At 56.0% G+C, this 54299-nt stretch carries 56 protein-coding genes, 2 tRNA genes and 1 other RNA gene (1 of these 59 only partly in view); 35 read left to right on the top strand and 24 right to left on the bottom strand.

Translation table 11 applies throughout. The annotated features are described in order from the left end of the window. On the top strand, positions 1 to 408 hold a 408-nt coding region (locus tag QFX31_RS02955; protein WP_348530641.1), incomplete at its 5' end, for a fumarylacetoacetate hydrolase family protein. A 322-nt stretch (positions 409 to 730) separates the two neighbouring features. Next, the gene (locus QFX31_RS02950) at positions 731 to 1675 is read left to right on the top strand and encodes a rhodanese-like domain-containing protein (protein ID WP_348530640.1); all 945 of its coding nucleotides are present in this window, start codon (positions 731 to 733) and stop codon (positions 1673 to 1675) included. A gap of 103 nt (positions 1676 to 1778) precedes the next feature. Here QFX31_RS02950 and QFX31_RS02945 read toward each other — a convergent pair whose 3' ends face one another. Then, entirely contained in the window at positions 1779 to 2897 is a 1119-nt protein-coding gene (locus QFX31_RS02945) for a radical SAM protein (protein ID WP_348530639.1), read from the bottom strand. 110 nt (positions 2898 to 3007) lie between these two features. Then, positions 3008 to 3970, bottom strand: a complete 963-nt coding sequence (gene mch / locus QFX31_RS02940) for a methenyltetrahydromethanopterin cyclohydrolase (protein ID WP_348530638.1) — start codon at positions 3968 to 3970, stop codon at positions 3008 to 3010. Between the two features lie 298 nt (positions 3971 to 4268). Here mch and QFX31_RS02935 point away from each other — a divergent pair, with 298 nt between their 5' ends. The 3 genes from QFX31_RS02935 to QFX31_RS02925 all read left to right on the top strand — a co-directional run bounded on the left by QFX31_RS02935 (position 4269) and on the right by QFX31_RS02925 (position 6776). After that, a complete protein-coding gene (locus QFX31_RS02935) occupies positions 4269 to 4586 on the top strand; it encodes a metalloregulator ArsR/SmtB family transcription factor (RefSeq protein WP_348530637.1) in 318 nt (105 codons plus the stop codon). Further along, positions 4587 to 5636 (top strand): permease, encoded by a 1050-nt coding sequence (locus QFX31_RS02930; RefSeq protein ID WP_348530636.1) that lies wholly within the window; start codon positions 4587 to 4589, stop codon positions 5634 to 5636. A 93-nt stretch (positions 5637 to 5729) separates the two neighbouring features. Next, positions 5730 to 6776 carry a cytochrome c biogenesis CcdA family protein gene (locus QFX31_RS02925; RefSeq protein ID WP_348530651.1) on the top strand — a complete coding sequence of 349 codons (1047 nt, stop codon included), beginning with the start codon at positions 5730 to 5732 and terminating at the stop codon, positions 6774 to 6776. A 211-nt stretch (positions 6777 to 6987) separates the two neighbouring features. On the opposite strand, the gene gatE is transcribed toward QFX31_RS02925, so the two are convergent. Both gatE and QFX31_RS02915 read right to left on the bottom strand, forming a co-directional pair. After that, positions 6988 to 8874: a Glu-tRNA(Gln) amidotransferase subunit GatE gene (gene gatE, locus QFX31_RS02920; protein ID WP_348530635.1), complete on the bottom strand. Its 1887-nt coding sequence runs from the start codon at positions 8872 to 8874 to the stop codon at positions 6988 to 6990. A 25-nt stretch (positions 8875 to 8899) separates the two neighbouring features. Continuing rightward, the gene (locus QFX31_RS02915) at positions 8900 to 9217 is read right to left on the bottom strand and encodes a histone family protein (protein WP_348530650.1); all 318 of its coding nucleotides are present in this window, start codon (positions 9215 to 9217) and stop codon (positions 8900 to 8902) included. A 475-nt stretch (positions 9218 to 9692) separates the two neighbouring features. Here QFX31_RS02915 and QFX31_RS02910 point away from each other — a divergent pair, with 475 nt between their 5' ends. The 12 genes from QFX31_RS02910 (at position 9693) to QFX31_RS02855 (ending at position 20621) form a co-directional block, all read left to right on the top strand. Beyond that, complete coding sequence (locus QFX31_RS02910) at positions 9693 to 10181, top strand: 3-isopropylmalate dehydratase small subunit (protein WP_348530649.1); 489 nt, start codon at positions 9693 to 9695, stop codon at positions 10179 to 10181. Continuing rightward, positions 10178 to 11302 carry an isocitrate/isopropylmalate dehydrogenase family protein gene (locus QFX31_RS02905; RefSeq protein WP_348530634.1) on the top strand — a complete coding sequence of 375 codons (1125 nt, stop codon included), beginning with the start codon at positions 10178 to 10180 and terminating at the stop codon, positions 11300 to 11302. Before QFX31_RS02910 ends, QFX31_RS02905 begins: the two co-directional genes overlap by 4 nt. An 85-nt stretch (positions 11303 to 11387) precedes the next feature. Continuing rightward, positions 11388 to 11475: transfer RNA gene (locus QFX31_RS02900), tRNA-Lys, on the top strand. 27 nt (positions 11476 to 11502) lie between these two features. Next, positions 11503 to 11739: a DNA-directed RNA polymerase subunit H gene (locus tag QFX31_RS02895; protein WP_348530633.1), complete on the top strand. Its 237-nt coding sequence runs from the start codon at positions 11503 to 11505 to the stop codon at positions 11737 to 11739. 17 nt (positions 11740 to 11756) lie between these two features. Then, positions 11757 to 13247, top strand: coding sequence for a DNA-directed RNA polymerase subunit B'' (locus QFX31_RS02890; RefSeq protein WP_348530632.1), 1491 nt, complete (start codon positions 11757 to 11759; stop codon positions 13245 to 13247). Beyond that, complete coding sequence (rpoB, locus tag QFX31_RS02885; protein WP_348530648.1) at positions 13240 to 15054, top strand: DNA-directed RNA polymerase subunit B; 1815 nt, start codon at positions 13240 to 13242, stop codon at positions 15052 to 15054. The genes QFX31_RS02890 and rpoB overlap by 8 nt, the downstream gene beginning before the upstream one ends. 8 nt (positions 15055 to 15062) lie before the next feature. Then, on the top strand, positions 15063 to 17693 hold the full coding sequence (locus tag QFX31_RS02880) for a DNA-directed RNA polymerase subunit A' (protein WP_348530631.1): 2631 nt from the start codon (positions 15063 to 15065) through the stop codon (positions 17691 to 17693). After that, positions 17690 to 18844: a DNA-directed RNA polymerase subunit A'' gene (rpoA2, locus tag QFX31_RS02875; RefSeq protein WP_348530630.1), complete on the top strand. Its 1155-nt coding sequence runs from the start codon at positions 17690 to 17692 to the stop codon at positions 18842 to 18844. Before QFX31_RS02880 ends, rpoA2 begins: the two co-directional genes overlap by 4 nt. Then, the gene (locus QFX31_RS02870; protein ID WP_297758507.1) at positions 18841 to 19152 is read left to right on the top strand and encodes a 50S ribosomal protein L30e; all 312 of its coding nucleotides are present in this window, start codon (positions 18841 to 18843) and stop codon (positions 19150 to 19152) included. The genes rpoA2 and QFX31_RS02870 overlap by 4 nt, the downstream gene beginning before the upstream one ends. After that, entirely contained in the window at positions 19145 to 19576 is a 432-nt protein-coding gene (locus QFX31_RS02865; protein ID WP_011695236.1) for a NusA-like transcription termination signal-binding factor, read from the top strand. The genes QFX31_RS02870 and QFX31_RS02865 overlap by 8 nt, the downstream gene beginning before the upstream one ends. A gap of 54 nt (positions 19577 to 19630) precedes the next feature. Continuing rightward, on the top strand, positions 19631 to 20059 hold the full coding sequence (locus QFX31_RS02860) for a 30S ribosomal protein S12 (protein WP_324302315.1): 429 nt from the start codon (positions 19631 to 19633) through the stop codon (positions 20057 to 20059). 4 nt (positions 20060 to 20063) lie between these two features. Next, positions 20064 to 20621, top strand: coding sequence for a 30S ribosomal protein S7 (locus QFX31_RS02855; RefSeq protein WP_348530629.1), 558 nt, complete (start codon positions 20064 to 20066; stop codon positions 20619 to 20621). Positions 20622 to 21049: 428 nt separating this feature from the next. Here QFX31_RS02855 and fdhD read toward each other — a convergent pair whose 3' ends face one another. Continuing rightward, complete coding sequence (gene fdhD, locus QFX31_RS02850) at positions 21050 to 21763, bottom strand: formate dehydrogenase accessory sulfurtransferase FdhD (protein WP_348530628.1); 714 nt, start codon at positions 21761 to 21763, stop codon at positions 21050 to 21052. A gap of 180 nt (positions 21764 to 21943) precedes the next feature. Between fdhD and QFX31_RS02845 the strand changes: the two genes are divergently transcribed. Together QFX31_RS02845 and QFX31_RS02840 are read left to right on the top strand one after the other, a co-directional pair. Further along, positions 21944 to 22924, top strand: a complete 981-nt coding sequence (locus QFX31_RS02845) for an ATP-binding cassette domain-containing protein (protein WP_348530627.1) — start codon at positions 21944 to 21946, stop codon at positions 22922 to 22924. A gap of 1 nt (position 22925) precedes the next feature. Continuing rightward, complete coding sequence (locus tag QFX31_RS02840) at positions 22926 to 23693, top strand: ABC transporter permease (protein ID WP_348530626.1); 768 nt, start codon at positions 22926 to 22928, stop codon at positions 23691 to 23693. Here the strand turns inward: QFX31_RS02840 and QFX31_RS02835 are convergent. Further along, positions 23690 to 24106: a beta/gamma crystallin-related protein gene (locus tag QFX31_RS02835; RefSeq protein WP_348530625.1), complete on the bottom strand. Its 417-nt coding sequence runs from the start codon at positions 24104 to 24106 to the stop codon at positions 23690 to 23692. The two genes, QFX31_RS02840 and QFX31_RS02835, sit on opposite strands and share 4 nt — an antisense overlap. 713 nt (positions 24107 to 24819) lie before the next feature. On the opposite strand from QFX31_RS02835, the gene QFX31_RS02830 reads away from it, so the two are divergent. The 6 genes from QFX31_RS02830 to QFX31_RS02805 are packed head-to-tail and all read left to right on the top strand — an operon-like array spanning position 24820 to position 28085. Continuing rightward, a complete protein-coding gene (locus tag QFX31_RS02830) occupies positions 24820 to 25227 on the top strand; it encodes a DUF1699 family protein (RefSeq protein ID WP_011695243.1) in 408 nt (135 codons plus the stop codon). Positions 25228 to 25272: 45 nt separating this feature from the next. Beyond that, positions 25273 to 25764, top strand: a complete 492-nt coding sequence (locus QFX31_RS02825; RefSeq protein ID WP_348530624.1) for a hypothetical protein — start codon at positions 25273 to 25275, stop codon at positions 25762 to 25764. A gap of 5 nt (positions 25765 to 25769) precedes the next feature. Next, positions 25770 to 26438 (top strand): triose-phosphate isomerase, encoded by a 669-nt coding sequence (gene tpiA / locus QFX31_RS02820; protein ID WP_348530623.1) that lies wholly within the window; start codon positions 25770 to 25772, stop codon positions 26436 to 26438. Between the two features lie 4 nt (positions 26439 to 26442). Next, a complete protein-coding gene (locus tag QFX31_RS02815; protein ID WP_348530622.1) occupies positions 26443 to 26715 on the top strand; it encodes an acylphosphatase in 273 nt (90 codons plus the stop codon). 18 nt (positions 26716 to 26733) lie between these two features. Continuing rightward, positions 26734 to 26913, top strand: a complete 180-nt coding sequence (locus QFX31_RS02810; protein WP_348530621.1) for a 4Fe-4S dicluster domain-containing protein — start codon at positions 26734 to 26736, stop codon at positions 26911 to 26913. Beyond that, the gene (locus QFX31_RS02805; protein WP_348530620.1) at positions 26910 to 28085 is read left to right on the top strand and encodes an NAD(P)/FAD-dependent oxidoreductase; all 1176 of its coding nucleotides are present in this window, start codon (positions 26910 to 26912) and stop codon (positions 28083 to 28085) included. Before QFX31_RS02810 ends, QFX31_RS02805 begins: the two co-directional genes overlap by 4 nt. A 109-nt stretch (positions 28086 to 28194) precedes the next feature. Here QFX31_RS02805 and QFX31_RS02800 read toward each other — a convergent pair whose 3' ends face one another. Continuing rightward, positions 28195 to 28659, bottom strand: coding sequence for a peptidylprolyl isomerase (locus tag QFX31_RS02800; RefSeq protein WP_348530619.1), 465 nt, complete (start codon positions 28657 to 28659; stop codon positions 28195 to 28197). A gap of 58 nt (positions 28660 to 28717) precedes the next feature. Then, positions 28718 to 28789, bottom strand: a tRNA-Gly gene (locus QFX31_RS02795). Between the two features lie 276 nt (positions 28790 to 29065). Between QFX31_RS02795 and QFX31_RS02790 the strand changes: the two genes are divergently transcribed. The 5 genes from QFX31_RS02790 to QFX31_RS02770 all read left to right on the top strand — a co-directional run bounded on the left by QFX31_RS02790 (position 29066) and on the right by QFX31_RS02770 (position 33247). Further along, positions 29066 to 30214, top strand: a complete 1149-nt coding sequence (locus QFX31_RS02790; RefSeq protein WP_348530647.1) for a glutamine amidotransferase family protein — start codon at positions 29066 to 29068, stop codon at positions 30212 to 30214. After that, the gene (locus tag QFX31_RS02785; RefSeq protein ID WP_348530618.1) at positions 30192 to 31682 is read left to right on the top strand and encodes a glutamate synthase-related protein; all 1491 of its coding nucleotides are present in this window, start codon (positions 30192 to 30194) and stop codon (positions 31680 to 31682) included. The genes QFX31_RS02790 and QFX31_RS02785 overlap by 23 nt, the downstream gene beginning before the upstream one ends. Before the next feature lie 81 nt (positions 31683 to 31763). Beyond that, the gene (locus QFX31_RS02780) at positions 31764 to 32483 is read left to right on the top strand and encodes a hypothetical protein (protein ID WP_348530617.1); all 720 of its coding nucleotides are present in this window, start codon (positions 31764 to 31766) and stop codon (positions 32481 to 32483) included. Between the two features lie 262 nt (positions 32484 to 32745). Beyond that, positions 32746 to 32937: a hypothetical protein gene (locus QFX31_RS02775; RefSeq protein ID WP_348530616.1), complete on the top strand. Its 192-nt coding sequence runs from the start codon at positions 32746 to 32748 to the stop codon at positions 32935 to 32937. Positions 32938 to 32950: 13 nt separating this feature from the next. Then, positions 32951 to 33247, top strand: a complete 297-nt coding sequence (locus tag QFX31_RS02770) for a hypothetical protein (protein ID WP_348530615.1) — start codon at positions 32951 to 32953, stop codon at positions 33245 to 33247. A 224-nt stretch (positions 33248 to 33471) separates the two neighbouring features. Here QFX31_RS02770 and QFX31_RS02765 read toward each other — a convergent pair whose 3' ends face one another. The 6 genes from QFX31_RS02765 to QFX31_RS02740 form a co-directional block, all read right to left on the bottom strand. Further along, on the bottom strand, positions 33472 to 33885 hold the full coding sequence (locus QFX31_RS02765; protein ID WP_348530614.1) for a DUF126 domain-containing protein: 414 nt from the start codon (positions 33883 to 33885) through the stop codon (positions 33472 to 33474). Next, on the bottom strand, positions 33886 to 35046 hold the full coding sequence (locus tag QFX31_RS02760; RefSeq protein WP_348530646.1) for an aconitase X catalytic domain-containing protein: 1161 nt from the start codon (positions 35044 to 35046) through the stop codon (positions 33886 to 33888). Between the two features lie 247 nt (positions 35047 to 35293). Next, positions 35294 to 35806 carry a nicotinamide-nucleotide adenylyltransferase gene (locus tag QFX31_RS02755; RefSeq protein WP_348530613.1) on the bottom strand — a complete coding sequence of 171 codons (513 nt, stop codon included), beginning with the start codon at positions 35804 to 35806 and terminating at the stop codon, positions 35294 to 35296. Next, a complete protein-coding gene (gene mer, locus QFX31_RS02750; protein WP_348530612.1) occupies positions 35803 to 36759 on the bottom strand; it encodes a 5,10-methylenetetrahydromethanopterin reductase in 957 nt (318 codons plus the stop codon). The genes QFX31_RS02755 and mer overlap by 4 nt, the downstream gene beginning before the upstream one ends. After that, on the bottom strand, positions 36747 to 37553 hold the full coding sequence (locus tag QFX31_RS02745; protein WP_348530611.1) for an SAM-dependent chlorinase/fluorinase: 807 nt from the start codon (positions 37551 to 37553) through the stop codon (positions 36747 to 36749). The genes mer and QFX31_RS02745 overlap by 13 nt, the downstream gene beginning before the upstream one ends. Positions 37554 to 37649: 96 nt before the next feature. Further along, positions 37650 to 38267 (bottom strand): DUF2284 domain-containing protein, encoded by a 618-nt coding sequence (locus QFX31_RS02740; protein ID WP_348530610.1) that lies wholly within the window; start codon positions 38265 to 38267, stop codon positions 37650 to 37652. Between the two features lie 223 nt (positions 38268 to 38490). Here QFX31_RS02740 and QFX31_RS02735 point away from each other — a divergent pair, with 223 nt between their 5' ends. The 3 genes from QFX31_RS02735 to QFX31_RS02725 are packed head-to-tail and all read left to right on the top strand — an operon-like array spanning position 38491 to position 41786. Beyond that, positions 38491 to 39855, top strand: coding sequence for a radical SAM protein (locus QFX31_RS02735; protein ID WP_348530609.1), 1365 nt, complete (start codon positions 38491 to 38493; stop codon positions 39853 to 39855). Positions 39856 to 39868: 13 nt separating this feature from the next. Next, positions 39869 to 41323: a radical SAM protein gene (locus QFX31_RS02730; RefSeq protein ID WP_348530608.1), complete on the top strand. Its 1455-nt coding sequence runs from the start codon at positions 39869 to 39871 to the stop codon at positions 41321 to 41323. Then, positions 41280 to 41786, top strand: a complete 507-nt coding sequence (locus QFX31_RS02725; protein WP_348530653.1) for a hypothetical protein — start codon at positions 41280 to 41282, stop codon at positions 41784 to 41786. Before QFX31_RS02730 ends, QFX31_RS02725 begins: the two co-directional genes overlap by 44 nt. Positions 41787 to 42004: 218 nt before the next feature. Here QFX31_RS02725 and QFX31_RS02720 read toward each other — a convergent pair whose 3' ends face one another. The 4 genes from QFX31_RS02720 to cfbC all read right to left on the bottom strand — a co-directional run bounded on the left by QFX31_RS02720 (position 42005) and on the right by cfbC (position 47070). After that, positions 42005 to 43201: an Nre family DNA repair protein gene (locus QFX31_RS02720; RefSeq protein WP_348530607.1), complete on the bottom strand. Its 1197-nt coding sequence runs from the start codon at positions 43199 to 43201 to the stop codon at positions 42005 to 42007. A gap of 358 nt (positions 43202 to 43559) precedes the next feature. After that, complete coding sequence (locus QFX31_RS02715) at positions 43560 to 44582, bottom strand: deoxyhypusine synthase (protein ID WP_348530606.1); 1023 nt, start codon at positions 44580 to 44582, stop codon at positions 43560 to 43562. Positions 44583 to 44811: 229 nt separating this feature from the next. Continuing rightward, complete coding sequence (gene cfbB, locus QFX31_RS02710; protein ID WP_348530605.1) at positions 44812 to 46221, bottom strand: Ni-sirohydrochlorin a,c-diamide synthase; 1410 nt, start codon at positions 46219 to 46221, stop codon at positions 44812 to 44814. A 54-nt stretch (positions 46222 to 46275) separates the two neighbouring features. After that, positions 46276 to 47070, bottom strand: a complete 795-nt coding sequence (gene cfbC, locus QFX31_RS02705) for a Ni-sirohydrochlorin a,c-diamide reductive cyclase ATP-dependent reductase subunit (protein WP_348530645.1) — start codon at positions 47068 to 47070, stop codon at positions 46276 to 46278. A gap of 60 nt (positions 47071 to 47130) precedes the next feature. Between cfbC and QFX31_RS02700 the strand changes: the two genes are divergently transcribed. Next, entirely contained in the window at positions 47131 to 49749 is a 2619-nt protein-coding gene (locus QFX31_RS02700) for an S-layer protein domain-containing protein (RefSeq protein WP_348530604.1), read from the top strand. On the opposite strand, the gene QFX31_RS02695 is transcribed toward QFX31_RS02700, so the two are convergent. Beyond that, complete coding sequence (locus tag QFX31_RS02695) at positions 49736 to 51598, bottom strand: threonine--tRNA ligase (RefSeq protein ID WP_348530603.1); 1863 nt, start codon at positions 51596 to 51598, stop codon at positions 49736 to 49738. The genes QFX31_RS02700 and QFX31_RS02695 overlap by 14 nt on opposite strands. 478 nt (positions 51599 to 52076) lie before the next feature. On the opposite strand from QFX31_RS02695, the gene rnpB reads away from it, so the two are divergent. Continuing rightward, an RNA gene (rnpB, locus tag QFX31_RS02690) (RNase P RNA component) lies at positions 52077 to 52377 on the top strand. On the opposite strand, the gene QFX31_RS02685 is transcribed toward rnpB, so the two are convergent. The 5 genes from QFX31_RS02685 to rpl7ae form a co-directional block, all read right to left on the bottom strand. Further along, positions 52363 to 52992: a DUF99 family protein gene (locus QFX31_RS02685; protein ID WP_348530644.1), complete on the bottom strand. Its 630-nt coding sequence runs from the start codon at positions 52990 to 52992 to the stop codon at positions 52363 to 52365. The genes rnpB and QFX31_RS02685 overlap by 15 nt on opposite strands. Before the next feature lie 374 nt (positions 52993 to 53366). After that, positions 53367 to 53816 (bottom strand): nucleoside-diphosphate kinase, encoded by a 450-nt coding sequence (gene ndk, locus QFX31_RS02680; protein WP_348530643.1) that lies wholly within the window; start codon positions 53814 to 53816, stop codon positions 53367 to 53369. Positions 53817 to 53819: 3 nt separating this feature from the next. After that, entirely contained in the window at positions 53820 to 53990 is a 171-nt protein-coding gene (locus tag QFX31_RS02675; protein WP_348530602.1) for a 50S ribosomal protein L24e, read from the bottom strand. A gap of 5 nt (positions 53991 to 53995) precedes the next feature. Further along, positions 53996 to 54208 carry a 30S ribosomal protein S28e gene (locus QFX31_RS02670; RefSeq protein ID WP_348530601.1) on the bottom strand — a complete coding sequence of 71 codons (213 nt, stop codon included), beginning with the start codon at positions 54206 to 54208 and terminating at the stop codon, positions 53996 to 53998. Positions 54209 to 54218: 10 nt separating this feature from the next. Next, positions 54219 to 54299 carry the final stretch of a 50S ribosomal protein L7Ae gene (rpl7ae, locus tag QFX31_RS02665; protein ID WP_348530600.1) on the bottom strand. 288 nt of this gene lie beyond the right edge of the window, so only the last 81 of its 369 coding nucleotides appear in the window; its start codon lies beyond the right edge, outside the window; its stop codon occupies positions 54219 to 54221.

Below are 54299 nucleotides of genomic sequence, written 5' to 3'. Positions count from 1 at the left end.
GCAGAGGATGCAGATGATTACATTCTGGGATACACGTGCTTCAACGATGTCACCGCACGTGACCTCCAGCAGAAGGATGGGCAGTGGACAAGATCGAAGAGCTTCGATACATTCGCTCCTGTGGGGCCGTGGGTGGCCCAGATGAGCGTTGAGGACGCAGAGGAACTCGATATATGCACAAGGGTCAATGGTGAGACCCGGCAGAGATCGAACACATCAGATCTCATATTCGGGATCGGAGAGCTTGTGGAGTTCGTGAGTTCGATAATGACCCTGGAGCCCGGAGATATCATAGCCACAGGCACGCCTCCAGGTGTTGGGAGGCTGGAGAAAGGCGACATAGTCGAGGTCGAGATAGATGGGATAGGAGTGCTAAGAAACAGGGCTGTGTCAGCCACACCGACCTGAGCCTGATCGATGCGACCACAGGAAGATTGTGCTGCCCCAAACAGCCAGCCGCCCTCGCTGGTCATATGGACTCACAGAAGAACACTCATTAAGAAGGTCACCTGTGTGGATGAAAAATCAGCTACACCTGGTGACATTTTTGTTACATCCACCACATCCATCGCATTCGATGCGGTTCTTGGACGGCCGCGATGAGAAAACACTGCTCAACCAGCGTACCTGGAGTGGGAGCTGCATCACAGAGCATGCCTTTGCGGTTAATTCACATGGTTCAGATTTCCGTAGGAAAATCTTTTATGATGCAGTGCTGACAGTAATGCCAATGCGCCTGGTCATATTAACTATCATCATGCTCATCCTCCCGGGGCTCTTCGGCGCTCTTGGTGGAACAGAGGACGGCTCGTTCTGCCCGACTTGCCCGGACTGGACGAATCTCGAGGGGTGGTACAGGCAGAAGGAGGCGTACTCGCAGTCGCAGCTCCCGCCATCGCTCAGAACCGCGCAGCAGAACGAGACGCTCCAGGTCAAGAGCGCAGAGAAGAGCTACGATGTGCAGGAGATCATAGCAGATGTTGGGGATCTTGCAGGAGCTGTGTTCATCGATTCCCGCTCCCCTGAGGCGTATGCGATGGGTCATATTCCAGGGGCCAGGAACATCTTCTGGAAGCATGTGAGATCCGGGGATTCCATAAATGCATCCACGCTCGTCGAGGCGCTGAGAGGAAACGGCGTGACCACCACGGACAGAATCGTGGTTTACGGAGAGAAGAGCGATGCAACATACCTCTTCTGGGCTCTGGAGTACATCGGCCACAGAAACGTCAGCCTCCTGAACGGCGGGGTCGACGCCTGGGTGAAAGCAGGCAGACCACTCGTGCAGAACTCTCCCACAGTGCACGCATCCGATTACAGCGCTGATATCAATGAGGCGCTTCTCATAAAACCAGAGGATCTCGAAGATGCGATCGGGACAACGCAGATCATAGACACGCGGGAGAGCTTCGCAGACTTCGGCAGATCCAGGATACAGGGCGCGATACAGATACCAGCCTCGACAGTCATTGCAGACGGGAGCGTTAAGGACGCGTCGTCACTGGAATCCATATTCTCAGGCCGCGGCCTTGACAGAGGAAGAACGCAGATCGTGTACGGAGATCTCCCGGAGGCGAGCATCATGTACTACTGCCTGAGGCTGATGGGCTACAGGGCTGCGCTTCTGGACGGCGACTGGAGAAGGGCCAGCGCGGTCGTGGGCAACATCAGGTGAGCTGTGACACAGCGCTGAGATGGCCTTTTTGCGACCTCCTATACAGCATGAAGGCAGGAGTCTGTGATATGCTGCTCCCCTATCAGCCGAACAGGAAGCATATTCAGAACAGCCTCTTCTGGACCCAGCCGTTTATCTTCAGATACGGTATCGCCTTCCTTCTGATGCCGAGCCTGTGCAGCTCTGAGGGGCTCTCTATTCTCTTTCTGCTTCTGTACGAGATGATCCTCCGTGCGCTCTCCAGCCCTATGCCAGGCACGCGGATCAGGCTCTGAAGATCGGCCTCATTCACATCGAGCGGCCACTCGAGTGATTCTCTGGCAAGAATGACCTTTGGATCCTGATTGATGAGAAAGCCATCATCATCGAAGGCGTTCTTGATCTCATCAGGAGATAACCCGTAGACCCTGTAAAGCCAGTCGAGCTGGTAGAGCCTGCTCTCGCGCCATCTCTGCTGCGGCGTTCTGTGCTCAAACATCGTCCCCCTGATGGGGACAAATGCGCTGTAGTAGACCCTGCTAACCCCGATCTCCCTGTACTCCCTTACAACCCTCTGGAATATCTCGAGGTCTGTCTCGCCAGCCGCACCGACCACAAGCTGTGTCGTCTGGGAGCCTCTGGAGCGTCTCGCCAGGATATCACGTATGTACAGCTGCCTGTCCAGTATATCCCTCTCGTAATCCTTCGTGGGGCTGAGCTCCTGCATCACATCCCCTGATGGCGCCTCGATGTTTATGCTCACCCTGTCGGCAAGCTCCACAGCCTGCTCTATCAGGTGCCTCGACGTTCCCGGGAGGATTTTGAGGTGGATGTACTCTGAGAACCCATGCCTCTTCCTGAGGATTCTCACGGTCTCGATCATCTCCTCCATCGTCGAATCCTCATCCCTGCCTGCGCCAGAGCTCAGGAAGAGGCCGTCGATGCGCCCTTCTCCTCTCAGCCTGCTCACGAGATCGGAGAGCTCCTCTGGAGTGTAGGAGCATCCATTTACCCTACCTGCATTTGGGCAGTAGCCGCACTGATGATAGCACTCGTTGGTGAAGAGCGTCTTGAAGAGGCGCACACTGCAGCCGCCACGCCCGGAGGCTATGTATATCAGCGATTCATCATCACGTCTGTAGCAGCATCTGTCGTATCCAGTGCCTCTGCTGAGCGTCTGAACCTTCAGATCAGCATCCTCGAGATCGAAGCTCGCTCCATGAGCCAGGATCGACCGGTCCATCGCCTTATGGTTCTGCTGCCAGGGTTAATATCGTCTGCCCATGTGGGGCGAAAGTGATCCAGATACAACACCCGTGGCGCAAATGCATGCGGGAACAGGGGATTTATGGCTCAAAGCATCTGAATCCCGAATGATTCCATCAGCACATCATGATTCAGTTTTCCGCTCGCGATGGTCGTTCTGGATTTAAGCTCGTTCATCACCACCCTTGCAGGAGCGAAGATGTTGTGGTCGACCTTGAAGAAGTCGAAACCAGCGGCTTTGAATGCATTGTAAAACGGCACACCGTAATCCCTGGAGGCATAGGACGGCATCCTTCTGACGTAATCTCTGAGCTCATCCAGGTTCTCGTACTCCAGGGTGTAGTACGTGTCACCGCCGTAGATTATGGCATCGTTGGACGCGCCCATGCACCTCGTGGCGTCGCCGGCCACAGGCGCGATCGGAGCCACACCCCAGCCGCTTTTTATCTTTGTTATATCGAAACCCATGGAGAAGAGCTTGTGCATGCCCGTCTCGACGATCCTGGCCGAGACCTGGACCATGCCTGCCACAGAGTCGGTCGGGGCCACGGCGATTCTCAGGTCTGAGGGCTCTATTCCGCACATCTCAGCTATCCGGGCAGCAACAGCAGCATCTGGAATCCTGCTCGACTCGAGGACGATGGCCCCGACGTCTGAGTACTCATCGAGCCCGATCCTCTCGTAGAGCTCCTTCGTCTTCCGGGCAAGAGCCCTCGCAGGCCCGCTGCCCATCGCGAAGTACTTGTCGACCTTGATCTGCCACATCGCGCACTGCGATCCCATGCAGGATACTGCGGGATGGTCTGTGGTGACCTGTATCCCGGGAACAGATATCCCTTTCAGATCATAGGGCACGATCTGAATGTCGGCCATGTCCGCCATGCATATCCTGCTGATGAATATGCCTGCCCAGAGGCCGCCGGGCGCCTTCACGCCCGCGTCTATCACAACCGCGCCGTTCTCCAGCTCTATCACATCGACTCTGAGATCTTCAGCCAGATCCAGCATCTCCTCGAAGACCTCAAAGCCCATCTCATTTATGCTCATCAAACATGATCACCTTTCCCGACCGAGGAGTGCGAGATTGGATATAAACAAATCGTCCAGTAGATCAGATCTCCCATGCTGTGTTGGATAACCTCCCGTGATGACGTCTCCAGATGTCGATTCCAATCTATTCTCCATGCATTCCTGAAATCGTCTTCTGCTCGCGGATTTTCATGACTCATCCAACACAGCAGATCTCCCATTAAGATTCCACCAGCCAGCGTGCATAACCCACTAAAAGCATATTCTCATATCGCCATATTTCGATAAACTTATATACAGCCCTTGCTAAGCCCCACCCATGCTCTCTGTTCCAAGGCTGGACATGCAGGTCCGCATATTCGCCGCGCTCGCTGATCCGATCAGGATAAAAATCATCCTCCTCCTCTCGAGAGGGGATATGTGCGTGTGCGAGATGCTTCCTGCATTTGAGAGATCGCAGTCCACGATATCGAAGCACCTGAGCATTCTGTACAACGCGGGGCTTCTCGATCGCAGGGTCGAGGGAAACAGGACGATCTACGGCATAAAGAACAGAAAGGTCCTGGAGCTTCTCGAGACCGCAGATGCGATAGCTATTGAGCATCTCTCCAGTCTCGTGGAAACAGGTGGTGATTGATTGCATATAATTTACGCAGCTCTGAGCGCGGGTCTTGAGAGCCTTCTAGAATATCTATCGGCGCATGTGCTGACATGCCTGATTCCGGCTTTCTTCATAGCTGGAGCAATATCCGCGCTCCTGAAGAAGGACATAATCCTGAAGTACTTCGGCGCAGACGCCCCCAGATGGCTGTGCTATCCGGTCGCAGCGATCTCCGGCACCGTGCTTGCAGTATGCAGCTGTACAATACTGCCGATGTTCGCAGGAATAGAGCGGAAGGGCGCTGGAATAGGCCCTGCAACTGCGTTTCTGTTCTCTGGCCCGGCCATCAACCTGATGGCGATAGTGCTGACCGCAAGGGTTCTGGGCCTGGATATAGGGGTTGCAAGAGCCTTAGCGGCTGTGGCGATGGCAGTGCTCATAGGGCTCATAATGTCGTTTTTGTTTCCAGCAGATGAGAGATGCCCCTCCGGAAATCCCAGCTCAAAGGACGGCTCTGTGAGCAGGACCACGCTCTTCTTCATAGGAGTGCTCATCGCAATACTTCTTGTAGCGACATCGAGCGCAGTAAGTGCGGAGCAGAAGACAGCGATCCTCTCAGCGCTGATACTTGTAGCTGCATACACCATGTGGAGGTACTACACACCGCTGGAGAGGCGTGCGTTCCTCGGCGAGACCTGGTGGCTTGCTAAGAGAATATTCCCACTGCTTCTTGCGGGTACGTTCGTGGTGGGCGTGATCGGATACTTCCTACCAATGGATATGATAAGAATGCTCATGGGATCGAACAGCTTTATATCGTGCCTCACCGCCTCCATCATAGGCGCCGTGCTCTACATGCCGACACTGCTCGAGGTCCCCATAGTCGGAACGCTCTTCGGTTACAGCTCGGGCGTCACCGCCCCGGGCCCTGCGCTGGCGCTTCTTCTCGCCGGCCCATCGCTGAGCCTCCCGAACATGATAGTGATCGCGAGGGTCATAGGTCCGAGAAGGGCCGGAACATACATCACGCTAGTAGTGATGATATCGACGCTCATCGGCATGCTCTATGGGGCGCTGGTCTCCTGAATTAAGGTGACAGTCTGCAGCGAATAAACAGGATAATAGAACATGCACTCAAGCAGATCTGCAGCAGGTAACACCTTTCGCAACGTTTTGAGGATGCTGGTTCCAGCCCTCGCTATATTCCTCTGCGTGCATACAGCTGCATGCGAGGACGTTCTGATCCTGACAGCTCCCGGATGCGCAAAATGCGCTGCAGCCCACAGGGTGCTGAACGATGTGCTCTCCAGTCACAATGACGTCCAGATCCAGGAGTACACATACACCAGTGAGGATGGACGCAGGATCATAAAAGAGTTCAGGGTCAAGGACATACCGTCGATAATAATCGGCAGCTCTGTTATAGGATACAGGGATTACGACGGCAATGAGAGCATGCTGAGGGAGCTCATAATCTCAGCCCTCGAGGGCGGAGCTCCCACAAGCACATCTGAGACCCCATACCCATCGGAGCTATTTGAGAGCATCACCCCATCCACAGCGCTTACGGTCCTGATCGCCGGTCTTCTTGCTGGGTTCAACCCATGCCTCCTCGCCATACTCGCGTTCCTTGCGACCACAGTTCTGTCAAGCTCGGGGCGCAGAAGGGATCTGCTCTCAATGATCCTGTTCTTCTCCCTGGGCATACTCTCTGTGTACCTGATATTCGGCATGGGTCTCTTCAGGATGATGCAGGACAGCGATACAGCCTCGATGCTCAGGCTGGTGCTGAGCGCGCTTCTGATCCTCCTCGGGATGCTCCAGCTCGAGGACGCAAGGCGCCTTGGCTCGAGCGGCCGCTCTCTGTTCAGAACAGACTGGATACTGAGGTACTTCCAGGCCGCAGCTGACACTCGGAGCCTCGCAGCATATTTCCTGCTGGGAATGCTCTTCTCCATGGTCAAGGCTCCATGCGTTGGAGCGGTTTACGTGGCGATCATCAGCATAATCTACACAAAGGGCTACGCATCATCAGCGGTCCTGTACCTCATTCTGTACAACCTCGGCGTTGTCCTCCCCGTGATGCTGCTTGGGGGAGCCATCGCCCTCGGCATGCAGCCCGAGATGGTCGAGCGCTTCAGGCACGAGCATCGCGTTGCCATCCGGATAATCACCGGAGTGACACTGATCGCCCTCGCTCCGCTGATATACTTGGAGATGATATGAAACCGCCAGATGTGCGCATGGGAATCCAGGGTCAGGATGGGGGTTTGTGTGAGACAGTCTGACCATGCTCTCCGCTGGTATCCCAGAGGAATTCAACCTGTATGTGGCGATCACACGAGCGGGACCTCCTGGGTGCACTTCCTCATCCTTCAGGCACGAGCATGAAAAAGGCACAGCTGGGATCGCTGAACAGATCTGTGGATATCCTGGATCAGACAGACTTCCCGAGAATCGCGTTTATCTCCTTCTTTATAAGAGCGCTCACAGCCGCGCCATCAGCCCTGCCCCTCAGCTGCTCCATCGCGAGCCCCATGAGAGGCCCGATCGCACGCTCGCCCCTCTCCCTGACGAGATCGATCTTTGCGGAGACGATCTCATGAACGATCCTCTCGACCTCTGATGCGCCCAGGCTCATGAGACCTGCTGCCCGCGCTGCCACCTCCGGATCAGCATCAGGGTTCTCGGCCATGGCCTTGAGGAGCGCCGGTATGCCCTCCTTTGCGATCCTGTTCTGCGAGAGCAGCTCGAAGCAGCCAATGAAATGCCTCTCGCTGAGCCTGTAAACGGGCACGCCATCCCTCGCTAGCTCAACAGGCGTGGACTCGAGAGATCTCACAACTAGCGATGGCTGCACGCTGTATGCCCGCACGATCTCCTCGAAGAGCTGGTAGTTTGATGAGGCCGCCATTATCCTGGCCTGCTCCGGGCTCAGCCCGTACTCCCTCTGGTACCTCTCAGCCCTCTCCACAACAAGCTCTGGAAGCCTCAGCTGCTCAACCATCTCTTTATCTACAACGACAGGCGGTACATCCGTCTCAGGGTACATCCTCGCCGATCCTGGAAGCGGGCGCATGTACTCAGATGTGCCATCAGGAAGCGCTCTCCTGGTCTCCTCAGGCACACACACAAGAGCCTCGCGGGCGCGCTCGATCACAGCATCCATCGCCTTCCTCGCCCTATCAGGAGGCGCTGCAACCATCACCACAGCATCGTTCTCCCCGCAGCTCAGCAGGCTCCTGAGCGATGATACCTCCTCTTCTGTTATTCCATATGCCGGCAGCTCGTCAGTGTGGAATATGCCACCGACGCCTGCGCGCTTCGCCCTGTCTGAGAGCTCTGTGCCGAGGCGCCTTCCTGGCTGCACCTCCTTTCCGATCAGCTCGTTGAAGCCATCAAGCCTTGTGGCGAGAACAACGCCGCCGCTCTTGAGCGCTTTTGCGATGACCTTCGAGCGCGTGTTTGAGAAGAGATCTGTTGCATCGATGATATCCCCAGATACCCGGGCGCCCCTCCTCCGGAGCTCATCCCTTATCTCGAGCAGCCTGACCTGACGGAGGACCTCAAGCTCGACGATCCTCTCTATCAGGTTCAGCTCCTGAACGCCCTTGATCTCGACCCTTGCGCCACCGGCGATCGATACATTCACGTCCTGCCTTATCGTGCCGAGGCCGCGCTTGACCCTCCCTGTGGATCGGAGTATCATGCCGATGTGCTGGGCCACCTCTCTGGCGTGCTGTGGGGATACTATATCAGGAGCTGTCCCGATCTCGACGAGCGGGATGCCAAGCCTGTCGAGGGAGTAGACCACCTCATCGCCGCGGTCCTCGATTATCCTGGCGGCCTCCTCCTCCAGACAGAGTATGCCTATGCCCACAGGCCCGCATGATGTGTCTATGGATCCACTGGACGCGATGAATGCGGTTCTCTGGAACCCAGAGGTGTTCGAGCCATCTATCACGGTCTTGCGCATAGTGTGGATCTCATCGACTATGCGCATCCTGAGAAGGCGTGCGATCACCAGGGCGATCTCGAGCGCCTCCCGGTTGAGCTCCCTTGGGGGCTCCTCATCAGCCTCCACCAGACAGGTTGTATCGTAGGATTTGTATATGAACCTCCTCGACACAAGAGTCTCCTCAAGGGCCGCCCTGTCGATCTCCCCGAGCTCGCTCCTCGCAGGCCTGAGGTACCTGAAGAACTCGAAGTTCGAGTCCTCAACCTCTCTGTGCAGAGTGGGGCAGCGGCAGAAGAGCTTGCATCTTGTGTCAAGCTGCTGATGAATCTCTATGCCGCAGACAAGACCGAGCGCGCGGTAGTCCATATCTGTGTTCTCTCCAATCGGGTTTTTATTCTCCCTGCTTTACAGGTCTCACCCGCTTTGCGGCTTCTTTTATATCTTCAGCCCTCACAGTCTTCCTCTTCGCATGATTGGCCCAGTCTATCGCCTCTTTCGCTATCTCGATGCCGTAGTTCTCCAGAATCGCAGCAAGCTCGATGCTTGCGTCCTCGCTCACCCTCTTGGCCCCGGCCATTCTTATCAGCCTGGCAACCGGGGCGACAGGAAGTACCGCCATTCTGCTCCCTCCTCGAGATCCTAGGCAACTATTTCGATGCTGCCGAAAAGATCCCCTATTCGCATTCCGAGCTCTCTTTGATGCATATATACCTTTTCATCGGAATTTAAAAGCGTTTTTCAAAAGAGATTTGTTTTCATCCGCCATCTGCGGCATGCCGTTGTCTGGATTGCCGATCGATCTGAGGCAGACGCTGCACATGTGGGGTTTTGTACTTGTATTACAGAAATGCTGCATGCGACATTAGAGGCGTGCCAAAAGGATGAAAGCATTTGAGATTATGTTATTTGCTGGTACGGGCACGCAAGAGGCCTTTGTTTGGTTCTGGCGTTTGAATGCCGATACTGAGAGGCATGCAACCGGAGTTCAGGCAGCATTAGTGCCGGTGCACACTGATCCATGATAGCCTGTTCAGCTATTCGAGTACACAACCCAAAAAGGATGGCCGTATCGCAAAGCGAACCAGATATCGATGCCGTCCGGTGTACAGGCGCACACATTCCGTCTCCATCAGTTTAATATACTGCTTTGTTATTGGTAGATAGTCCACCTGTTGGAGATGGGTATTTTGGCACGAGCCTGGAAGTTCGGAAACGATATCGACACGGATGTGATCATCCCTGGGCGGTATCTTGTGATAAATGATCCAGAGGAGCTGGCCAAGCACCTCTTTGAGGGGATCAGGCCGGAGTTCGCGGAGAGCGTTCGACCTGGAGACGTCATAGTCGCTGGAACAAACTTCGGGTGCGGTTCATCCAGAGAGCATGCTCCGCTCGCCATCAAGGCATCCGGGGTGGAGGCGGTCGTTGCAAGGTCCTTTGCAAGGATCTTCTTCAGGAACTCGATAAACATAGGACTGCCTCTGCTCATCTGCGCGGATGCTGAGAGGATAGATGACGGCGACTCTGTGGTGGTGGATATCTCGAACGGCGTTGTTAACAACATCTCCAAGAAAGAGTCCTATAAGACAACACCGCTGCCCCCGTTCCTCCAGGAGATAGTAAGATCGGGAGGCCTTTTGAACTACACGAAGAGACAGGTGGTGAGAGCATGATTTACAAGGTACCTGTCATACCAGGCGACGGCATAGGGCCGGAGATCATAGCTGAGGGCAAGAAGGTGCTGGAGGCTGCTGCTGAAAAGCACGGCTTCGGCATCGAGTGGATCGAGTATCCACTGGGCGCGGATCACTACCTCAGGACAGGGGAGCTCGTGAGCGAGGAGACGCTGAAGGAGCTCGGGCGTTACAGAGCGATATACCTCGGGGCCATAGGCGATCCGCGAGTGAAGCCGGGGGTTCTTGAGAAGGGCATCCTCCTGGCGATGAGGTTCTACTTCGACCAGTACATAAACCTCAGGCCCGTCAAGCTCCTGGAGGGGGTATGGACACCGCTCAGGGACAAGGGCCCGAAGGACATAGACTTTGTTGTGGTGAGGGAGAACACGGAGGACTTCTACATAGGCCAGGGCGGGAGGGCCAGATCCGGCAGGAGCCGCGCAGATCTCGAGGTGAAGAGAGCGCTCTACAACGTTAAGTTCGGACTCGATATAGATTCTGACAGCGATGAGATCGCATACCAGATAGGCATGGTCTCGAGGGAGGGATGCACCAGGGTGATAAAGTACGCATTCGATCTCGCCATGCAGAGGAGAAAGCATGTCTCGAGCGTGGACAAGGCGAACGTTCTGAGCGATATCTACGGCTTCTGGCGAGAGATCTTCGAGGACGTCAGAAAGGGATACCCTGAGGTCACCACAGACTTCAACTTCGTCGATGCGATAACGATGTGGTTCGTCAAGAATCCGGAGTGGTTCGATGTTGTTGTCGCGCCAAACATGTTCGGGGATATCATCACAGACCTGGGAGCGATGATACAGGGCGGCCTAGGGCTCGCGCCCGGAGCAAACCTGAACCCAGAGGGGACGAGCATGTTCGAGCCGATACACGGGAGCGCTCCGAAGTACAGGGGCATGAACAAGATCAACCCGATCGCAACGATATGGGCTGGTGCGATGCTCCTTGAACACCTGGGCGAGAAGCAGGCGGCCAGAGACATAGTAAAAGCCATAGAGCTCAACCTGCGTGAGGGGAAGGTGAGAACCTACGACCTCGGCGGCAGCTCCACCACATCTGATGTAGGGGATGAGGTAGCCAGGCTTGTCAGGAGCGTATAAAAGGGAAAAAGCTTTATGCATGTTTCTTTAAACAGGGGAGCAGTGCAGCTCAACATTCGCGGTTCGTGGGCTCGTATGCTCATGGGGGCTCGTAGCTCAGTTAGGCAGAGCGCCTGGCTTTTAAATTTTATGAAGACACCAGGTGGCCGAGGGTTCAAATCCCCCCGAGCCCGTATGTAGCTTTTCTGGGAGGAGATCGGATGAAGAGGTTTGCCGTACAGGATCATGAGCTGGTACCGGAACACATCCTCCTCACTCCAGAGGAGGCACAGCAGGTCCTGATGCAGTACGGTGTCGAGGCGCGCCACCTGCCGAAGATCCACGTCACGGATCCAGTGGCCAGGGAGATAGGCGCCAAGGTAGGGGATATAATAAAGATAAAGCGCAAGAGCCCCACGGCAAAGGAGTCGATATTTTACAGGCTCGTTATCGATTGAAGAGGGTGATTTAAGATTTGCTGGACAGAAGCGTTCTTTACAGGGCCTATTTTACCAAGGACAAGCTGGTACACCACCACATAAACTCATTCAATGAATTCATAGACAGAGGTCTGCAGAAGGTGATAGATGAGGTCAGGATAATAGAGACGAACATCGAGAACACCTACGTCAAGCTCGGCAAGATCAGGGTGGAGCGGCCTGTAGTTATGGAAGCAGACGGGTCTGTCGAGAGGCTCTACCCGAACGATGCCCGTCTCAGAAACCTGACCTACGCATCGCCCATCAAGCTGGAGATGTCAATCGTCGACAGGGGAGAGGAGAAGGAGCCGGTCGAGGCGATGATCGGCATGCTCCCGATCATGGTGATGTCCAAGGTCTGCAACCTCTGCGGAATGAGCGAGGAGGAGATGATCTCCTACGGAGAGGACCCGCTCGATCCCGGAGGATACTTCATCGTGAACGGATCCGAGCGCGTTATAATGACGCTCGAGGATCTGGCGCCGAACAAGATACTCGTCGAGTACAACCAGAGATACGACGAGTTCATAGAGGTCGCGAAGGTCTTCAGCCAGAGGCAGGGCTACAGGTCTCTTGTCATAGTGGAGCGCGGCAAGCGATCGATACTTGAGGTCTCCTTCCCATCTGTCGCTGGAAGAATAAACTTCGTGACCCTTGTCAGAGCGCTCGGACTCGAGACTGATATGGATATAGTGAAGGCTGTATCCGATAATCCGGAGATCATGAAGTTCATGCTGGAGAACCTCGAGGAGGCTGAGGTCTCCACGACAGAGGAGGCTCTGGAGAAGATAGGCCACAGGGTCGCGGCCGGCCAGGCGAAGGAGTACCAGAAGAAGCGCGCCGCGTATGTCCTGGACAGATACCTGCTTCCGCACATAGGCGTCGAGGAGAAGGACAGGTACGCTAAGGCTCTCTTCCTCTCGAGGATGGCCGAGGCGTGCTTCGAGCTCGCGCTCGGAAAGAGAGGGGAGGACGACAAGGATCACTACGCAAACAAGAGGCTGAAGCTCTCAGGAGATCTGATGGAGGATCTCTTCCGGGTAGCATTCAACAGGCTAACCAGGGATATCAAGTACCAGCTCGAGCGCGCCAGCATGCGGAACCGGGAGCTGAATGTCATAACCACAGTGAGAGCCGATGTTCTTACAGAGAGAATGATACATCCTCTTGCAACAGGCAACTGGGTTGGTGGCAGGACCGGCGTGTCACAGCTTTTGGACCGGACCGACTACATGGCGACACTGAGCCATCTCAGGAGGGTCATATCGCCGCTCTCGAGATCGCAGCCGCACTTCGAGGCCAGGGATCTCCATGCGACTCAGTGGGGCAGGATATGCCCGAGCGAGACGCCGGAGGGCCCAAACTGCGGTCTGGTCAAGAACTTCGCCCAGGGCGTGGAGCTCTCAAAGGGCGTTGAGGATTATGAGGAGGTCAAGACCATGCTGATCAATCTCGGTGTGAGGCCGGTAGGTGGTTATGGTGGCTGAGGCCAGGGTTTTCATAAACGGGGAGATCGTCGGGCATCATCCTGAGCCTGAGAAGCTCGTGGCCGAGATAAGGCGCCTGAGAAGATCCGGCGTTATAAGCAACCAGATCAATGTCGCATACTATGACAGAACAAACGAGATTGTGATCAACACAGACTCCGGAAGAGCGAGGAGGCCTCTCATCATCGTGGAGAACGGAAGGCCCCTCGTCACCGAGGAGGATATCCGGAGGCTTGAGAGGGGAGAGGCGACCTTCGATGATCTGGTTCGGGAGGGAAAGATCGAGTATCTCGATGCCGAGGAGGAGGAGAACGCCTACATAGCGATCTGGGAGAAGGACCTCACAGAGGAGCACACACACCTCGAGGTCGATCCATCTCTGATCCTGGGCATATGCACAGCCCTCGTTCCATATCCGGAGCACAATGCGAGCCCGAGGAACACGATGGGCGCCGGCATGATCAAGCAGTGTCTCGGCCTACCGATGGCGAACTTCCGCCTGAGGCCTGATACTAGGGGTCACTACCTCCATTACCCGCAGCAGCCAATTGTGAGCACAAGAACCGCGCGGGCGATCGGCTTCGATAAGAGGCCCGCAGGCCAGAACTTCGTCGTGGCTGTTCTCGCATACGAGGGGTACAACATAGAGGACGCTCTGGTGATGAACAGGAGCGCTGTCGAGCGCGGGCTTGCCAGATCGCACTTCTTCAGGGTATCAGAGGCAGAGGAGAGGAAGTACCCCGGCGGTCAGGAGGACAAGTTCGAGATTCCGGATCTCGAGGTCAGGGGCGCAAGAGGCTCCGAGACATACGGCCAGCTCGATGCCGATGGTCTGGTTAATCCCAATGCAGACGTCGGTCCCAACGATGTGCTCATAGGCAAGACGAGCCCGCCGAGGTTCCTGGAGGAGCCGACCGAGTTCGGGATCAGCCCCCAGCAGAGGCGCGAGACATCTGTCACGATGAGGTCCAACGAGAAGGGCGTCGTCGATCTGGTCGTCCTCACCGAGTCACAGAACGGCAACAGGCTCGCCAAGGTCAAGACCCGCGACCAGAGGGTCCCCGAGCTGGGAGACAAGTTCGCATCACGCCACGGCCAGAAGGGAGTTATCGGTCTCCTTCTCCCACAGGAGGATATGCCATTCAGCGAGAGCGGGATGGTCCCGGATCTTCTCCTCAACCCCCACGCCATCCCATCTAGAATGACGGTTGGGCACGTCCTCGAGATGATCGGCGGAAAGGTGGGTTCGCTCGAGGGAAGGTTCATAGATGCGACAGCGTTCCTGGGGGAGAAGGAGGATGATCTCAGGAGCGCTCTGACAAGGCTCGGCTTCGCTCACACCGGCAAGGAGGTTCTGTACGATGGAGCGACGGGCGAGAGGATACAGGCCGACATATTCGTGGGGGTGATCCTGTACCAGAAGCTGTACCACATGGTCACCGGAAAGATGCATGCGAGATCTCGCGGCCCCGTGCAGGTGCTCACCAGGCAGCCAACGGAGGGCAGGGCGAGAGAGGGCGGCCTCAGGTTCGGAGAGATGGAGCGCGATGTGCTCATAGCTCACGGCGCCGCTCTCGCGCTGAAGGAGCGGCTCGTCGAGGAATCGGATAAAGTAACGGAGCTCGTGTGCAGCAAGTGCGGAGTCATAGCGATTCATGACCGAAGAAGAAACGTCGACCTCTGCCCTGTGTGCGGCACGGACTCTGACATATACCCTGTGGAGATGAGCTACGCGTTCAAGCTCCTGCTTGATGAGATAAAGTCGCTCGGCGTGGCACCGCGCCTCATGCTGGAGGATGCAGTTTAGGTGATGGAATGACAGTTCCAAAGAGGATCGGAAAGATAAGGTTCGGCCTGATATCTCCGCAGGAGTTCAGGAAGATGAGTGTCGTAAAGGTGATCACGGCCGATACCTACGATGATGATGGTTTCCCCATAGAGATGGGTCTGATGGACCCCAGGCTCGGCGTCATAGATCCAGGCCTCCGGTGCAGAACATGTGGCGGCAGGCCAGGGGAGTGCCCGGGGCACTTCGGGCACATCGATCTCGTGGCTCCGGTGATACACGTCGGCTTTGCGAAGCTCATCAGGAAGATACTGAGAGCGATATGCAGGGAGTGCTCAAAGCTCATGCTCTCCGAGGTGGAGAAGAAGGAGTTTCTCAGGCAGATAAGAACGCTGGAGGATCTGGGGCAGCCCACAGAGGATGTGGTGAACAGGGTCTTCGCAGAGGCAAGGAAGCATAAGGAGTGCCCGTACTGCGGCGCCCCGCAGAAGGAGATCAAGTTCGAGCGGCCGCTCTCGTATATAGAGGACGGACACAAGCTCACGCCCGCTGATATAAGAGACAGGTTCGAGAGGATCTCCGACGAGGACATAATGGTCATGGGGATGAACCCGGAGACCGCAAGGCCTGAGTGGACGATTCTCACAGTGCTGCCTGTACCTCCTGTCACAATGAGACCATCGATAACGCTTGAGAGCGGACAGAGAAGCGAGGACGACCTGACGCACAAGCTGGTGGATATAATAAGGATAAACCAGCGATTCCAGGAGAACCGAGAGGCAGGTGCGCCGCAGCTGATCATCGAGGACCTCTGGGAGCTTCTCCAGTACCATGTCACGACGTTCATGGACAACACTGTCTCAGGAGTGCCTCCCGCCAGACACAGAAGCGGCAGGCCGCTCAAGACCCTGTCCCAGAGGCTCAAGGGCAAGGAGGGAAGGTTCAGGGGCTCTCTCTCCGGAAAGCGAGTCAACTTCAGCGCGCGAACAGTGATATCTCCTGATCCAAACCTCTCGATCAATGAGGTGGGGGTTCCGATCGAGGTTGCAAAGGAGCTCACGGTTCCGATAATGGTCAACCCCAGAAACATCGAGGTCGTCAGGAAGTACGTGATGAGGGGGCCGGACAACCATCCCGGTGTCAATTACGTGACAAGAGCCGATGGCAGAAGGGTAAAGGTCACCGAGAGGAACTGCCAGGAGGTCGCGCAGCAGCTCGAGGTCGGCTGGAAGGTGGACAGGCAGCTCGCAGACGGCGACATAGTTCTCTTCAACCGGCAGCCCTCGCTTCACAGAATGTCGATAATGGCGCACAGGGTCAAGGTCATGCCGTACAAGACATTCAGGCTGAATCCAGCGGTATGCCCGCCGTACAACGCAGACTTCGACGGCGATGAGATGAACCTGCACGTGCCACAGACGGAGGAGGCAAGGGCAGAGGCCGAGATCCTGATGAGGGTCCAGGAGAACATCCTCTCTCCGAGATTCGGCGGTCCGATCATAGGCGGGATACACGATTACGTCACTGGAAGCTTCCTGCTAACGCACAAAGAACGCAGGCTCGACAAGGAGAGGCTCATGGAGGTTCTGAAGAAGCTCGACATCGATGAGATCCCGGAGCCAGCAGGATACGATGAGAACGGCGATCCGTACTGGACAGGAAAGCAGATTTTCAGCCTGATACTGCCGAAGGGGCTGAACCTCACGTTCAAGGCGGACTTCTGCAGCAACTGCCCCGTCTGCAAGGGCGAGGATTGCGAGAACGATGCTTATGTGGTTATACGCAACGGTGTCCTTCTCAAGGGCACGATCGATGCAGAGGCAGTAGGCGCCTTCAAGGGGAAGGTAACAGATCGTATAATCAAGGAGTACGACCCAGGGGTTGCGAGCCAGTTCCTGGACCGGATGACGCTCCTGGCGCTCCGCGGTATCATGCTCGCCGGCTTCAGCTTCGGCATCAGCGACGAGGATGTGCCCAAGGAGGCTGCAGAGCAGATCCAGGATGTCACCAGATCCGCGAAGGAGAGCGTTCAGAAGCTCATAGAGGCTTACAGGGCTGGAGAGCTGGAGCCGCTCCCCGGACGCACGCTCGAGGAGACCCTGGAGATGCGCATAATGCAGACGCTGGGCAAGGCGAGGGATGCTGCTGGGCAGATCGCAGGCCGTTACCTTGGACTGGACAACAGCGGTGTGGTCATGGCGGTCTCCGGCGCCCGCGGCTCGATGCTGAACCTCACGCAGATGGCAGCATGTGTGGGCCAGCAGTCGGTCAGGGGCGAGAGGATAAAGCGCGGCTACACGGACAGAACCCTGCCGCACTTCAAGCGCGGAGATCTCGGCGCCGAGGCCCATGGCTTCGTCGAGTCGAGCTACAAGAAGGGGCTATCGCCGACGGAGTTCTTCTTCCACGCGATAGGCGGCAGGGAGGGTCTCGTGGATACCGCAATAAGGACATCCCAGAGCGGCTACCTCCAGAGGCGCCTGGTCAACGCCCTCCAGGATCTGGAGGTGAACTACGACGGCACCGTCAGGGAGACCCGCGGCATGATCGTCCAGTTCAAGTACGGGGAGGATGGGGTCGATCCGTCCAGAAGGGACTACGCCAGCCCCGAGAATGTGCATCGTATAATAAGAAAGGTCCTCGCAGGTGAGAGCGCATGAAGCTGCCAGATGCATGGCTTAAAAGGATAGAAGAGCTCGATCTGCCGATCAGCCTGAAGGATGCTCTCAAAAGCGGCCTTGAAGAGGCTGAGAGCGTGACCGAGGAGCAGTTCGAGAGGATAGTACAAGAGGTCGTCGAGGACTATGAGCATGCGAGGGTCGAGCCATGCGAGGCCGTGGGTGTCGTCGCTGCGCAGTCCATAGGCGAGCCGGGCACGCAGATGACGATGCGCACGTTCCACTACGCGGGCGTCGCGGAGATCAACGTCACCCTCGGTCTCCCGAGGCTGATAGAGATCGTCGATGCGCGCAAGATCCCATCGACGCCGACGATGACCATACGGCTGCTGCCTGAGTATGCCTCGGATCGCGACATGGCGAGGGAGGTCGCCTGGGCGATCGAGGCCACATCGATCCTGCATCTGGGCTCGATAGCCACAGATCTCGCGGAGATGAATGTGGTCATAGAGCTCAACGAGGATGCGATGGCGCAGCGGAAGATCACGGCCGAGGAGGTGGCGGAGAAGCTGAGAGACGCCACGGGCCTGGCTGTAGATCAGAATGGAAACACCCTCATAATGGCGCCCGAGGAGCCCTCTTACAGGGAGCTCCTGCAGCTTGTCGAGCGCATAAAGAAGGTCACGCTGAAGGGCGTCGATGGCATAAAGCGTGTGGTCATACGGAAGGAGGGGGATGAATACGTCCTCTACACAGAGGGCTCGTCCCTGAAGGAGGTCCTGGAGTTCGAGGGCGTCGATCCAACCAGGACCAAGACGAACAACATCAATGAGATATGCGAGGTCCTCGGAATAGAGGCAGCTCGCAATGCTATAATCAACGAGGCTACCGAGACCCTCCGCGAGCAGGGCCTGCAGGTCGATGTCAGGCACATCATGCTTGTTGCCGATATCATGACCTGTGACGGCGATGTGAAGCAGATCGGCAGGCATGGCGTATCGGGAGAGAAGGCGAGCGTCCTAGCCCGCGCTGCCTTTGAGGTAACAGTGAACCACATACTTGACGCCGCGATCCGTGGCGATGTGGACGACCTCAAGGGCGTCACCGAGAACGTCATAGTCGGCCAGCCGATCCAGCTCGGAACCGGGGACGTCCAGCTGGTAGCAAAAAGGATTGATGAGGTAGTTCGATGATAAATATCGATAGAGCACTCAGGAGTTCCATAAGGACCGGTAAGGTTGTGCTCGGCTCCAACAGATCCCTGGAGCACGGTATCAGGGGAGATGCAAAGCTCATAATATACGCTTCTGACTGCCCGGAGCACGTCCGCCAGAAGCTCAGCAGCCTTGAGGTTCCGGTGTATGCATACCCCAGCTCTGGAAGGGATCTGGGCGCAGCATGTGGAAAGCCATTCCCGGTAGCCACCCTGGCTGTTATCGAGCCAGGTGACTCTGAGATCATGGCGCTGCTGCGGGAGATCCGGGGTGTTGCGAATGAGTGAGTTCAAGCTCACCACAGAGGGGATAAGATACATAGCGCTCTTTGAGAGCCTCACTGGCGGTATGGCAAGGGACTGCATCGTCGACGAGGAGAACGACAGGATAATCTTCGTCATACAGAAGGGAGACATGGGAGCAGCGATCGGAAGAAAGGGGAGCAATATAAACCGCGTCAAGAAGTCCATTGGAAAACAGATAGAGATAGTCGAGTACAGCGATGACGTCAAGGAGTTCCTGCAGAACCTCTTCCAGCCAGCGGATGTCAAGAACATCATGGTGGTCAACAAGAACAACAAGCGATTGGCTTATGTAGAGGTAGCCAACAAGGACAAGGGTATTGCCATAGGGCGGGACGGCCGAAACATACTTAAAGCCAAGATGCTGGCACAGAGGCATCATGGCGTTGATGATATAATCATACAGTGAGCGGCACAACGCCCTGAAGAGCGCTATCATAAATTCACGATCAACGGTGATGAAATGGGAATGGGAATCAATGCGGCCAGGAAGATGGAAGATGACTGGAAGAAGCTGAGGTGGAGCGATCCTCATTACTGCAGGCGGGCTCTCGGCCTCAAGGTCAAGGCAGATCCTCTGGGTGGGGCCCCAAGAGCCAGGGGCATCGTTCTGGAGAAGGTGGGCGTCGAGGCGAAGCAGCCGAACTCGGCCATACGCAAGTGTGTGAGAATACAGCTGATAAAGAACGGAAGGCAGGTCACGGCATTCTGCCCCGGCGATGGTGCCATAGGGTTCATAGACGAGCACGACGAGGTCATCGTCGAGAGGATCGGCGGAAGGATGGGCAGGTCGATGGGCGACATACCTGGCGTGAGGTTCAAGGTCGTCGCGGTGAACAACGTCTCACTCGAGGAGATGGTCTCGGGCCGCAAGGAGAAGCCGGTAAGGTGATTCTGTGAAGGTATTTGGCAAGTGGGATGCATCCGAGGTGGAGATCCCGGATCTGAGCGTGAAGAGCTACATCAACCTGAAGCCAAGGGCTGTGATGCACACCGGCGGCAGGCATGCGAAGCAGCAGTTCAAGAAGTCCGAGCTTCATGTGGTCGAGCGTCTGATCAACAAGATGATGAGGAAGGAGAAGAACACGGGCCAGAAGCAGACCGCCTACAGGATAGTCGAGGAGGCCTTCGATATAATCCATTCTCGGACGAAGGAGAATCCTCTCTCTGTCCTTGTCAGGGCGATCTCAAACGCAGGACCGCGTGAGGAGGTCGTCAGGCTCAAGTACGGCGGCATCACTGTTCCAAAGGCCGTGGATACCGCACCACAGAGGCGCGTCGATACCGCGCTTATGCTCATAGCAAAGGGCGCGTGGCAGGCATCGTTCAAGAGCAGGCGCTCGATACAGAGCTGCCTGGCGGATGAGATAATAGCTGCTGCAAACTACGATGTGAAGAGCTTCGCTGTCAGCAGAAAGGACAGCATAGAGCGTGTGGCAAAGGCCGCCAGGTAGATCTGGCTGCCACCCTCACGCCACCGGCCGCGTCTGTCTTTGGGCAGATCGATAAGCGTCTTGGAGTCTCCAGTGGAGCATTTAGTCGGGGAAGTCTCATCCCGGTGATCCGGCGGATCGTGCTGTGTTGGATAAGTCATGAAAATACGCAAGCAGAAGACGATTTCAGGAATGCATGGATAATAGATCAGAATCGATATCTTGAGACGTCATCACGGGAGGTTATCCAACACAGCAGCGGATCGGTGATCTCGCAGAAAGGAGCACATTGCCGTTGATTGGTGTTATCAGAGTTCGTCTCTCCGACGATGTGACCGCATGAGCCCCGCAGAATCTCCTTGAATGATCTGGGTGGACAGGATCAGAATCATTTTGATAGAGAGAGCGCAGGGCGCAAGCTCCGGCCTTAACAGGCCATAGAGGGGGGGTCACGTACCGGTGAGCGCCAGATCCGCTATTCTTTCCTCATGCGTGTAGATGTTCATCCTCTCCCCGCGGACAAATCCTATGAGAGTGATCCCCGCACCATCTGCGATATCAACAGCAAGGCTTGTCGGCGCGCCCCTGGATGCGAGGATCGGGATCCCCGCGCGTGAGCACTTCAGAGCGAGTCCTGAGGAGATGCGGCTTGTCATGATGACGAACACCTTCGAGAGATCGATGCGCTCGAGCAGGCAGTGGCCTATGGCCTTGTCCATCGCGTTGTGTCTTCCTATATCATCAACCATCCACGCCGTGCCATCCTCAGAGAAGACGCCCGCGCGGTGGAAGCCGCCTGTGGCTCTGTGAGCATCTGAGTCGAGAAGCATGCGCATCGCGCGGAAAACATCATCAGTGCGCACAGCAAGCCTCCCGGGTTTCTCAGAATGCTCTGTGTGTTTCCGCCCGCATGCCGGGCGAAGGGTTACGTTCGCGAGATGCCCATCAATATGCATCGCAGCGATGTCCTCCAGCCCTCCTATGTATCCCTCGGAGAGGAGATGGCCGGCGACGAACTCTCTGAAATGGCATGGGCTCAGTGATGCTCTGCGCAGCAGAGATCCATTGATGTGCAGCTCGAGCTGGGTCTCCTCCGCAACTGAATCCCGGACCACTGAGTGACTCCCGCCATCGACTCTTATGCACACACGCCTCTCTATCATATTCTCGTCAATATGGCTTAACCTTCATGCTCATATATAGCCACGTTAGAGCCATCACCCATAACTGCATGAACTGAGTGCATGAATGGAATCATAAACCTGAGGAGCACATTCTTAAAACATGCTGCACACTGGTTGAAAGGGGTGATGATGGCGCAGTCCTGAGAGTGCGCCTGTTCCATGGAGCATGCCATAGAGACGAAAGGGCTCGTCAAGAGGTTTGATGGTCTGGTGGCTGTTGATGATGTGAACCTCTCCGTGAAAAGGGGGGAGATCTTCGGCCTGCTTGGCCCGAACGGCGCGGGAAAGAGCACGATAATCAAGATGCTGACCACGATGCTCAGGCCATCCGAGGGGGAGGCTTACGTCTGGGGTCATCACATAGTGCGCGAGAGGGATGCGGTGAGGAGCTGCATAGGCGTGGTCTTCCAGGATCCGAGCGTCGATGGGAAGCTCACAGCGAGGGAGAACCTGGATTTCCATGGCAGGATGTATGGAATGCCAGGGGCTGAGAGGAAGAGAAGGATAGCGGAGGTTCTCGAGCTTGTGGAGCTCTCAGACAAGGCGGATGTGCTTCTCGAGGACTTTTCTGGTGGCATGCGGAGAAGGCTCGAGATAGCCAGGGGGCTTATGCACAGGCCTCATGTTCTCTTCCTGGATGAGCCGACGCTTGGGCTGGACACCCAGACAAGGCGGTACATATGGGATTACATCAGAGCCATGAACAGGGATGAGGATGTAACTGTTGTGATAACAACGCACTACATGGAGGAGGCAGACAACCTCTGCAACCGGGTTGCAATAATCGACCACGGCAGGATCGTGGCCCTTGATAGTCCCACGGCTCTGAAGGGCATGATCGGCACCGATACCCTGACTCTGGAGGTGAGAGATGGTATGGAGCGGCTCCGCGATGTCCTGCTGGGGTTCGGCTGGGTGCGCTCATTCGACGCCAGCAACGGGTACGCGAACCTGAGTGTGGACTCCGCTCAGTCGAGGATACCTGAGGTGGTGCTGGCCGCGTGCCGGGCCGGCGTGCGGATAAAATCCGTGAGCGTCCACGAGCCGACCCTGGAGGATGTTTTCCTCAGGTACACAGGCAGGAGCATGAGGGACGAGACCGGAAAGGGTGATCTGGTGAGAGCACTGATGAGGAGGTAGTATGAGAGCGTTCGATCCATACGCTATATACAGCCTCTGGCTGAGGGAGATGATCCGGTTCTTCAGGCTCAAATCCAGGGTTGTGGGATCGATAGCCCCGCCGTTCTTCTTCCTGGCGTTCCTCGGTACGGGCTTCAGCGGCATGGCGTCCAGGGTTCCTGCTGGAGTGGACTACATCAACTATCTAGCCCCAGGGATAATAGGCATGACGCTGCTCTTCAGCTCGACCTTCGCAGGTATGTCGGTTCTCTGGGACAGGGAGTTCGGCTTTCTGAGAGAGATAATGGTCGCGCCTGTGACGAGGCTGTCTATAGTTCTGGGGAGGACCGCAGGAGGCGTGACCCAGGCTGTGATTCAGGGCATAATAATACTCATACCCGGGATAGCGATGGGCGTTAAAATAAAAGGGCTGACAGGACTGCTTCTATCGCTGGCGCTCATGGTCCTCATATCCGCGACGTTCATAGGGGTCGGTCTCGCATTCGCATCCAGGATGAAGGACATGTCCGGATTCAGCCTTATAATGAACTTCATGATATTCCCCGTGTTCCTGCTATCGGGAGCGCTCTTCCCGGTGCAGAACCTGCCTGAGCCGGTAAGGATCCTCTCATACATCGATCCCCTGACTTATGGGGTCGATGCGCTGAGGGGCTGCCTTGTCGGCGCGAACTCGTTCCCCTTAATGCTGGACGCGCTGGTGCTCACAGGATGCTGCGCAGCGACCATGGCGATAGGGGCATACCTCTTCGAGACCAGCGATGTCGATTAGCGGAGCCTCTTCATGGAGCCGATCTCGTTTATGCCGTAGTCCAAGATCGATGGATAGATACCGGGCCCGAACTCCATGTCATACGGTCTCTGGAAGTTCGGATCTCTGTAAAGACGCCAGACGCCGCTCAGTACGACAATTGATCGAGGCGTGGCATTGAATGCGCCATCTGCTCTCACATCAGCGTCAGCCTCGAATACGTGCTTGTGTGTGCCTCTCTGGTTTGCCTCCGCGAAGAGCACAGCCTCCGAGGGACCGCCTGTGCCGGCTGCGCCGGCGCCTGCCACCACGCTCTGAAGGTCGGATACGCCGGGACCAAAGCCGCCTGGCATCATTATGTTCCGCTGCGCGCTGACGCACAAAAGTCCGATCAGGACTGCCACGCAGAAAGCAAGCAATATTTTGTTTCTCATATTATTATCACCCCTCTCCTAAAGAATTTCTTTTTTTATTCCGTAATACATTTTCCGGAGAGATATTTCGATCGAAGATATATTAATATCGTTTGAGTGTTTTGCAGGAGATCTCTGTAGAGGAGCTCAGCTGGCTGGATGAGAGCAGACTGTCTCAAAACAGCCACCCTCTACAGGTCGCATGCGGACTATGCGATCGAAAGTGAGCACGGCTGCTGCAGCCGATCGCTTATGCAGCTATGGGACGGCCACAGATTCCTGGAGATCCTGCCCAGGAATGGACGCCTAATGCGTGCTTGTTCGGATCTTTCGACCTTCGCTCTGAAGTGCTGTGTTGGATAACCTCCCGTGATGACGTCTCCAGATATCGATTCCGGTCTATTCTCCATGCATTCCTGAAATCGTCTTCTGCTTGCGGATTTTCATGAATTATCCAACACAGCACTCTGAAGTGGAGTTTCAGAGCTTCGATCTGCTCTCTTCGCAGAGGCCTCCTGGCCATCCGAAGGTGGTCTTATCGATCCATTTGCGCGATCTGCAGCGACTTCATAATCTGGAGTTATACCACCCTTAAGATCTATTCTCACTTATTCTGGTCAGGCCAAAAATACGCGCGATATAATGCAGATTCAGTTTCTACTTATAGAATATCAGTTTCTTGACTACTACAATTACCATTATCTATATATATTTTAACATCATTGTTTCTAATCATGAGATTAAGGGTTGTGAGCTCTAAGAAGGAGATATCCGACCTGAACCGGAACGAGCAGGTCGTCCATCTCGCATTCAGGGCCTCCAACATGGACGTCATGAACCTGGTCAGGACGTGCCCGCGGCTCAAGGCAGTTCAGATTCCTCCATCTTACTATCAGACGATGTCGAAGGCAGCACAGCAGTTCCTCGAGCTTCAGGGGATAGAGATCATCAAGGGAGACGTCTGGGGCCATCGCAAGGACATAGACGAGTACTACTCCGTGAGCGAGAAGGTCATAGATCGAATAGCCTCGCTCATGGCTGAGGGCTACAGCATCGATGAGACCGTTAAAAAGGTGCATCGAGAGACGAAGCTCTCCGAGGATCTCATACGCTATCTCCTGAAGGAGCAGGTGATGGCCTGAGGGGCCACCACCATAGTTTTATTTCTTGAAGTTAAATCCCCGCTCATGGAGCTGGAGCGCCTGATCAGGGACTTTCTGGTGCGATCCCGGCGCGACCTCAGAGCGCAGCTCGAGGCCAAATACGGTCTGGATCCAGATGAGATCGATGAGATACTTGATCGCATGATTCACAGGGTCTACGGACCTGCACTCAGCCTCGCAGAGAGCCTGAAGCACGGCCGTGTCGCGCTCTTCATTGAGCGGGAGGGGTGCCCGGTATGCAGGGATGCCGCGCCAGAGTTCGAGCGTTTCCTGGAAGACCACCCGGATTTCAGCTGCATCAGGCTTGAGTACTCCAAACCAGAGGGTCTCATCTACCACATCCTGCACCAGGAGGAGAGCGGCAGGCTTCCGCTTGTCGCCTTGATATCAGATGGCACAGTGTTGATGCTCGAGACAGGCGGCGCCAGAGCGTTCGAGGAGTACGAGCGCTCAGAAAAATGCGAGGGCCTGTGTGAGGTGAGAGCGCCAGGCAAATCCGGTGGTCACAGAGTTTAGGTGGGATGGCTTTGACGCTGATAGTTATTAACTTCAAGACCTACAGGGAGGCGACAGGGGATTCGGCTGTCGCCCTGTCGGAGATATGCGAGAGCATAGCCTCTGAGTATGGCGTTGATATCGCGGTTGCGCCGCAGGCCGCCGATATAAGGGCGGTCGCATCGGCTGTGAGCATACCGGTTTATGCGCAGCACGTCGATGGCGTCGGCTTCGGCAGCTTCACAGGGCACATCACTGCTGCCTCCATGAAGGCGGCAGGGGCATCGGGATCTCTTATAAATCACTCGGAGCGCCGGCTCAGGCTTGCAGACATCGAGGCGTCTCTCAGGGCTTGCAGGTCAGAGGGGCTCAGGTCGATAATATGCACCAACAACGTCGCAACAACAAGAGCAGCCGCGGCCCTGCGGCCGGACTATGTCGCCGTGGAGCCGCCGGAGCTCATAGGCTCTGGAATACCTGTCTCCAAGGCAGATCCTGAGGTCGTCAGGGGCTCTGTAGAAGCTGTCAGATCCATCGAGAAAGATGTTGGTGTGCTCTGCGGCGCAGGAATCACGCACGGCGATGATCTCAGAGCCGCTCTCGAGCTCGGCGCTGTGGGGGTGCTTCTCGCCTCAGGGATCGTGAAGGCGAAGGACCAGAGGAAGGCGCTCGAGGATCTGGTGACAGGGGTTTGAGATCATGACCATATGCGTTCGCGTCAGGGTCTCAGGAAGGGTTCAGGGCGTCGGCTACAGGTACTACACAACCACACATGCCAGGGCGCTCGGTGTCAAGGGATGGATAAGGAACCTTCCCGGAGGGGGCGTTGAGGCCGTGCTCGAGGGGGAGAGGAAGAGCGTCGGCGAGCTTCTCGGCCTTATGAAATCAGGACCATCTGGCGCGATGGTCTCGGGAATGGAGATCGCGGAGCTGGAGTGCAGGGGCTACGATGATTTCAAGATCATCTACTGAATGCAGGGGTGGAGACAGTTGATCACTGTCAACAGATACGTTTGCGGATACTGCGGCGCATGTGTCGGCGTCTGCCCTGTCTGCGCCCTGGAGCTCGTGGAGACCTGGATAGAGGTCTCTGATGGATGCATAGAGTGCGGCAGGTGCGTCAAGCTCTGCCCGACCGGAGCGCTCAGTCTCGAGGAGGCGCAGGGATGAGGTGTGATGTCGTTGTGGTCGGCGCAGGACCAGGTGGATCGATGGCTGCGAAGACAGCTGCAGAGAAGGGCCTCAGGGTTGTTCTCCTGGAGAAGCGGCAGGAGATCGGGGATCCTGTTAGGTGCGCTGAGGGTGTCAGCAAGGCGCGCCTGAGCAGCATGATCAAACCCGATCCGAAATGGATAGCAGCAGAGGTGAAGGGCGCGCGCCTCTACGCCCCAGACGGCTCGAGCATCGTCATGTCCGAGGATAAATCCGGAGATGAAGTTGGGTACGTCCTGGAGCGCAAGATCTTCGACCGCGCGCTTGCGATGGATGCGGCCCGCGCAGGCGCGAAGGTGATGGTCAAGACCAGGGCCCTCGACCTGATCAGAGCGAATGGATCTGTGAAGGGCGTCAGGGCCATGCGGTACGGAGAGATCATCGATATAGAGGCTGATGTCGTCGTAGGCGCAGATGGAGTCGAGTCCAAGGTGGGAAGATGGGCCGGTATAGACACATCGCTAAAACCCGGAGACATCGAGGTCTGCGCGCAGTTTCTGCTCTACGACAAGAGCATCGACGACGAGTACTGCGAGTTCTTCCTGGGAAATGAGCTGGCTCCCGGTGGCTATGTCTGGTCGTTTCCGAAGGGGGAGAAGCTGGCGAACGTGGGGCTCGGCGTGATCGGCTCGAGGTCAGAGCCCGGAGCGCCCGTGAGGCTTCTAAGAAGATTCGTTGAGAGGAGGATGCCCGAGGCGAGGATCGTGGAGATGGTCGTCGGCGGCGTCCCGGTCTCAGGTCCGATCGAGAGGACCGTCGCGGATGGTGTGCTGCTGGTCGGAGATGCTGCGCGCCAGTCAGACCCGATAACAGGAGGTGGCATACTCAACGCGATGGAGGCGGGGATAATGGCGGGCGAGGTTGTAGCGGATGCTGTATCCAGCGGTGATACCGGAGTCGAGGGGCTCATGGCCTATGAGAAGCGCTGGCGGGAGAGCATCGGAAAGCAGATAGCAAGACATCTCGATCTCAAGGAGTTCTTCATCAGGCTTAGCGATGAGGACCTGAACAACCTCATGCACTCGATCCAGTCGGAGGACGTCTCCAAGATGGATCTGAGAGGAATGCTCAGGGTGCTTATCCGCCTGAACCCAAAGATGCTGTGGGAGCTGAGGCATCTCGTTATGTAGCTCTGGCGCAGCTCCCTCCTAGAGGTCGCATACATCTTGGTGATGCGAACCTCAGCTCTCCTGCTGGAGGTGCTCCCGAGAACGCGATCTCTCCACGCAGAGTGGCTATTCAGCTCAGCGCCCTTGCGGATACTATAACCACGTCCTCGAGGGGCCTGTCCTCGGCGTCGGTCCTCACGTTTCCTATTTTATCAACCACATCCATTCCCTCGACGACCTTCCCGAAGACGGGATGCATCCTGTCCAGGTAGTTGTTGTTCACCAGGTTGATGAAGAACTGGCTGCCTCCTGTGTTCGGTCCTGCGTTCGCCATGGCCACTGTCCCGCGGTCGTTCCTGTTGTGCCTGGAGAACTCATCGGGGATGGTGTAACCAGGACCGCCGTAGCCCGTGCCTGTCGGGTCTCCTGTCTGGATCATGAATCCTGAGATAACCCTGTGGAAGATCACGCCATCGTAGAAGCCGCTTTCAACAAGCTTCAGAAAGTTCCCCGCAGTTATGGGCATGTCATCGTAAAGCTCAACCACCACATCCCCCATGGATGTCTTTAAAAGCACCCTGCGATTACCGGCCATGGGTTCTGGTAGGGGGAGGTGAAATATAAAAGTGATGCGTGGATCGCAGATGATTCAGTGCGGCTGCCGGGATTCGAACCCGGGTTACGAGCTTGGGAAGCTCATGTCATAACCACTGGACCACAGCCGCACGATTAAGTGAAATGCACACGGAGCTATTAAATCTTGTGCCCTGCATCTGCGGTACTTGGGTGCGGAACGATCATGCTCAATACGCTGAGGTAAATCGCATCCTATCAGAGTATCTGATGAGTGATCGGTGTGGACGATAGCGATTTCGTCTGGTCAGTGGCATGTCCGAAACCGCCCTGCATCTTGTTCATAAACTTTATGAAACATTCTCAAATAGCTATAAAGCTCCGCCAGGCACATTTGATTGATGGATTTTGAGTTGCGAGAGGTTGTCATGCCTGTCAGGAGACAGAAGCTTTACACTAAGGAGATCTGTGCCTGCTCCATCTTCGGGGCGATGAGCAGAGCCGGCGAGAGGTTCACGGGCGAGCGAGTTATCCGGGCGATGGCGAGCATGCATCATCGCGGAAACGGGCTCGGCGGCGGATTCGCAGCCTATGGCATCTACCCGGAGTTCGGGGAATACTATGCATTTCATCTCATGTTCACAGGAGATGCCAGTGCTCAGAGGGACGCGAAGAGAGCAGCTGAGGATTTTCTCTTCAGAAATTTTGATGTGGTGCATGAGGAGGAGATTCCACACAGCGATGATGTCTATGTCAGAGATCCGCCCTTACTCTGGAGGTACTTCCTCGCGCCATCGAAGCGCGGTGAGGAGGTTCATCTCTCAGATGAGGAGTATGTGGTGAGAAAGGTGATTCATGTCAACTCAGCAATCGATAACGCATACATCTTCTCCTCAGGAAAGAACATGGGCTGCTTCAAGGGTGTTGGGTATCCGGAGGAGATAGGGCGGTACTTCATGCTGGACAGGCTCTACAGAGGGTATCTCTGGACTGCTCACGGTAGATTCCCGACCAACAGCCAGGCCTGGTGGGGAGGGGCGCACCCCTTCGGGCTGCTCGATACCACTGTTGTCCACAACGGAGAGATCTCGTCATACGGGACGAACCGCTGGTACCTGGAGATGTTCGGGTACAGATGCACGCTCCACACCGACACAGAGGTCATTGCATACGCCGTTGATCTTCTCATGAGAAGACATGATCTCCCTGTAGAGATTGTGGCGAAGATCCTCGCCCCTCCGATCTGGGACACCATAGACAGGATGGATGTGTGTGAGAGACGGAAGCTAACAGCTCTGAGGATGGTCTACGCCCCGCTTCTCATGAATGGCCCGTTTGCGGTGATAATCGCTCAGAGTGGAAGGATGATCGGCCTCACAGACAGGATAAGGCTCCGCCCGCTCACTGTGGCCACGAGAGGGGATATGTTCTACATCTCCTCAGAGGAGGCGGCTGTGAGGCTCATATCTCAATCCCTCGACTCTGTATGGTCACCCAAAGGCGGGGAGCCGGTCGTCTGCGAGCTTGAGGGTGGGCCTGAGGGGAGGCTGGAGCATGAGATCGCTGGTCCTGCCTGATTTCACCATATCCAGAAGCGAAGAGTGTGATGGCTGCAGGGCGTGCGAGCACCAGTGCCCGTTCGGGGTCCACACATATGATGCATCAAATGATAGAATGGTATCAGACAGCCGGAAATGCGCTGGATGCCAGCGGTGTGCTGTGTTCTGTCCGAAGGGCGCGATAGAGATACGCCCCGCACCCTCATTCTACAGACCGAATGCATCATGGTCGCGGGAGAGGATCGAGGACATCAAGAGGCAGGCCGAGACGGGAGGCGTTCTGCTCACAGGATGCGGGAGCGATAAGCCGTTCAGGATCTACTGGGATCACATGCTTCTCAATGCCTCTCAGGTCACAAACCCCTCCATAGATCCCCTCAGAGAGCCGATGGAGCTCCGGACATTTCTGGGATCGAAGCCGGAGAGGATCCTGCTGAGGGATGATGCAGATACAGATCCGGTCCTGACGCTGGAGACGCCGATCCTCTTCTCGGCGATGTCCTACGGTGCGATAAGCTACAATGCATTCCAGGCGCTCGCGATCGCCGCATCGAGATCCGGCACCTTCTTCAACACCGGCGAGGGGGGGATGCCGGCTGAGATGAGACCTCTGTTCAAAAAACACGCGATCGTCCAGGTGGCATCTGGCCGATTTGGAATAGACGCGGAGTACCTGAACTGCGCCGCTGCGGTTGAAATAAAGATAGGTCAGGGCGCGAAGCCAGGCATAGGCGGCCATCTCCCGGGCGAGAAGGTCTCCAAACACGTGGCTGCCACCAGGATGATTCCTGAGGGTACGGATGCGATATCGCCCGCGCCCCATCACGACATATACTCCATAGAGGATCTGGAGATGCTGATCTCAGCGATAAAGGAGGTTACGAACTACGAGAAGCCGGTCATAGTGAAGGTGGCCGCGGTTCACAACATCAGCGCGATTGCATCAGGCATCGTGAGAGCAGGCGCTGACATACTGGCAATCGATGGCATGCGCGGCGGCACAGGAGCCGCGCCCAAGGTGATAAGGGACAATGTCGGGATACCCATAGAGCTGGCCATATCGGCTGTGGACCGTCGCCTCAGAGACGAGGGGATAAGGGAGCGGTGCTCGATAATAGCCGGCGGTGGAATCAGGTCCAGCGCTGATGTGGTGAAGGCGATCGCGCTCGGAGCTGATGCCGTCTACATAGGCACAGCCGCGCTAATCGCGATGGGATGCACCCTCTGCCAGAGATGCTACACAGGAAGATGCAGCTGGGGCATATGCACCCAGGATCCGGGACTGATGAGAAGATTGAATGTCGAGGAGGCCTCGCAGAGGCTCGTGAACCTTCTCTCAGCCTGGTCTCACGAGATCAAGGAGATGCTCGGCGGAATGGGGATCAACGCAATAGAGAGCCTCAGAGGAAACAGGGATCAGCTCAGGGGCATAGGCCTGCACGAGTGGGAGCTCGATCTCCTTGGGATAAGGGGCGCAGGGGAGTGAGAGCGGATGGAGGAGTTACAGTTGGAGATCTCATGCAGCCGCACGTCCAATGAAAGCGCGATTGAGATCGATGCTTCACATATGGATACCAGGGAACTGAACAGCCTTCTCAGGGAGCTGATGCTCGCTGGCTATGAGAGGGTTGTTCTCAGAAACGTGTGCGGCCAGAGGTACATCGGCACAAGGCTCTACTCGCCACAGCGGCGGGTCATGAACATAGAGATACATGGCACCCCCGGAAACGACCTCGGGGCATTTCTCTTCGGCCACAGGATAATTGTCCACGGCAATGCCCAGGACGGAGTCGGGAACACGATGGAGTCAGGAGAGATTGTGGTTGCTGGACGGGCTGGAGACGTCACAGGGATGTCGATGCGAGGTGGAAGGATATTCGTGAAGGGTGATGTCGGCTACAGAGCAGCACTTCACATGAAGGAGCATGATCAGAAGAGGCCTGTGATCGTCGTGGGCGGAACATCCCAGGACTTCCTCGGGGAGTACATGGCAGGCGGCATCGTCATACTTCTTGGCTTATACGGAGCACACAACGCCAGCTTCATAGGGAGCGGAATGCATGGCGGTGCGATATACCTCAGGGGATCTGTGAGAGGGGCGCAGGTCGACAGTCATGTGCTCATATCCCGACCAGATGAGACCGATATGGAGATCCTGCGGGATCACATCTCCGGCTTCATCGAGCGCTTCCCGGATCTCTCGCTCGACTTGGAGTATATTCTTGATTCCGAATGGACAAAGCTCTCGCCCAGATCGAGCCGGCCCTACGGGAAGCTGTATGCTTGAGACGATCCCATGACCTGGGCGGGATTCACAGATGCTCATGTCTCCCAGCTCGTCTGCTGTTGATCGCTGTTACGTGATGAGGTTGTGTACTCGAATGGCTGAATGATCCTGCTGTATTCGAGAGCCATGGGCAGGTACCATGAGTCCCACTGGACCAAGTGCTGCGATTTCAGTGATGCGGGTACACGACCTGTGATCACATCGCTTACAGATTCACACAAACCTTTAAATCTGTCTGCTCAGAGCCTGAGTTGGTGGTGTTATGGAGAGACACGAGGCGGTGCACCTTCTCGAGCACTGGATAGAGCACAACGAGAGCCACAGCAGGAGCTTCAGGGACCGAGCAAAACAGATAAATGAGATAAGCCCAGAGGCCGCTAAGGCGATCGAGGAGGCAGCATCTCTCATGGACAGATGCACTGAGTGCCTCAAGAGGGCGATGGATGCCCTGTAAAATGGTGGTTTGAATGGAGCTTGCTTACTACTACGATATGGCTGGAAATGCTGTCATGAAAAAAATTCTGGATCAGGACTTCTTCAAGAGGCTCGGGCCGATAGTTCGCGAGGCCAGGTCTGTGGGGTTCGATAAGGAGGGTTTCCTGCTTTACATCAAGGCGAGGGACGATCTGGTGGAGGAGGCCAGAAAGCTGCTCAAGGATACTCCTGCAAGGCTGCTCGAGGGCGATGAGGCGGAGTCTGTCATAAACGCCTTCCGCGAGGAGCAGGAGTCGGCAGAGGCAGGGATGGGCACGCTCTTCGGATGAAGCTGGCCCTCCTCTTTTCAGCATTTTGCTGCTGTGATGGATAACCTCCCGGGATAACGTCTATAGATATCGCTTCCGATCTGTTCTCCATGCATTCCTGAACTCGTCTTATGCTTGCAGATTTTCATGACTTATCCAACACAGCACTTTTGCTGAGAGCTCTCGGCCGGTAATCGCGCTTCCAGACAGGGATCTCCTGTATGGTCACCGAACAGGAGCACCTTTTACGCCTTAACTGATCCGTCAGGGAGCACCACTACCTCTCTTTTAGCATCGACGACGACCCATGTTCCGTCTTTCACATCAAGGATCCACTCAGGCACCCTGTCGACGAGAGGGATATCGCTGATGATGGCGCCGACAGCCACTATCGGCTCTGATTTAAGATTTATCATCGCAGCAGGAGCCAGGCCCCTCTTCTTGAGCTGGTAGATGACGTAGGATCCGACTGTGGATCCCTTGCCGCCCGGAAATATGAGAACTGCTCCAGCGATTGATCTTCCATAGAGCTCGTGGGAGGGATCGACGACCGCGCCTGTCTCAGGATTGACGTTGCCCAGGAATGATATGCGCTCCCGGCTGACGAGAGCTGGCCCCGCGGCACAGCCGCCCGAGACCCTGTGGCATTTTATCTCCACTCACGATCCTCCGGTTGCTGCATTTATGCAGTCCTCCAGCGATCCGAAGGACGCCTTTATGCCGCACATGCCTGGTATGTACGCGAGCGCCTTCCCCGAGTTAACCATCATGTGGCTGAAGCGCTCGCTCGCAGGCGATACGACCATGCATGTGTCGCATATCACCCTGGCTCCCGTGGATTCGATTCTCCTGACAGTTTCAGGAGCGGATTCCGCGATCCGCCTGGATGTGCAGATCCAGAGCTCTCTGCTCACCATTCTCCCCTCCAGCAGATCCGCGATCCTCTCCAGCTCCTGCAGGGAGCAGTGCGGGCATCCCAGAGCGACTATGTCCACATCTGCATGTGTATCATACACAGACGTGATATCCTCTTCCTCTATCACAATGAACTCGCATGCATCCCGATCGTATCGCGGAGGCTCCGGCGTTACATCCTTAACGTAATAGAGCGCGACCGAGCCGCTCGCTGCCATGGCTGCGCCCAGCGCCTTCAGATCGTCCCTGTCCGGCCTGGACCGCATCACGAACAGCGGCACCCCATCTCCGACGATCTTTCCGGCAAGAAACCCCAGCGCTCCGTACTCCTTAACATCAGCCTCCACGGTGATAACATGCGTTGGAACGCGGTTCTCCTCGAGATGGTAGCCGTAGAGTGGCGTCTTCCCGACAAGCGCAGCTGCCAGCGCAGAGGGCCCGCCCTCACGGTTCGTCATCGCGCCGATGACGGAGTTCGCATAGGATACAGCCGACGACTCCGACCATGCGAGATGATCTCCTCTGGAGGCTATGCTCTCGTATAACAGATAGGGTGTGCATGTGCATTCTATTGTTACGCCGAGCTTTCTGTAAGCATCGATGATCTCGAGCTGCTTCCTGGCGAAATCCTCATCGATCGACATCTCCCTCCACTTAAGAAGATCCATTCCAGCCGGATTCAGTATGCTCGGAACAGCAACCCTCCCCTCGAGATCCGAGATCCACTCAAGCCCCGCGTCTCCTATGGTCTTGTATGAGACTCCGGCTATCTGCGCGCTTTTTATTTCGATGAGCCTCTCAGCTCCGTAGATATCCCCAAGCGCAACTAGGATCTCCATCGCGCGCCTGAGCGTATCCCCACGCTCACCCTGGAGCAGCAGCTCCTCATCCCTGGTGAGATGCATCAGCTCCCCCGCGCTTTGCGCGAAGACATCCCGGATCTTCTGTGAGAACGCCCAGATTGATCGAAGCCGCAAGATTCTTTCTCCACAATCGTCCATCCGGCACGGCTCGATGCGACCTCCTTCCCCTTAAGGAGGTCTTATGCTTGCTTGGTACGGAAATGGTCGTTGAATGCAGACCATTTTTCAGCCACATGGGCGACACTGAGTCATGAGTGTTTTCCCATAAATCTAGGATGTCTTCTGCAGCTTACGCAAAGTCCTTTCTGCTTATGTTCCTCAGCCTCTCCACGCCCTTTATCTCCTCAATCACCTTTGCAACTGCCTCGGGGACGAGATGCCTCCACTCTCCGCCCTCGATCATGAGCTTCCTTATCACTGTGCCCGAGTATATCTCTCTCCTGTACATCGGCGGCCTCCTCACCTCCATACCTGCCTCTGTGAAGAGCTCCACGACAAGGGGGTTGTTCGAGTACACGACCTCGAACGGAGGGGTCATGGACTTCACATGCGATACCCACACAGCATTCCTGTTTATGTCCGGGAGGGGGATGATGTAGAACCACCTACCGAGCTCCCTGAGGGCGCCATAGATCATGGCGATCCTCTCGCCAGCAGTGAAGGGATCAGTCACTGTATGGCTGATCTGAGCTGTGCCGATGCCGACTATGATCTCGTCGACCTCCCGGGAGATCTGCTCCAGCACGAGGTGATGGCCCATGTGGTACGGCTGGAACCTGCCTATGTAGAAGCCACGCCTCATAGAATGCTCTTGCCGATCAGCCTTATCGAGCGCTCCTTGTCGGGACCGATTGGAGATCCGACCACTATCTGGTCCACTCCTGTTTTTAGAAGCTCATCCACCCTGGCCCTGCAGTCATCAGGTGTTCCTGTAACGGAGAAGACATCCAGCATCCTATCGGTCACGCTGTTCATTGCGCCTGCGAAATCGCCCCTCGATATCGCCTTTGATATCGCCTCCCTCTCCTGGACGCTGATGCCGTGCCTCTCCAGAACTGCATCTGGAGATCCTGCGGCTATGAATGCGACGACCTTCCTCGCCTCGGATGCCGCCTTTGATCCGTCCCTGTCGACGCTGAAGCTGGTGTATGCGCAGACCTTCACATCCTCAGGCTTCCTGCCAGCCTTCTGTATTCCATTTCTTATCAGGGGTATGGCTGCCCTGAAGTCCTCAGGATGGGAGGCGTTTATGAGGACACCGTCCGCGATCTCACCGGCGAGCTCGAGCATCTTCGGCCCCTGAGCTCCCATGTATATCGGTACGTTCCCCGCGGAGAATGAGAGCTGAGCGTTCATGCCGCCCTGTGTGACCCTTTCCCTCCTCAGAAGAGCTCTGATCACCGACACGCTCTCCCTCACCCTGGTGAGCGGCTTCTCCCATGCTATGCCCATCGCATCGAACGTCGCCTTGTCCCCGGGACCGATCCCGAGGATCGCCCTCCCGCCTGAGAGCTCGTTGATCGAGGCTATGCTGGAGGCGGTTATGATCGGGCTCCTGGTGTATGGATTTGTCACACCTGTCCCCAGCCTGATTCTGTTCGTGAGCATTGATAGAACTGCAAGCGTTGAGTAAACGTCTCTGTTGTTGTAATGGTCTGTGATCCATACCGTCTCGAATCCCACATCCTCAGCCAGCTTGGACAGATACCCGATCTTGAGCGCGGGATCTGATGGAACGAACTCTATTCCGAACAACTCACATCCTCCAGCAGGATTTTGTCTCCGGTGGAGATGCCAAAGAGCTCCGCGGCACTCCCACCGTTGACCGCTATTTCTGCGAACCCATGGCTCCCAAGAGTTATAAGAGATTCGTTCCATCCGGCCTCTCCATATGTACGGACGCGTCTTAGCCTGCGACCCATGAGCATCAGATCCCTCTCAGGCAGCTCGCTCATATTGAGAACCACGTTTCCGAAGTTATCCACATAGATGACATCCACCTCGATTCCGTTCGCGAAGACCCTGGGGGATCCGAGATCGAGATCTTCAGGCTCGAAGGGCGTGCCGATGTCCTCAGGGGATGCGCCGCATATTAGCTCAGCAGCAGCTGGCGCGAAGATGTCCCTCCCGTGGAATGTGGGGGAGGCGTTTTCAGGCACATCGAGAATCCAGGCGACAGGCGATCCGAGGGATCGGGCAGCTGGCATCAGAAGACCGTTGTCCGGGCCGAGAAATATGTGCCCTCCGCTCTCCACGCATATCGCAGCGCGCTCTGTGCCGACGCCCGGATCCACAACTGCGATGTGTATCGTGCCCTGCGGGAAATACCTGGAGGCGACCATGAGCGCGAACGCGCCGCTCCTGACATCCTGCGGCGGTATATCCGTCGAGATCTCCACAAAGACGACATCCGTGGTTCTCTGAAGTATCACGCCCTTCATCTGTGAGAGATAGAATGAGCCGAAGTCTGTTAGGAAGGTTATCACCCTGCTCATCGATACCATCCCTGCCAGCAGTTCCGGCCCGAAGACCGGAGTTCCGATGTCCATGCACAGGAGGTTACCATATGAACAGCTCGGTGGCTTCAGCCATTCAATACAGGTCCGATGCCACACAGCAGATGCACGTGCTGGGACGCTGCTTTTTCAGTCCAGGAGCACCATCCCGAAGAGGCTGAAGCGCTCCTGATAGGATCTCAGGACCTTGAGATCGTAGCCGGCGTTTCTCAGTGTGGCGAAGACATCTATGCCGCAGGCCTCAAGCGATGGCCGCATCATGTCCTTGTGCCTGCAGAGCAACGCGTCCGCGGGCGATGGCGGCTCGCCTCTGGAGATCTTCTCCTCCGCCACACACGTCTCGCAGAATGTGCATGGCATCGCGCCCATCCCGAACGCCTTGTAGCATCCCATCAGAAACGCCTCGCGCTCGAGCTCGAAGATTGTTTTGTGGAGCGCTGTTAGCGAGTCCCAGAGGTAGTGGTGAAGCCTCCTCGGCTCGTATCCCTGAGTCGGCGTGGGCGAGAACCTCGCCAGCACAGCGACATCATAATCTGCAAGCATCCTCCTCGTCTCCTCAGGTGCCGGAGCATATGGCGGGCAGCAGAGATGCTTCCCGTACGCCCTGCACCCGTACCTGCACTTCCACCTGACCCACTCGCTCACGACCACAACTCCCGTGGAGATGAGCCTTATGTCCTGATGGATCTCTTTTAGTTTGCTGAAAACTTCATCGAGATCGATCCTGAGGCTCTGTCGGTCTGTCATATGATTGATTATTGTTTTTCATGTATAAATCCCTTTGACATTAATGAGCTACCACACCCGAATCCTGGGGCCGGCCCAGTAACAAGTTTCTGCGAGATCCTCAGAAATACTTGCATAGATTGGGAGTGACCTCCTCCGGCCTGAAGACCGTAGTCTACGCCTTGCTACTCTGTCATCGCGCACATCGTAAAGGTTAAAGCCCTGAAAGGGCGACCTCGCCATCATGGCCCCAAGGGTGCTCTTCACAACTGTCTACAAGAACGACGACGAGCCCTACGACTACATAGGCTCCAACTCGAGGAGCAGATGGTTCAGGTTCTACTGGCCCAGGATACAGTCATTCGGGCTCAGGTTCCTGAAGCAGAACATCCCCGAGCTCGAGATCCTGGAGTACCCGACATGGGATGAGTATCTTCGCAAGCTTGATGAGGGCTGGGATGTCGTTGGATTCTCGTTTTACCTCAACGAGACGCATGAGATCCTGGAGATGGTGGAGGCCGCGAGGGCAAAGGGAATAAACGAGCTGTGGGCCGGCAACTACGGCGCCCTGACGCCTGAGATACAGGACAGGTTCGACAGGGTTTTTGTTGGATATGCGGAGCACCAGGTGGCTCCGTATTTTGGGAGAAGGGTCGATACGGTCATACACCCGCCGCTCATCGAGTACCTCTCCACACCCTTCGGGCTGAAGCTTAACATCTATGGAATCCTCTTCACAACAAGGGGATGCGGTGTGGGGTGCAAGTTCTGCCAGACCCCATGCTTCGCGCCAAAGCCAACGCCGATACCCCTCGAGAGCATCGAGAGGGTGATAAACTACTACAGGAAGAACGACATCAACGTTGTGATAATAGAGGATGAGAACTTCGGGGCGAACAGGAAGCATGCGGACAGGGTTGTCGAGCTTCTGGACGAATACGACATGGTCTGGGGATGCATGGCCAGGGCTGATTACCTCAGGGAGAAGATAGATGAGTGGGTGGCGATGAGGCGGCGCGTGGCCAGGCGTGATGGCAGTGCGCGCAGGATGGTGAGCGGTTTCGCAGGCGCTGCCATCGGTATTGAGAACCTCCATCAGGAGCGCCTGGATGATATAAAGAAGCGAGAGGGCGTCGATGAGATCGTGGAGACGATAAAGCTCCTTCAGAGATATGGAATGGGAACCGTTGGCTACTACATGATCGGATTCGAGGATGACACTGTGAGCTCGATAGACGAGGATATAAAGAGGGTTGCGGATCTCAAGCTCGATATAACTCAGATATGCGTTCTCACGCCTCTGCCGCAGACTCAGCTCTGGAACGAGATCCAGGAGCGCTACGGCATATTCGATCACGATTACCATCACTTCGACGGAAAGCATCTGGTCTGGAACCATCCCCACATATCCCCGAAGGAGATGGAGGAGGTTCTGGACAGATCCCTCAAGCGCGTCTACCCCTGGAGCGCACCGCTGAGAACATCCGCGCGGGTGTGGAGGAATGCGTACCGGTACGCTGGGATAGATGGTCTAAAAGAGGTCTTCTCATACATAACAAGAGCGAACAGCTTCGACTTCGAGACGAAGACCCCCAGGCTTCTGGTATGATGTGGTGAATCAGATGCGCGTTCTCCTTCTCTCATCCCCTGTTGTGCAGCCTGACTTCGACAGGATCGCCAGGCTGCCGGACCTCGGCCTGGTATCGCTTGCAGCTGCAGTCGACGACCTCTGCGATGTGCATGTCGCTGACATCCACGGCATAAGGGATCCTGATGAATTTGTGAGAAGGCATGCGAACCGATACGATCTGATAGGGCTCACAGCGATGAGCTTTCAGTACGCGAAAGCCCTGGAGCTCGCCGGCATCGCAAAGGATGCAGGCGCAGAGGTTGTGGTCGGCGGTTACCACCCCACGCTCTTCTACAGGGAGATCGGCTCGAGCAGTGATCTGGGGCTCATAGATTACATAGTTCGGGGTGAGGGGGAGAGGACCTTCAGGGAGCTCGTGATGGCTCTGATCAGGAATAGCCCATTGGATGGTATTCTGGGATTGTCATACAGATCCGGATCTGAGATGAAGCACAACCCTCCAAGGACGCTGCTCGATCCGGAGGAGATCGAGATGCCCAACAGGGATGCTCGCCTGATCACAGATGGTTTCTACGCATTTGATGTCCCTGTGGACTCTGTGGAGACGAGCAGGGGATGCACCCAGGGGTGCAAGTTCTGCTCGATAAACAGCATGTACGGCAGGAGCTTCAGAAAGTTCGATATCAAAAGGGTCATAGAGGACATACAGGATGCGGAGGAGCACGGCGCCGGCTCGATATTCTTCCCTGATGACAACATCACGCTGGATGTGAGGAGACTGGAGGCGCTCTGCGATGCCATCATTGATGCAGGCCTGACGCATCTGCGGTACAAGACGCAGGCATCTGCATACGGCATCGGCTCGAGTGAGAGGCTCGTGAAAAAGATGGGCGAGGCGGGTTTTGATGGCGTCTTCCTCGGCGTTGAGAGCGCCAGCAAGAGGAACCTCCAGTTTTTCGGTAAGGGACGAATGTCGGATCATGCAGAGCGTGCCGTCAGGTATCTCCACGAGAACGATATCATAGTCTCAACAGGGCTCATCGGCGGGAATCCGGATGACACAGCAGAGGACATGTGGGCGAACTTCCATCTCGCAAGGCAGCTCAAAGTTGATTTTCCGATATTTTATATCAACACACCCTACCCCAAGACCCCTATGCGTGAGGAGCTGGAGCGCATGGGATTGATAACGAACAACGACTTCAGGTTCTACGATGGACTACATGCGAACGTCCGCACGAAGCACCTGAGCGCCGAGGAGGTCCAGTACATCACGTGGGAGATGAACGCCAGGTACTACAACTGGGAGTGGTTCAGGTACAACAAGGTCAAGAGGCTTTATCCGAGATGGTTCGCGAGGGAGGCCCTGCGGCTCGCTCCGATCTACGCGAGAAGAAGGCTCGAGCTCCTCCTGAGGATCAAGAGCAGAAGAGATCTCTTTCTTGAGGATCTTTCGCGAGGGGAGCTGTGCAAGGGCGTGGCGTGAGGATCCAAAACATTCTGGAGTTATAACTGCAGTCTATTTTCCAGAGGATGATCAGCCCGTAGAGCGATGGTCTACCAAGCGCTCCCGGCGAGTGAATGTATCAGTAATCGGCCTAGATGACCTCCATATTGCTATAATAGCGAAGATTTATTTAGATAAATGTGAAGTCATGTATATGAAACGCATGGTAGTTTGCCCGAGCTGTGGCACGGTTTCTGAGATCAACGAGGCTGAGGTAGGAGATGACTGGCTGGCATGCCTGCCGTTACCGGCAGAAATTGCTGCTGTACCGGCTGGAAAAATTCATATGGTGACCGGCGTGGTTCTCTACGTGGATGGCAAAGGAAATAAGCTCAGCCGTCAGGATTACATAGACAAGTATGGCATCGATCCCGAACCCGTTTGGGAAGCCATCCAGGCCTACAGAGCGAAATCAAAACCCTTTAAGCTAGGTGGTAAATAATTGAGTGGTTAGCTGCATTGAGTGTATCTGGATGGGCGGGCTCCCTCCAAATATGTTTTGGCTCATCCCCTGAATTAATGGATTAGCACAGAATTGGGGGATCCAGCGATCCCAAAATCCCGTCCATCTCTCCGATACTTCGCGGAGATGAGACATCTACTGATTGCCTTATTATTTTGCGCGTATCCGCACGTCTTAAAATAGACCACCGATTTTCATCACCGCGGATCTTTCGAGCTATCCGAGGCGAAGAAGGATGAGAGGGTGGTCTGGCGAGAGAAGGATTTCGAGTGATGCTTCCACGCGCTCGACTTCGTCCTCATCCTGCTCTCCGCGGATCTGATCGCCTCCTCTAGGGTCTCGAACCTGAGGGGGCGTGATGCCAGGGCTGCTCTTGCTGCGTCTCTCACGACCCATACGCCCAGGGGCGCCCAATACTCCTCCGTGATCTCCCTGAGCGCCAGGATCCCAGCCTGTCTCTTCATCCGGAGAAGGTGCTCGAGAACCGGCAGGCGTGCAGCGTAATACCCTCCGGCGAGCGGGCTGTAAGTTCGCCTTCCTGTGGTCCCCTCCCGATCGGATCCTATCCAGAGGTGCTCAGGGGACCATGCGGACCCGGGATGCCAGATCTCTATCAGCTCAAACGAATATGCCCCGGGCATGAAAATTATCTCGAAGTGGTTTCCGAGAATGCCCCCCGAGTAGAGCTCGTATCCCACAAACTCAGGCATATCAAGAATGCGGCCGCGCAGGGCGTTTCCAATGATGCCGTCGGATGCTGTTATCGCCCATCTTGTGGGAACGAGCCTGCGGTCGCGTCCCAGGAGACCTACGGAAAGAAGACGTGATATGTGGTCGACGCTGATGGAGGAGCTGTAGAGCTCGCAGACTGCAGATGACGCCCTGACATCTGTATCGCCCACGATCTGATCGACCTTCCTGGGAACAAATGGATTGCCTGTGACATCGATGTCCTCGATCCTGCCGCCTGGGCCCATCGGAGAGAGTACGCCATCGAAGAGCATCCTCCCCTCAGGAGGTCTGACGAAAGAGACCTCTGTCTCCACTGGCCTGCTCGACATCGCTATCTGCTGGGCGCTCTCCAGAAGCCTTCCCGGATTTTTTGCATCCTGAACGTGTATCTCGAGCTCTGATCTGACCATTCTGGTTCTGAGAGAGATTATTCTGGCGATATCAAGCGCTGGCTGCTCCGGCGAACCACCGACCGGCACCAGGGGGCCAGCTCTCACAACCGGATACCCGTGCCTTCCGACGAAGACCTCAGGCGGCGACTCGCCTGAGAGCCGATTACCTATTCTCGGCAGGGCTGCGAGCTCCTCGAGCTTTATCAGCAGCGGACAGACTGGCCGGCCGCAGAGGCCGCGCCCCTTGCATGTGATGCATCTTACCGCCATGAAAGCATGAGATGGAGGGTTAACCTCCTGTTATGAATCGTCTCGGACAAAACCTGTCGATCTCAAACGATTTCATCCTTTTGTCACCCTCTTGCATGCGCTGTGTATGGCAAGAGGCGCTGGGTCATCAGAACATCCAGCGTACAGTCTATCAGGAGATGCTACTGACGTGGAGATTATGAAGGCGACTCAAAATGGAATGCGCTCTTATCCATATGATGACTTGCCAGAGGAGGCACTGGTCCTGCTATGCGTTCTTGGAAAATGAATGTGTGATCCCAGCAACCTGCTTGCCAGACCTAAGTTGCTGAGCACACAAGAGCGATGGAATGAACGAGGGGAGATCCGGCGATGCCCTTCACTGCGATCGCTCGTAGACGAGCTCGAGCTCGGATCCCCTCCATGTGAACCTGGGCACGGAGTATCTTCTCTTCACACGCTCTCTCAGAGCATGGACCACAAGAGGCACGGTGATTGTGGCATCCGAGAACACCTGTGCCATCCTCGCCTCTTTATCCACCTTCCCCCAAGATACGGCCTCGCTGAATGTGCATCCTGAGAGCCCTCCGAAGTGCGGGGTGTCTGTGGTGTACTGTATCGCATATGAGTGACCTCCTCTGTAGGTACCCATGAGCTCTGATATGACCTTCGTCTGCTGTATGAAGTTCTTCGGCACGCCTCCGCCTATGAAGACCACTCCGGTCTCCGCAGACTTCTCAGATATCTGCGTTATCTCATCCACATCCCTGATCTGGTCCACAATGACCCTGTGGCCGTTGCGCCAGGCTATGACCATTCCTATCCCTATGGAGCTGTCGGAGAGCGCGGGAACGAATACCGGAACCCCGGCGCGATATGCAGCCCCGAGGATCGTTGTCTCCGGCAGGTCCCTCCCGAGAAGCTCCATTATCTCCCTGGAGGAGTATGCGACATCGGTCCTTAGGCTCATCACGAGATCCGAGATGTGCTTATCCGCCCTGTGGAGCTCGACCTCAGAGACGAAGACATCGAAGATCCTGTCGATCTTGCATTCGTTAAGATGAGCATCATCCGCACACGCGCTTCCCCTGTAGTGCCTTATCCCAAGACCCTCGCAGAGATCGTGGAAGAGGTTTGCGCCTGTGCTCACCAGACAGTCCACGTATCTTCTGGATATGAGATACGCGATCATCTCCTGGAGCCCTGCGGGGACCATCGCACCAGCCAGTCCCAGAAATATCGTCACATCCTTGCTCAGCATGTTCTCCCAGACGCGCAGGGACTGGCCGAGCTGCCCTGCCTGGAACCCCATCCGGGCCATATCAGCGACCAACTCACCTATGCTCCTGTCAGCCATCGGAATCGTCGTTCTCTGCTGCATTTCTGACTCAGGATAGCTCATGGAGCAAGAGGAGGTCGCTGAACGTTTTTAAATGTTGTCTCCTGGTCGGCGCCCGGGAAACTGGAAGGATCGGCAAGGTGAGAACCATGAGAAATGATACACGATACTGAATGGCTCGCCATGTAATCCAGCGATTTATGAACTTGGAGAATATGCGAGTTGGCTGTGAATGGTTGTATATACCAGAGTTCACCTATGTGGCGATTGACAGCAAGAGCCTCTCGGGTTTTCAAGACCTGTATCTGTACTCACGGCACGCATCCAGGAAGATGTCCGGGAAGCCCCTGTACGATGCGGAATGGATATGCGAGTAGCTTGCGATCATTCTTCCATCCACTATTCCGTCCCTGCCGTCTGATATGCCTGTGCCGCGGCTGAGCCTGATGGCGTATCTCACATCGCCATCCACCACGAGCTCTGAGTGATGGAACTCATGGCCCATGAACCCATCACCCCTCCTGCCGATGGAGGTGTCGGTGACGAAACTCCCGTTCACGTAACTCACGATCCTCCTCCGGCCCTTCCGCGCAAGCGCCGGAACCACTCCGACCATCTGGTATGATGAGTTCTGGCACGACGAGACTTCTCCCTCCTGAGACCACTCCAGCTCGCGGCACATGTACATCAGCCCCCCACATTCTGCATACACAGGCATGCCATCGGCCTGGGCATCGCTGATGGATTTCATCATGGAGCTGTTCCTTGACAGATCCTCTGCATACAGCTCCGGGTATCCGCCGCCTATGTACAGGCCGTCCACCTCCGGGATCCTGGAGTCGTGTATGGGGCTGAACGGCACGACCTCAGCGCCCGCAAGCTCGATCAGCTCCAGGTTATCTCTGTAGTAGAAGTTGAACGCCTCATCCTGCGCAACGCCCACCTTCAGGCCGAGGCCGCGATCGTTCCTCAAATACAGATCATGCTCAGCATCAGGGATATCCTCAGCCCCGCCCGCTATCTCGATCAATCTCTTTATGTCCAGGCTCATCTCGACTATCTCCCGTATACGGGAGACCCTCTCATCGAAACCATGATGCCTCAGTCTGCCTTCCGTAACAGGAACCAGACCGAGATGACGCATTGCGAGGTGCATCTCATCGTTTCTCTGTATCGCGCCCACGACCGGAACACCGGCGTAGCGCTCTATCTCCTTTGTCGCCTTGTCTGCGTGCCTCTCCCCGCCGAGCTTGTTCAGTATGACTCCCCTTATCCGGACATCCCTGTCGTAGTCCATGTATCCCTTCACGAGGGCAGCTGCGCTTCTCGTTATCGATCTCGCATCCACGACCAGTATCACGGGCGCGCGGAGCATCTTCGCGATCTGCGCAGTGGAGCCAGCGTCTCCCTCGTATCCCTCGTAGAGGCCGCGAACCCCCTCGATCACAGCGATATCAGCATCCCTGGCTGCATGATCGAATATTTCCAACACTCTGCCCTCGCTCATCAGATAACCGTCGAGGTTCCTGCAGAACCTCCCCGTGATCCAGGTGTGATAGCTCGGGTCTATGTAATCCATGGCGACCTTGAAGGCCTGCACCTTCAGACCCATGCGAACGAGAGCTGAGAGGAGCCCTGCAACTATCGTGGTCTTGCCACTGGAGCTTCTGTCACCGGCTATGACGATTCTCGGAATGCGCATACCCATACCCTCCAGGGGAAATCGAGAGAATCATATTTCATCAGGCGGAGCGGTTTACATTCTTGTTATTTCACGCAGTTTCTCGTCTTCGAGCGGCTCTGGCACCGATGCATCGCTGCAGCTGAGAAGATGCTCTGCGAGGGCGCGATAAACCCCTGCGATGCTGCTCTCAGGCTCGCCCTCGATCACCGTGACAGCCCGGCGCTCGCACCTCTGGACCACCGGATCTTTTGGTATGAACGCGACCATCCTGCTACCTATCGCCCTGGCGAACTCATCGACGATCTCCCTCTCCCCCTCAACATCTCTGGAGTTGCAGACAACACCCGCCAGCCTTGCTCCCAGCCGCTTCAGGCCCCTGCATATGTTGTTGGCCGCGTACACAGGCATGTACTCTCCGGAGGTAATTATGTACGCCTCCGTCACGAGGCCCTTTCTTATGGGGGCCGAGAATCCACCGCACACAATATCTCCAGGGACGTCGTAGAGCACAAGGTCGACCTCGTCCATTATCCTGGAGACCTTTCTCAGGAAGTCTATCGCCACTATTATGCCCCTTCCGGCGCATCCAACGCCGGGCTCTGGGCCGCCGACCTCTATGCATCTCACCCCTCTGTATCCGGTGAAGACGACATCCTCCTCACGGATCTCCTTCCCCTCCCTGATCATGTCCATCATCGTGGGAATTCTTCTGCCGATGAGATTGATCGAGGAGTCGCTCTTGGGATCGCATCCGACGACCAGAACCCTGACCCCGCGTTCGGCGCATGCAGCAGCCACGTTTGATGCTATGCAGGACTTTCCGATACCTCCCTTGCCGTAGATGGCAACATGCTTAATAGGTGACATGACAGACTCCGCGTAGCTCATGGAGAGGTAGATATAAGGAGTTATCTAGAGGTCTGGTAAATGGTATCATCGAGACACATCGGCCTTGTTCTCAGCATCATGCTCATCACGGTAGGAGTATCTGCGGGTCAGATTCCATCTGAGATCGCCGAGATCAGGGGCCACATTGCAACCGCGGATGGGGAGTGGAGCGCAGAGGACTTCGGATGGTTCGTCTACGACCTGAAGGAGGGTATGGGGAGCGAGTCTCTTTCCATCACCCCCTCGGGGAGAACGATCGAGGAGGGGCGGCTGGTATACTTCTGCAAAGCTGTGGCGAAGCGCTTCGAGTATGAGGGCTGGGGAGAGTACCTCTGGATAGGGTTTCTGGGGAAGCGGTACCTCGCAGGGTATCCGGATGGGCCGGTCACAGAGGAGATCAGCTCCCTGGAAAAGGGCGAGCTCCGGGAGGTTCTGATCGATTCCGATGATCGCTACACGATATCCTCTGAGAAGCCTCTGGTTCTCGGTGATGGATACAGTGTGGCGCTGAGCGGCGTCTCAGATGACGGGAAAAAGGCCTTCCTAGAGCTGCTCAGGGGTGGCGCAGCAGTGGATCGCGCGGTCGTCGAGGAGGGTAGCACTTATGTCTGGAAGCATCCCGAGAATGATATCCCTCTGATAATGCTTCACGTCCGCTCCGGAATGCACGGCAGAGATGAGGATAGAGTGGATATCGATGGTCTCTTCCAGGTGAGCACCTCTTCATCTGTGATCCTATCAGACAGCACAAGGGTAGGACTCCTGAAGGTGAACGACATATCCGGGGACCGGATAGAGCTCAGAAACCACGATGATATCGCTCTGAGCCCTGACAGCTTTATCCACATCGCCGGAGGCCTTGCTCTGAGAGTGATGGACAGACCCTCTCTGATGTACTATCCGGTCGGCATCTACACAGAGTACGGCAGGTACATGATAAGAGGGCCGGTCTTCCACGGGGGCGATCTGCAGGTTCAAAAAATTATCGAGGATATACCTGCTTATGTCAGCACCGTCTGGGATTACAGGAACTATGCAGGATTCTACTTCGACGACGAGGATATGATCGGGAGCGAGACGTTCGTCCTGAACGGCAGCTCCAGACGGGTCATCCCGAGGTTCGGGCCGATAGTGCCTGTGGAGATGAACGGATCCAGGGTTGGATCCATGCAGGGGATGCTGTACTACACGTACATCCAGCCGAAGCGATTCGAGCGCGAGCCCTGGGGAGAGTATTACGTCCTGAGCCTCTTCGGGGAGCTCTGGTTCGCAGGATACGGAAGAAACACAAGCTCCGAGATCGGAGAGAAGAGCATGTTCGAGTACGAGCGCCTCGGCAGGGTTCTTATAGACACTGACGCTCAGGACATAGCGACATCAGGTAACATATACTTCTTCAGGGATGGGTACTCGCTGCTCATAAGAGACGTAGGCAAGGACAGGATCTTCGTTAGCCTTCTAAAGAACAACAGGATAGTGGACAACAGCACCATCAGCTCCAATTCGACGTATGTTTACAAGAAGGACGTCTTCGACATCAAGGATCTTCCGGTGCTTGCTGTTCATGTAGGCGAGATATTCAGGGACGGTGAGAGGCAGATCGCGGTCATAGATGGCGTCTTCCAGATCTCCGATCAGATCTACCTCCCGATCGAGGGCGGATCCAAGATAGGCGACATGGTGATCTTCACAACTCCCAAGGGCGTTTACATGGTGAATGACGAGTCGAAGTCACTGGGTAAGGGATCGTCTGTTGAGATCTGGCCGGAGTATCCCGGAGTGACGAGGGGCCTCTATCTTGCGGTCGCGGACAACGATACGCTCAGGTACTTCCCATACACAGTGGCTTATGTCGTTCCCATGCCGAGGATACTCCAGCTAGGAGTTCCGCCTGATGCGGCACCGCCTGTCGCATTCAATGCCACAGTTAAGGCCGGCGAGATGAGAGGCGTGCTCGCTGAGCTCATGGATCCTCTCGGAAGGACCATCTCGCTCAAGGAGATCTCCACGGGCATGGGCTCAGGCGACACCTGGAGGTTTGAGTGGAGATGGAACGGCACCGTGCCTGTGATGAACGACATGGTGGTGCCGGATGCAGACATCACCCCGACGAACGCCATTCTTTACACCAACGAATCCTATTCTGCGAATGTGGGCGTATTCTTCGACCAGGCAGGCAGGATCGAGAGGATCATCGGAGCCGATGGGAAGGTTTACTATTCGAGGGGAGAGAGCATGTCATTTGCCTCCGGGAGCAGGCTGGCGTTCTTCCTGTGGAACAACAGCACCGTCAGTGGTCAGAGAAACCAGACGCTCGTGGGCGACATAAACGCTCTGGAGCCGCACATCGAGCGTGTTCCGGCAGCTCCAGGCAGATACACGCTCCAGCTCAGGGTCCAGAACATCATGGGCGAGGCGGTGGCGAGGACAACATTCAACCTCACCTCTCCGCTTTACAGCACTCTTCCCCGGTTATCCCACGTGAACAACAGTTCTTATGCAAACAACAGCAGGAACACACCAGATCTTCAGGCTGAGCAGAAAAGCGACGCAAAAAGGAGCAAAACAGCCTCTCCAGGGGCTGGAGCTGCAGCATTTATTTTGGCTGTGATCTCATCAGCTCTTATAAAAATGCGTGGAGGCCTCAGACGAACTTAGGCCTCTCGGAGAGCTTCACCGGCAGGGGCAGCCTTCTCCAGGGCTTGCCCGCGGTCTCGCTCTGGAGCCTGGCGCGGAGCTCCTCCACGCTCATCCTGATCTTCTGGTTTCCGGATGTTGATCCAGATCTGACAGTCACGGTCAGAAGCCCTGTGGAGAGCTCATCGTCTCCTATGACAGCAACGTAGGGTATCCACTCCCTTCCCGCATCTCGGATCTTCTTCCCCACAGTCTCATCCCTGTCGTCCACATCCACCCTGAAGTTCAGCTGCTCCGCGACCTCCATCGCCCTTGCATGATGGCGCTCTGCGACCGGAATGATCCTCACCTGCGTCGGCGAGAGCCAGGTGGGAAGCATGGGGACGCCACCGTTTGCGGCTATCATCGCCTGCTTCTCGAGGAGCGCGTACATCAGACGCTCTATCGCGCCTGATGGGGAGCAGTGAAGCAGTATCGGCCTCTCTCTGTTCCCCTCGGCATCGACATAGCTGATATCGTATCTCTCCGCGTTCTCGACATCGATCTGCACCGTGGATAGAGCGCTCGCCTTGTCGAGCGCGTCCACGAAGTTGAACTCGAACTTGAGCACGAAGTAGAAGAAGCGCTCGTCCCACATCTCTATGAGCACAGGCTTGTCCACGATATCAACAAGCCCCTCTATGAACGCTCTGTTGCTCTCGTAGAAATCCTTCGTGAACCTTATCGCGACCTCATAATCCTTCAGGTCCAAACCCGCCTCCCTGAGCACCGATATGCTGGCCTCGTACTGCTTCCTGAACTCCTCCATCGCGGAGCTCATGTCGCTGCAGAACGTGTGCATGTCAGGCATTGTGAATGCCCTCAGCCTGCGGAGCCCGACAAGCTCGCCGCGCTGCTCCCGCCTGAAGCTGTAGCGTGTGAGCTCGAACATCCTGAGAGGCAGTGATCTGTAGGAAATCGTCATATCATGCCCCATCAGGAACTGGCCGAAGCAAGCGGCGAACCTGAGAAAGAGGTGCTTCTTGTCAGCCTCTATCGTGTATTGCCTCGCCGGGAACCTGTCCAGGTACTTCTTCAGCGTCGGATGGTCCATGTCGTACATCACCGGCGTCTCGACCTCCATCGCGCCCATCTCGAGCGCCCTGTCGGTGACGTAGCTCTCCAGGAGGGATTTCACGAGCCGCCCCTTAGGGTAGTACCTCATGTTTCCCGGATCAGAGCCGGGCTCATAATCCACAAGCTCCAGGCGCCGCATGAGCTCAACGTGTGGCGGGATCCTGTCGACCGCCCGGCTCTTCTCTATCTCGTATCTCACAAACTTCTCGAGCCGCTCGTGCCCGCTGAAGTCAAACTCCTCCGGAGGGACCATCTCTCCGCCCTTCTTCATGATCCTCCAGTGGGAGACGGCCTTTGCCTCGGATTTGAGGGCCTGGGAGACAACCTCTCCCTCGCCGATCCTTATCGATCTTGAGAGCTCTGAGAGCGGATGGCCCTTGCATCTTATCGTGAATGATTTGTACCAGCCGAATGGGGCGCGTGCGACCTCGAAGCTGCTTTTCAGCGCGGATTCGAGATCCCTGAGTACACGCACAGCGGTCTCCGGAGAGGAGAGGGCCGGGCTCAGGTGTGCATAGGGATAGAGCATTATCCGCTCAGCACTGACCCTCCTTGCAACATCCTCGATCTCTCCGGCAGCCTGAGCCACAACAGCATCCGGATCATCCTCATCGAACTTCTCCACAGCGATGAACGCGCAGAGTGCCTCCTCCAGCCTGCCCGATTTCGCCTCATCGGGCACCTCCTCTGCGAACTTTGTTGGCTTCTTAGCCTCAAACTCTATGAAGTCTGAATGTATCAGAAGTAATTGCAATAGTATCACCCGATACGGATGGGAGGATGGCCTGTCACTAAGTAAACCTTTCGATGGCCATGCCGGGGCATCGCCCGGCAGCACGCAAAAGTTGGCTCCGTGCTGTATTCACCTCATCCACGACTTTTGGTCGTGCGCTTGATTCAATATTTCAGGAATCGGCATTCTCCGGCATAGCGGATCACAAAATTCTGCGAGGCTGCATGCTGTTGATCTCAGTGATACGTGTACACGAATCTGTGTTGAACCCCCAAAACGCCGGCTTTATAAAGTCAAAGGTTCCGGGACTAAACAGAGAGAAAAGCGATCGAAAAACTATATTTAGCTTGGGATGCAGTGTGTGAGTTCTGGATCTCATGCCTGAAGGGGCGTGGCGATCACAGATCAACTGTCCCCTGGCTGAGTGACTGGATGCGGAGCCCACTCAAATGTGGAACCGCCTCCGGGCTTCTCCAGCAGGGGACACGAAGACGGGCGCGAGAGAGGAAGGGCGGCTGCCGCTGGCCGGCATCGGCCGGTGTGGAAAGTCCCCCCACCTCTGGACGCACAGGCATCGCGATGATGCGGGGCGAGAGCTCCGGCTCTGGCACAGAAACGGGACTGCGCCGTGATAATGCGATGATGCCGAAAGGCTGAGGTCTCACGGAATGCAGATGAAACGGCGAAACCCTGTGGGTGCAAGCCAAAATAGGGCAGCTCTGGGGGTGTCCAGCCCCTTGCCCGGGTATGGCGCTAAGCTGAATGCCGCCGAAACAGAAGGGGGCTTACTCTCCTGACTCGCGCCCGATCCTCATTGCAGCTCTTGCGATGAGCCTTGCAACCCTAACCGGCTCGGGTATCCTTCCCTCAAGCGTGAACCTGTTCAGCACAGCCCTGGCCTCTTTCAGAGAGAGGCCATGCGCTCTAACAAAGAGATCATATCCTGTTTTCAGCCTGATGGCGCTCCTCTCCCCCAATGCCCTGTACCTCCTGATCCGCTCAGCATCGCCGGGGAAGTACTCCTCCAAGTACCTCTCAAGACCCTCGGACTCCTCGTAGGTGACGCTGATCACCGGCAGCCGGGTCTCCCTGTGTACCCTCTCAGGGTCTATTATGTTGAACCAGCTGATCACATTTCCGCTCAGCATTAAAATATTGATATCGTCTCTGTTGAGCTTCCTGTATATCGATAGCACTCCTTCAGTCGCGTCCATCCCGCCCACGGTGATCTCCGCAAGCGCGACGCCGTCGATGCGCAGATCCCCGCGCATGACGATGCCTGCCAGGGTGGAAACAGGATCCGAGCGCACAAAGCTCTCTGCTATCCCCAAAACCCTTATCCCGGGCTTGCTGACGCGTATGGCCTTATCACCGCCGTGAGGAGATGGAACCCCATCGCTTCGGCTCTCTGGCATGCATCGAGAATGCAGATCCATCCCACAATCCGTCGAGGTCTTTATGCTACGCATATCGCAGTCGAGATCCTCGTTTTTCTGGCTCATCCGCTTCCCCCACAGTGGCCATCGAATCGCCTGTTCCGTGACTCCCTCTCCGGCCTGAAAACCGGAGTTTGCGCCATGTTACTCTCTATCAGTATCTCCTCACGATGGTCTCAGAGTCTTACGTCAGAGATGACCGATAAATTTCATCTCCGCGAGCAGAAATAATTCTCGCTCCATCCGGCGACTGGAAATGCCTCAAACGAGCCAGACGCCCTTGACAGGCCGGATTATCCTGGAAGACAGAAGCACCACGCCTATAGATAAAAGAGATGAGCCTGAGCCCCTGCTCACTCGTAAAGCCAGGGCTCATCGATACGTCTGTACTCGAATATCTCCGAGTCGCTGAAGTGGAGGGCTATCTCGCGGGCTGCAGACTCCGGAGAGTCTGAGCCGTGAATCACGTTGCGACCGGTCTCTATTCCGAAGTCCCCTCTGATCGTGCCTGGAGCCGCCTCGGCAGGGTTTGTCGCGCCGTTCATCTTCCTTATGGCAGATATGACCCCCTTCCCCTCAACTACCATCTGGACAGAGGGGCCGGAGGTTATGAAATCGACGAGATCTTTGTAGAAGGGCTTTCCCGCGTGCTCTGCGTAGTGCTTCTCAGCACGCGCCCTGTCCATGACCGAGAGGCGCATCGCCACTATCTTGAAGCCCTTCTCCTCGATCCGCTGGATTATCCTGCCAACAAGCCCCCTCTGCACGCCATCCGGCTTGATCATAACAAATGTGCGCTCCAGCCTCTACGCCCCCTTTCGAGCCCACTTTATCTTTCTGGGCACGCGGCCAAGCCTCATGTTCTTCTCACACTTGGACGAGCAGAAGTAATACACAGTCCCGTCCTTCTTTGCGTACAGCTTCCCCGTGCCAGGAGTGATCCTGCTGTTGCAGAATGAGCATCTTCTCTCTTCCATCGGGATCACCTGCCTGTCAGCTTCTTGGCCTCGCGCGCGGTCTCCAGAAGCATCAGGACATCGCCAACCCTTACAGGTCCCATGCAGTTCCTGGTTATGATCCTGCCCTTGTTTGAGCCCTCCAGTATCCTGCACTTTATCTGGGTTGCCTCTCCATGCATTCCGGTGACCCCGATGATCTCTATGACCTCTGCGGGGACGCCGTTCTCCTCAGCCACTATTTATCACCTACTTAAGAGCCTGGAGTTTCTGGATTATCTCCTCCAACAGCTCCTTTCCCTTTCCCGGCTCAATTATCGCCGCTGCCGC

It is taken from the genome of Methanothrix sp., from assembly GCF_030055635.1.
Taxonomy (GTDB): Archaea; Halobacteriota; Methanosarcinia; order Methanotrichales; family Methanotrichaceae; genus Methanothrix_B.
This window is presented reverse-complemented; position numbering and strand designations above follow the sequence as displayed.

What these genes read in the sequence shown, in the direction of transcription:
- QFX31_RS02950 (WP_348530640.1), top strand. Translation starts at nt 731, where the DNA reads ATGCGCCTGGTCATATTAACTATCATCATGCTCATCCTCCCGGGGCTC.
- QFX31_RS02945 (WP_348530639.1), bottom strand. Translation starts at nt 2,897, where the DNA reads ATGGACCGGTCGATCCTGGCTCATGGAGCGAGCTTCGATCTCGAGGAT.
- QFX31_RS02935 (WP_348530637.1), top strand. Translation starts at nt 4,269, where the DNA reads ATGCTCTCTGTTCCAAGGCTGGACATGCAGGTCCGCATATTCGCCGCG.
- QFX31_RS02925 (WP_348530651.1), top strand. Translation starts at nt 5,730, where the DNA reads ATGCTGGTTCCAGCCCTCGCTATATTCCTCTGCGTGCATACAGCTGCA.
- gatE (WP_348530635.1), bottom strand. Translation starts at nt 8,874, where the DNA reads ATGGACTACCGCGCGCTCGGTCTTGTCTGCGGCATAGAGATTCATCAG.
- QFX31_RS02905 (WP_348530634.1), top strand. Translation starts at nt 10,178, where the DNA reads ATGATTTACAAGGTACCTGTCATACCAGGCGACGGCATAGGGCCGGAG.
- QFX31_RS02895 (WP_348530633.1), top strand. Translation starts at nt 11,503, where the DNA reads ATGAAGAGGTTTGCCGTACAGGATCATGAGCTGGTACCGGAACACATC.
- QFX31_RS02880 (WP_348530631.1), top strand. Translation starts at nt 15,063, where the DNA reads ATGACAGTTCCAAAGAGGATCGGAAAGATAAGGTTCGGCCTGATATCT.
- rpoA2 (WP_348530630.1), top strand. Translation starts at nt 17,690, where the DNA reads ATGAAGCTGCCAGATGCATGGCTTAAAAGGATAGAAGAGCTCGATCTG.
- QFX31_RS02870 (WP_297758507.1), top strand. Translation starts at nt 18,841, where the DNA reads ATGATAAATATCGATAGAGCACTCAGGAGTTCCATAAGGACCGGTAAG.
- QFX31_RS02865 (WP_011695236.1), top strand. Translation starts at nt 19,145, where the DNA reads ATGAGTGAGTTCAAGCTCACCACAGAGGGGATAAGATACATAGCGCTC.
- QFX31_RS02860 (WP_324302315.1), top strand. Translation starts at nt 19,631, where the DNA reads ATGGGAATGGGAATCAATGCGGCCAGGAAGATGGAAGATGACTGGAAG.
- fdhD (WP_348530628.1), bottom strand. Translation starts at nt 21,763, where the DNA reads ATGATAGAGAGGCGTGTGTGCATAAGAGTCGATGGCGGGAGTCACTCA.
- QFX31_RS02845 (WP_348530627.1), top strand. Translation starts at nt 21,944, where the DNA reads ATGGAGCATGCCATAGAGACGAAAGGGCTCGTCAAGAGGTTTGATGGT.
- QFX31_RS02840 (WP_348530626.1), top strand. Translation starts at nt 22,926, where the DNA reads ATGAGAGCGTTCGATCCATACGCTATATACAGCCTCTGGCTGAGGGAG.
- QFX31_RS02835 (WP_348530625.1), bottom strand. Translation starts at nt 24,106, where the DNA reads ATGAGAAACAAAATATTGCTTGCTTTCTGCGTGGCAGTCCTGATCGGA.
- QFX31_RS02830 (WP_011695243.1), top strand. Translation starts at nt 24,820, where the DNA reads ATGAGATTAAGGGTTGTGAGCTCTAAGAAGGAGATATCCGACCTGAAC.
- QFX31_RS02825 (WP_348530624.1), top strand. Translation starts at nt 25,273, where the DNA reads ATGGAGCTGGAGCGCCTGATCAGGGACTTTCTGGTGCGATCCCGGCGC.
- tpiA (WP_348530623.1), top strand. Translation starts at nt 25,770, where the DNA reads ATGGCTTTGACGCTGATAGTTATTAACTTCAAGACCTACAGGGAGGCG.
- QFX31_RS02815 (WP_348530622.1), top strand. Translation starts at nt 26,443, where the DNA reads ATGACCATATGCGTTCGCGTCAGGGTCTCAGGAAGGGTTCAGGGCGTC.
- QFX31_RS02805 (WP_348530620.1), top strand. Translation starts at nt 26,910, where the DNA reads ATGAGGTGTGATGTCGTTGTGGTCGGCGCAGGACCAGGTGGATCGATG.
- QFX31_RS02800 (WP_348530619.1), bottom strand. Translation starts at nt 28,659, where the DNA reads ATGGCCGGTAATCGCAGGGTGCTTTTAAAGACATCCATGGGGGATGTG.
- QFX31_RS02790 (WP_348530647.1), top strand. Translation starts at nt 29,066, where the DNA reads ATGCCTGTCAGGAGACAGAAGCTTTACACTAAGGAGATCTGTGCCTGC.
- QFX31_RS02785 (WP_348530618.1), top strand. Translation starts at nt 30,192, where the DNA reads ATGAGATCGCTGGTCCTGCCTGATTTCACCATATCCAGAAGCGAAGAG.
- QFX31_RS02780 (WP_348530617.1), top strand. Translation starts at nt 31,764, where the DNA reads ATGGATACCAGGGAACTGAACAGCCTTCTCAGGGAGCTGATGCTCGCT.
- QFX31_RS02775 (WP_348530616.1), top strand. Translation starts at nt 32,746, where the DNA reads ATGGAGAGACACGAGGCGGTGCACCTTCTCGAGCACTGGATAGAGCAC.
- QFX31_RS02770 (WP_348530615.1), top strand. Translation starts at nt 32,951, where the DNA reads ATGGAGCTTGCTTACTACTACGATATGGCTGGAAATGCTGTCATGAAA.
- QFX31_RS02760 (WP_348530646.1), bottom strand. Translation starts at nt 35,046, where the DNA reads ATGCATCTCACCAGGGATGAGGAGCTGCTGCTCCAGGGTGAGCGTGGG.
- QFX31_RS02755 (WP_348530613.1), bottom strand. Translation starts at nt 35,806, where the DNA reads ATGAGGCGTGGCTTCTACATAGGCAGGTTCCAGCCGTACCACATGGGC.
- QFX31_RS02745 (WP_348530611.1), bottom strand. Translation starts at nt 37,553, where the DNA reads ATGGACATCGGAACTCCGGTCTTCGGGCCGGAACTGCTGGCAGGGATG.
- QFX31_RS02740 (WP_348530610.1), bottom strand. Translation starts at nt 38,267, where the DNA reads ATGACAGACCGACAGAGCCTCAGGATCGATCTCGATGAAGTTTTCAGC.
- QFX31_RS02735 (WP_348530609.1), top strand. Translation starts at nt 38,491, where the DNA reads ATGGCCCCAAGGGTGCTCTTCACAACTGTCTACAAGAACGACGACGAG.
- QFX31_RS02730 (WP_348530608.1), top strand. Translation starts at nt 39,869, where the DNA reads ATGCGCGTTCTCCTTCTCTCATCCCCTGTTGTGCAGCCTGACTTCGAC.
- QFX31_RS02720 (WP_348530607.1), bottom strand. Translation starts at nt 43,201, where the DNA reads ATGGCGGTAAGATGCATCACATGCAAGGGGCGCGGCCTCTGCGGCCGG.
- QFX31_RS02715 (WP_348530606.1), bottom strand. Translation starts at nt 44,582, where the DNA reads ATGAGCTATCCTGAGTCAGAAATGCAGCAGAGAACGACGATTCCGATG.
- cfbB (WP_348530605.1), bottom strand. Translation starts at nt 46,221, where the DNA reads ATGCGCATTCCGAGAATCGTCATAGCCGGTGACAGAAGCTCCAGTGGC.
- cfbC (WP_348530645.1), bottom strand. Translation starts at nt 47,070, where the DNA reads ATGTCACCTATTAAGCATGTTGCCATCTACGGCAAGGGAGGTATCGGA.
- QFX31_RS02700 (WP_348530604.1), top strand. Translation starts at nt 47,131, where the DNA reads ATGGTATCATCGAGACACATCGGCCTTGTTCTCAGCATCATGCTCATC.
- QFX31_RS02685 (WP_348530644.1), bottom strand. Translation starts at nt 52,992, where the DNA reads ATGCCAGAGAGCCGAAGCGATGGGGTTCCATCTCCTCACGGCGGTGAT.
- QFX31_RS02675 (WP_348530602.1), bottom strand. Translation starts at nt 53,990, where the DNA reads ATGGAAGAGAGAAGATGCTCATTCTGCAACAGCAGGATCACTCCTGGC.